Raw genomic sequence first — 54,630 nt, 5'->3', positions numbered from 1 at the left:
GAGCCATGGACGGCAGCCAGCATGAAATCCATCCCCACCCCGCTCGCGCGACCCCATCGTCGCGAACGATTGGGCCGTGCGAAAGAAGGTAGGGCGGCATGAGCGAGAACACGAGGAGCACCCCATGAGCGAGAACACATGGAGCGCGCCATGAGCAGGAAACGCGACCGGGAGCCCACCACCTACACCCGGCTCACCCACCCCCTCGTACGCGACTCGCGCGACGAGCCGTTCCGCCGGGCCACCTGGGACGAGGCGCTGGCCCGCACCGCGGAGGGGCTACGGGACGCGCGCGGCGCCTTCGGGATGTTCTCCTGCGCCCGCGCGACCAACGAAATGAACTACGTGGCGCAGAAGTTCGCCCGCGTGGTGATGGGCACCAACAACGTCGACTCCTGCAACCGCACCTGCCACGCCCCCAGTGTCGCGGGCCTCTCCGCGGCCTTCGGGTCGGGCGGCGGCACATCCTCCTACGAAGAGGTCGAACACACCGACCTGATCGTGATGTGGGGCTCCAACGCCCGCTTCGCACACCCGATCTTCTTCCAGCATGTCCTACGGGGCATCAGGAACGGCGCCCGCATGTACGCGGTCGACCCGCGCCGCACGAAGACCGCAGAGTGGGCGGAGAGCTGGCTCGGCCTGAACGTCGGCACGGACATCCCGATGGCGCACGCGATCGGCCGCGAGATCATCCACGCGGGCCTGGCCAACCGGGCGTTCATCGAGCGCGCGACGTCCGGCTTCGAGGAGTACGCGGCCCTGGTCGAGCCATGGACCCTGACGCTCGCCGAGAAGGTGACGGGCGTACCGGCCGCCGCCATCCAGGAGTTGGCGCATGCCTACGCGCGTGCCGAGCGCGCGCAACTGTGCTGGACCCTCGGCATCACCGAGCACCACAACGGCACGGACAACGTCCGCGCCCTGATCAACCTCTCGCTCCTGACCGGCCACGTGGGGCGCTACGGCTCGGGCCTGCAGCCCCTGCGCGGGCAGAACAACGTGCAGGGCGGCGGCGACATGGGCGCGATCCCCAACCGCCTCCCGGGCTTCCAGGACATCCTCGACCCCGACTCGCGGAGGAAGTTCGAGACGGCCTGGGACACGGTCATCCAGCCGCGCTACGGGCTGAACCTGACCGAGATGTTCGAGGCGATGGAGGAGGGCTCGCTCAAGGCCGTCTACTGCATCGGCGAGAACCCCGCCCAGTCGGAGGCGGACAGCGAGCAGGCGGTACGGCGGATGCGGGCCCTGGACTTCTTCGTGGTCCAGGACATTTTCCTGACGAAGACGGCGGAGTTGGCCGACGTCGTCCTCCCGGCGACGGCCGCCTGGGCGGAGACCGACGGCACGACGACCAACAGCGAACGGCGGGTCCAGCGCGTGCGCAAGGCCGTGCGGCCGCCCGGCGAGGCGCGCGAGGACATCGACATCCTCTGCGACCTCGCCGAACGGCTCGGCCACGACTGGAAGTACGCGGACGCGCAGGCGGTCTGGGACGAGTTGCGGTCGGTGTCGCCGGACCACTACGGCATGACGTACGACCGCCTCGAGTCCTTGCAGGGCATCCAGTGGCCCTGCCCCTCGGAGGAGCGGGTCGAACCGACGTACCTGCACGGCCGGTTGTGGGAGGCGGACCCCGCGCGGCGGGGCATGCCCGCACCCTTCGGGCTCGTCGCGCACGACCCGCCGGTCGACCTCACCGACGACTCCTACCCGATCCGGCTGACGACGGGGCGGCGCCTCGACTCCTACAACACCGGTGTGCAGAGCGGGAGTTTCGCCTCGCCGCTGCGGCGCGGCGAGTATGTCGAGCTGTGCCCGGAGGACGCGGAGCGCTACGGGGTCGTGGTCGGCGAGCAGGTCCGCGTGTCGTCCCGGCGCGGCGCGGTGACGGCGCCCGTGTGGGTGGACCCCGGACTCCGCCCCGGTCTGGCCTTCATGACCATGCACTTTCCCGACGAGGTCGACACCAACCAGCTCACGATCGAGGCCAACTGCCCGATCGCGGGCACGGCGGAGTTCAAGGCGTCGGCGATACGGATCGAGAAGCTGACCGCGCCAGTTACGTGACGTGAGGTGACGTATGGATCTGCACTTCGGTGACAGCAAGCCGACGGACGAGGAGCGGGCAGCCGTCGACGCGGTGCTCGGGCCCCCGGAGTCCGCCTGGGAGGGTGCCGACGACCGCAGCGACGCGGATCTGCGGTGGGCGCGGGGCGGCCGTGCGGCGCGGGAGCGGCGGGATGAGCTGTTGCCGGGGTTGCACGCGCTGAACGACCGCGTGGGGTGGGTGAGCGAGGGGGGCCTGGACTACCTCTGCCGCCGTCTGACGGTGCCGCCGGCGGAGGGGTATGGGGTGGCCACGTTCTACTCCATGTTCTCGGTACGGCCGCGGCCTGCGACGGTGGTGCGGGTGTGCACGGACCTTGCGTGTGGGGGTGGGGCCGAGCTGTGCGGGGAGGTTTCGGCGCGCCTCGGCCCCGCGTCCGGGGTGGCCGTCGAGCGCTCGCCCTGCCTGGGGCTCTGCGAGCGGGCTCCCGCCGCGTTGGTGGTGCGGGCCGGTGTTACCACCGATCGCCTTGACGGCTCGTCCTCAAACGCCGGACGGGCTATTCCAGCCCGTCCGGCGTTTGAGGACGAACTCGGCGGAGCCGGTGATCAACGGCCACTGGTGGCGGCGGAGCCGGGGGATTCGGGTAGGGGTGGGAGCGGGGAGAAAACCCACGCCACCGCAACCCTCGCCCCCGCCACCCCCGCCACCCTCACCCAAGCCGCCCTCGCCCCAGAGGCAGCCCCAGCAGAACCCCCCGCGGCCCTGGCCGTCCCCCAGGCAGGGCAGGAAGGGCTGATCCTCCTCAGGCGCATCGGTACCGTGGACCCGTCCTCCCTGGACGACTACCGCGCCCACGGCGGCTACACAGCCCTCCGCCGAGCCTTCGCCCTCGGCCCCGCCGAAGTCATCCGCGAGGTCACGGACTCCGGCCTCCTCGGCCGAGGAGGCGCCGCCTTCCCCACGGGAAGGAAGTGGCAGGCCACAGCCGCACAACCGGACCACCCCCACTACCTCGTCTGCAACGCGGACGAATCCGAACCCGGCACCTTCAAGGACCGGGTGATCATGGAGGGCGACCCGTACGCGCTCATCGAGGCGATGACCATCGCGGGGTACGCGACGGGCGCCCACCTCGGTTACCTCTACCTCCGCGGCGAATACCCCCGCGCGCTCCAGAGGCTGGAGCACGCCATCACGCAGGCCCGCGCCCGCGGCTTCCTCGGGGACGACGTCCTCGGGCAGGGGTACGCCTTCGACATCGAGATACGACGGGGCGCCGGCGCCTACATATGCGGGGAGGAGACCGCCCTCTTCAACTCCATCGAGGGGTACAGGGGAGAGCCGCGGTCCAAGCCGCCCTTCCCCGTTGAGAAGGGGCTTTTCGGCAAGCCCACCGCCGAGAACAACGTCGAGACCCTCGTCAACGTCCTGCCCATCCTCACCATGGGCGCGCAGGCCTACGCCGCCATCGGCACAGCAAAATCCACCGGGCCCAAGCTCTTCTGCGTCTCCGGCAACGTCGAACGCCCCGGCATCTACGAGCTCCCCTTCGGCGCCACCCTCGGCGAGCTCCTCACCCTCGCGGGAAAGCCGGACAACCTCCGCGCGGTCCTCCTGGGCGGCGCGGCCGGCGGCTTCGTACGGCCCGACGAGCTCGACATCCCGCTCACCTTCGAGGGGACGAGGGAGGCAGGCACCACGCTCGGCTCCGGCGTCGTCCTCGCCCTGGACGACACCGTGCCGCTCCCCCGCGTCCTGCTGCGCATCGCCGAGTTCTTCCGTGACGAGTCCTGCGGGCAGTGCGTGCCCTGCCGGGTCGGCACGGTCCGCCAGGAGGAGGCCCTGCACCGCATCGTCGAGCGGACGGGGGCGGATGCCGCCCCCGACATCGACCTCCTGCGTGAGGTGGGGCGGACCATGCGGGACGCCTCGATCTGCGGGCTCGGCCAGACCGCGTGGAACGCCGTGGAATCCGCCATCGACCGCCTGGGGGCGTACAAGTGAGTGCCGTACCGCTGGGAATCCCGCGCCGCCTCGTCGAGTTCACCCTGGACGGGCAGGAAACCAGAGTGCCCGAGGGGTCCACCCTCCTGGACGCCTGCCGGGCCGCGGGCAAGGACGTCCCGACCCTCTGCGAGGGCGACACCCTGACCCCGAAGAACGCCTGCCGGGTGTGTGTCGTGGAGGTCGAGGGCGCCCGTACGCTCGCCCCCGCCTGTTCGCGCCGGGCCGAGCCCGGCATGACCGTCCTGACCGACACCGAGCGCACCCGCCACAGCCGGAAGGTGGTCCTTGAGCTGCTCGCCTCGTCCGTCGACCTGTCGACCACTCCGAAGGTCGCGGGCTGGCTCAAGGAGTACGAGGCCAAGCCCGACCGCTTCGGGCCCGACGCCGCCCGGCTCAATGAGGAGCCCAGGGTCGACAACGACCTCTACGTCCGCGACTACGACAAGTGCATCCTCTGCTACAAGTGCGTCGACGCCTGCGGTGACCAATGGCAGAACACCTTCGCCATCTCTGTGGCGGGCCGCGGCTTCGACGCCCGGATCGCCGTCGAGCACGACGGGCCGCTGACCGACTCCGCGTGCGTGTACTGCGGGAACTGCATCGAGGTCTGCCCGACCGGGGCGCTCAGTTTCAAGTCCGAGTTCGACATGCGGGCCGCCGGTACCTGGGACGAGGAGCGGCAGACCGAGACGACGACGGTGTGCGCGTACTGCGGAGTCGGCTGCAATCTGACCCTGCACGTGCAGGACAATGACATCGTGAAGGTCACCTCACCGCACGACAATCCGGTGACCCACGGCAACCTCTGCATCAAGGGCCGATTCGGCTACCAGCACGTACAGAACCGGGACTGATCGACATGGGACGAGTCACGGAGCGCCGCCGCGTCATCCGCATCAGGGACGGGGCCGTCACCGCGGGGCCGGACACCCTGGTCGCGGAGGAACCGCTGGAGATCAGGCTCAACGGGAAGCCCCTCGCCATCACCATGCGCACGCCGGGTGATGACTTCGCGCTCGCGGCGGGGTTCCTGGTGAGCGAGGGGGTGCTCGGCTCGGCGGACGAGCTCCAGTCGATCGTCTACTGCGCCGGGGCCACGGCGGACGGCTCCAACACGTACAACGTGGTCGACGTGAAGACCGCTCCGGGGCTCGTCCTGCCCGACATCAATCTCGAACGCAACGTCTACACCACCTCGTCCTGCGGCCTGTGCGGCAAGGCGAGCCTGGACGCGGTCCGCACGACGGCCCGGTTCCCGATCGCCGACGCTCCCCCGGTCCGGCTCGGCACCGACCTGCTGGCGTGCCTCCCCGACCGGCTGCGCGCGGCGCAGCGGGTCTTCGACCGGACCGGCGGCCTGCACGCGGCGGCGCTCTTCTCGGAGGACGGCGAGCTTCTCGACATACGGGAGGACGTGGGCCGGCACAACGCGGTCGACAAGCTCGTCGGGCGTGCCCTGCAAGACGACCGCCTGCCGCTGTCGCGCGCGGTCCTCCTGGTGTCGGGGCGCGCCTCGTTCGAGCTGGCGCAGAAAGCCGTGATGGCGGGCATCCCGGTGCTCGCCGCCGTCTCCGCGCCCTCGTCCCTCGCCGTCGACCTGGCCGCCGAGACGGGCCTGACCCTGGTCGGCTTCCTGCGCGGCTCCTCCATGAACGTGTACGCGGGCGAGCACCGGATCGCCGTGCGGGCCGCGGCCTCCCAGGGCTGACCGGCCGCTCCCCGCCGCACGGCGGCGGGACCCCGGCCGGCGGGGAGCGCCCCCTGCGCCGGCGGGGTCCCGGTCCCGCTCCCTCCGTTGCCCTGTCCGGGTTCTGGCCTCTGACCTGGCCGCGTCCATTCGTGCCACGCACGCTTCTTGTGGGGTGTCGAGCCGCCCAAGTAGCGTCTGAGGCGCGAACGTTGGACGTGGGATGTCAGGATGTCCAGTCACCTTGAAGGGTGGGCCGCGCCATGCCATCAGCTCTCCGTTTACGCCTCAGATCCCTGCGCACCGCCACGGCCGCGCTGACCGTCGTCGCCGTCGGGGCGCTGCTGCCCGGACCCGCGGCGCAGGCGGCGCCGGACGACCGGGCCGCGGGCTTCGAGCAGCAGGTGCTTTTCAAGGCATCGCAGGATCCCGGGTACGCCTGTTACCGCATTCCGGCCGTGGTGAAGACGGTCAAAGGCACGCTCCTCGCCTTCGCCGAAGGCCGGGTGAACGACTGCAGTGACGCGGGCGACATAGACATCGTGCTCAAGCGGTCGCACGACGGCGGCCGCACCTGGAGTCCGCTCCAGGTCATCAACGAAGGCAACGGTGACACGCACGGCAACCCCGCCCCGATCGTCGACCGCAGGACGGGCCGGATCGTCCTCGCGGAGACGTACAACACGGGCCGCACGGACGGGCAGAACTGCGCCATACCGTGTGACCGCACCCCGCACATGCAGTACAGCGACGACGACGGCCGCAGCTGGTCGGCGCCGCGCGACCTGAGCGACCAGATCCTGCCGAAGGACTGGAACTCCTGGTACGCGACCGGGCCCGTGCACGGCCTCCAGCTGACCCGCGGGCGGCACGCCGGGCGGCTCGTCTTCACCGTCAACAGCGAGACGTGGGACGGCAGTCGCGTCACCGCGAACCACGCGGCCCTGATCGTCAGCGACGACGGCGGCGACAACTGGAAGATCGGCGCGAAGGACTCGTACCCGATAGCGCAGGACGGCACGTTCCGGCAGAAGCCGTCGGAGATGACCATCACGGAGCGCCCGGACGGGGCGCTCTACGTCAGCGGGCGCGAGCAGGACGGCACCGACCTCGGGCATCGCACCCACACGGTCAGCCGCGACGGGGGTGGCTCCTTCGTCGCGCCCTTCAAGGCCATCCCCGATCTCTACACGCCGCAAGTGCAGGGCTCCACGCTCCAGTTCGGCAAGCGGATGCTGCTCGCCTGCCCCGGCGATCCGGACCGCCGCCGCACGATGCAGATCCGCTCGTCCTACGACGGCGGCCGCACCTGGGACAGCGTGGACCGCGGCACCACGGTCACCACGGACTGGTCCGGCTACTCGGACATGGTGCGGGCCGACGGCGAGCATGTGGGCCTGATGTACGAGGGCGGGGCGGTGGACGCCCGCGACGAGATCCGCTTCGCGCGCTTCACCGAGGACTGGCTGCAGCCGCGCCGGGGCCCGGACCCGACGACCGCCGACCGCGCGCCGCGCGCGAAGCCCGCCGCCGTGCTCGGCGGGGCGTCCACCACCGACGGGCGGTTCGGCAAGGCGATCTCCTTCGACGGCCAGGACGACGCCGTACGCCTGCCCTTCCGCGGTCAACTTCCGCTCGGGACGAAGGACTTCACGGCATCGCTGTGGTTCCGCTACTCCGCGACCAGCGGTGAACAGCCGCTGCTCTGGATGGGCGGCATCGGCACCAACCAGCCGCAGGTGTGGCTGCGCGGCGAGCCCGCGAGCAACCGTGTCACGGGCCTGATCACCACCCGTCAGGGCTCCACACCGCCGAAGTCCGCGTCCGTACGCGCCACGGGCGCGTACAACGACGGCCAGTGGCACCACATCGCCCTGCGGCGAGGCGGCGGGCAGCTCACCCTCTCCGTCGACGGCACGCGGATCAGCACCGCGGACGTCCCGGGCACGGTCACCCGCACCTCCGGGTTCGGGTTCCACGTCGGCCAGCGGATCGACAGCCGCGCGCATTTCAACGGCTCCATCGACGACGTGCGCGTGTACGACCGTGCGTTGAGCGACGCCGAGCTGGCCTCGCTCGGCGGGGACGGCGCGGCCAAGGCGCCTGTGACGAGGGACACCGTCGCATGGCTCCCCATGGACCACATCCGCGGGAGCAACTAACGTCCCGCACGTGTCCGCCGACCAAGGTCCACGCCGGGGCCGGGGCGCGCGCAGGACGTGGCTCGTCCTGCTGCTCGCCCTGGCCTGCGCGGCCGTGCTGCTCACCGCCCTCCCGGAAGACGACCGGGAGGGCGGCGACACATGTCAGGCACGCACCGTCTCGTCCTGGACCGCCGACGACAAGGTCACCGACGCGTTCGCCCGCTACGGCGACGACGCCGCGCGGGCGGACGACTGGACCGGCGGCGACGGCACGCATTCGGTGCGCCTGCCCGACGGGCGGCTGCTCTGGCTGTTCTCCGACACCTTCCTCGGCCAGGTGCACGCGCCCCCGAACCCGGCGGGCCAGCCGCACACCTGGCGGGACACGAACACACCCATGGTCCGCAACTCGGGTGTGGTGATGTCGCGTTCGGGCTCCCTGCAACGCACCCTGCCCGCCCCGCTCTTCGCCGACCCGGCACCCCAGCAGTGGCGCTGGCCGGTGGCCGCGAAGGTGGAGCCCCGCTCCCCCGGCTCGTCCGAGAAGGTCGTGCGCGTCCTGCTCTGGAGTCGCTCGGCCGGCACGGGCCCGTGGATCTACGGCGTGCCGAACGCCACCGAGGTCGCCACGCTCTCCCTGCCCGACCTGCGCGTCGAGGGCATCGTCAAGGTCTCCGACCAGAGTTCCGTGCCGGACCTCGACAAGCGTGTCCTGTACGGCACGACGACGGTGGACGACGGTGACTGGACGTACGTCTTCGGCGGCAACGACGGCAAGGCGGTCTCGCGCCCCGCCTCGCACGCCTACGTGGCACGCGTCCCCAAGGGCAGGCTGGCGGAGCCCGGCGCGTGGCGGTACTGGAACGGCAGGGACTGGACGGAGTCCGGGAAACCACGTGCCGTGCTCGGTGACGGCGAGCGCAAGGGGGTGGGCAGCGCGTTCACCGTGGTGCGCGTGAAGGGGACGTACGTCCTGTTCACGATGGCCGCGGGGGCCGAGGGCCTGACCACCGTGACCTCCTACTGGGCGTGCTCGCCCACCGGGCCCTGGCACGGCCCCGCGAAGGGCTTCGCGCCGCCCCTGCCGAAGGACGGCGCGGCCCGGCAGGACACGGCCGCGTACAACCCCCAGGCCCATCCCGCGCTCAGCCGCGACGGGCGGCTGCTGCTCAGTTACGACGTCAACTGGCTGGACCCGGCGCCCGCGAGCGCGCAGGCGAACGTCAGCCGGAACGTGTCCCTGTACCGACCGCGGTTCGTGTCCGTCCGGCTGGCGACGGCTCAGTGAGGAAGTCCTCGGGGTCGCGCGAGCGCCGCTTGGCGATCACCGCGCAGACCATCAGCTGCATCTGGTGGAAGAGCATCAGCGGCAGCACGGCGAGCGAGGCCTCGGCCCCGAACAGGACGCTCGCCATGGGCAGCCCGGCCGCGAGGGACTTCTTCGACCCGGCGAACTGGATGGCGATGCGGTCCGCGCGGCCGAAGCCCATCTTCTTGGCGCCGTACCAGGTGAGGGCGAGCATCGCGGCGAGCAGCACCGCCTCCACGCCGAGCAGCGCGCCGAGCCGCAGCGGGGTCACCTGGTGCCAGATGCCCTGCACCATGCCCTCGCTGAACGCGGTGTAGACGACGAGCAGGATCGAGCCGCGGTCGACGAGGCCGAGGACCTTCTTGTGCCGTGCGATGAACGCTCCGATCCACCGGCGCAGGAACTGACCGGCGAGGAACGGCACGAGGAGCTGCAGCACGATCTCGAGGACGGAGTCCGCGGAGAACCCGCCCCCGCTGTTGCCGAGCAGGGCGGCCGCGAGCAGCGGCGTGAGGACGATGCCGGCCAGCGAGGAGAAGGAACCCGCGCAGATCGCCGCGGGGACGTTGCCGCGCGCCATGGAGGTGAAGGCGATCGACGACTGGATCGTGGACGGCACGAGCGTCAGGAAGAGGAACCCGCTGTAGAGGGCGGGCGTCAGGACGTACGGGACGAGGCCCTTGGCCGCGAGCCCGAGCAGCGGGAAGACCAGGAACGTACAGGCCAGGACGGTGGTGTGGAGCCGCCAGTGCTTGAGCCCGTCAAGGGCCTCGCGGGTGGAGAGCCGCGCCCCGTAGAGGAAGAACAGGAGCGCCACGGCTCCGGTGGAGGCGCCGCCCGCGACGTCGGCGCCCACGCCGCGCGCGGGCAGCAGCGCGGCGATGCCTACGGTGCCGAGCAGCGCCAGGATGTAGGGGTCGATCGGCATCCAGGAGGGCCAGCGCATCCGGGAGGCCCAGCTCGGGCGTTTCACTTCGCTCCAACGGTTCGGTTCATGTCGTGCCCTCTCGATGATCCTCCTGATCACCGCGATCGGGAATCCCGGATACCGCTCTGACTGTCATCACGTTCCGCGATAGCCTCGTGGCCATGTACGACCCCGCCCAGCTCCGTACGTTCCTCGCGGTGGCCCAGACGCTGAGCTTCACGCAGGCCGCCCGGCGCCTGGGGCTTCGCCAGTCCACGGTGAGCCAGCACGTGCGCCGCCTGGAGGACGCCACCGGACGCCAGCTCTTCGCGCGCGACACGCACTCCGTGGAGCTGACCGAGGACGGCGAGGCCATGCTCGGCTTCGCGCGGCGCATCCTGGAGGTGCACGAACAGGCGACGGCGTTCTTCACCGGGACGCGGCTCGGCGGACGGCTGCGGTTCGGCGCGTCGGAGGACTTCGTCCTGACCCGGCTCACCGACATCCTGGAGTCGTTCCGGCACGATCACCCCGAGGTCGACCTGGAGCTGACGGTCGAGCTGTCCGGCACGCTGCACGAGAGCCTCGACGCGGGCAAGCTTGACCTGGTCCTGGCCAAGCGGCGCCCGGAGGATCCGCGCGGCGAACTGGTCTGGCACGACGAGCTGGTCTGGATCGGCGCCGAGCGGCTGCGGCTCGACCCCGACAAACCGGTGCCGCTCATCGTGTACCCACCGCCGGGCATCAGCCGCGCCCTCGCCCTGGAAGCCCTGGAGCGGCGCGGCCGCGCCTGGCGGATCGCCTGTACGAGCGGCAGTCTCAACGGCCTGGTCGCCGCGGCCCGCGCGGGGCTCGGCGTGATGGCGCATTCGCACGGCCTGATCCCGCCCGGCCTGGTCCGGGTGCCGGAACGGGCGGGCCTTCCGGAGCTGGGCGCGGTCGACTTCGTGCTCCTGCACGGGGAGCGGCGGGCCTCCGCCCAGGGGGCGGCGGACGCGCTGGCGGCCTCGATCCTCGCGGGCGGCGACCGCCTGCATCGACGGCGTCAGCGGGGACAGTGACGGTCAGCGGAGATAGGGCCGGTACGTGAGCTGTTTGACGCGGCGCATGAACGGCGCCGTCTCGACGTGCTGGACGCCGTCGAGCCGGCCCAGTTTCCCGCTGAGGTAGGTGTAGAGCGCCGGAATGTCGCGGGCCACGGCCGTGGCCATGATGTTGGAGGGCCCGGCCACGGCGGTGGCGTGGGCGATCTCGGCGTGGGAGGCGAGGGCCCTGCCGACCGAGTCCATGGCCCAGGGCGCGGTGGTGATCCAGAGCATGGCCCCGACGTGGACACCGATGAGGGCATCGGCGTATTCGATGTCGATGTAGATCACGCCGGACGCGAGGAGCGCGGCGAGGCGGCGTTTGACCGCTGACTCCGAACGCCCGGTGGCCTGCTGGAGCTCGGGGTAGGTCGCGCGGCCGTCCCGCTCGAGCACCGCGACCAGCGGTTCGTCCTCCGGCTCGATCCGCGGGGGTCCCTCCGCGCGGACGGTCGGCACGGGCGCGGGACGCAGCGCGGCGACCTGCTCCTCGCTGAGCGGACCGTGCTTGATGAGCCAGCCGTCCGGGCCGCCGAAGAAACGGTGCAGCATCTGCTGCGCGCGGATGTCGACGATGTGCGGGGTGCGCGGGAGTTTACCGAGGAGCAGTTCGTCCTGGTCGGTGCGGGTGCGGGGCCGGGTGCAGCAGACGACCTCGGTGCCGCCGGACGTCAGGCCGATCCAGGAGGTGTCGGGGCGGCGGGCCAGCGCGGCGGCGATGGCCTCGGCGCCGTCGGGAGCGCAGCGCAGCCGCAGCATCCACTGGCCCTGGCCGAGCCGCTCGTGATCGCGTACGGCGACGACCCGCAGGCCGCCGCCGGCGACGAGCCTGCGGTAACGGCGGGCGACGGTCTGGTCGGAGACCCCGAGGACGGACGCGATCTTGCTGAAGGGTGCGCGCCCGTCGAGCTCCAAGGCCTGGAGGAGCTTGACGTCGAACGGGTCCGGCGCGTCCGATGTGGCGGATTCCGTCGCTGTACTGACCATTGGTGTCGGATTCCTTCGATCTCACCCGGCTGATGAACTGGATCGTCCGGTCGGACTTCATCGTACGAGCAACGCACACGTGTCGTACACGTCGTACACGTCGCACGAGGAGAGTTGAGAATGCGTACATGGGGGCCGCTCACAGCGGTATGCCTGGGGACGTTCATGCTGTTGCTGGACGTGACCATCGTGGTCGTGGCACTGCCCGACATGGCGAGAGCGCTCGACGCCTCGCTGAGTGATCTGCAATGGGTGATCGACGGTTACGCCCTCGCGCTGGCCGCGCTGCTGCTCGGGGTCGGCGCCGCGGCGGACGTGCTCGGCAGGCGGCGGCTCAACGTGGTGGGCACCGCGCTCTTCGCGCTCGCCTCGCTGGGCTGCGGGCTCGCCACGAACGCGGAGGTCCTGGTGGCCGCCCGCGCCCTGCAGGGTCTGGGGGCCGCCGCGATGCTCGCGACGACGCTGCCGCTGCTCGGGGCCGCCTACCAGGGGCGGGACCGGTCGGTGGCGCTCGGCGTCTGGGGCGCGGTCAGCGGGGCCGCGGCGGCGCTCGGGCCGATCGTCGGCGGGCTGCTCACCGAAGGGCCCGGCTGGCGGTGGATCTTCTTCGTGAACCTGCCGGTGAGCGTCGCCTCGATGTGGCTGACGCTGCGCGTGGTGCCGGAGTCCAAGGGCCAGGCGGGCCGCCGGGTCGACTGGGCGGGCACGGTGACGTTCGCGCTGTTCGCTGGCGCGCTGACGTACGGGGTGGTGCGGGCCGGTGCGGAGGGCTGGACGTCCGGGCCCACTGTGGCGGCCCTCGCGGTCTCGCTGCTCGCGCTCGTCGCGTTCGTGGCCGTCGAACGCCGGGTGGCGCATCCGCTGCTCGATCTGCGGCTGCTGCGCATGCCCGCGTTCACGGGCGTGCTGGTCGGCGCGATCGGCTACAACGCGGCGGCGTTCGGCCTGATGCCCTATCTGTCGATCTGGCTGCAGACCGTGCTCGGCATGAGCCCGGTGACCGGCAGCCTCGTCATGCTGCCGCTCGCCGCGACCTCGTTCGTCGTGGCCGCGATCGGCGGGCGGCTGCTGCACGGGGTGCCCGCGCGCCTGACCATCGGCGTGGGCCTGCTCCTGATCGGGGGCGGCGGCCTCGCCCTGGCGGTTCTCGACGCCGGGTCGTCCTGGGGCTCGCTCATCCCCGGGCTGACGGTCGCGGGCGTCGGCACCGGCCTGGTCTCGCCCGCCCTGGGAGGCGCGGCCCTTGCGGCGGTGCCGCCGGCGAACGCGGGGATGGCGGGCGGTGCGGTCAACACGTTCCGGCAGCTCGGGTACGCGGTCGGCGTGGCCGTCTTCGGCACCGTGCTGACCTCGCGGATGCAGGACTCGCTGGGCCATGACGCGGCGCACACCGTCGCGGGCGGCGGCGCGTCGGCGGTGAGCGGCACGCTCTCCAAGCACGCCGTGCGGTCGGCGTTCGCCTCCGGCCTGAACGGGGCCGCGATCGTCGCGGGCGTGGTGGGTCTGGTGGCGGGAGCGGCGGTTCTCGTCATGGTGCGGTCCGCGCGCTCAGCACCGGAAGCGCACATTCCGGCAGCCTCCGAGCGTGTCCCTGCGGCGCAGCCACAGCAGTAACCGCTGCGTACAGATTCGGTGGAGATTACGGCACCGAAACTTACTGAACCGTAAGTATTCTGTCCCGCCTCTCCCCTTGTGGCCGGATTTACTTGTGTGACCAGCGTGAATGTTACGTACCGACGGGTCGGTCGCCCCTCTCCCGCCCGGCTGCGCGTTGGGGTACCGTCACCGGCGCTGTGCGGAGCGCCACAAGGAGCATCATTGCGCGAGTTCACGAACCCTCCGATGGCGTCGGCGCCGCTGGTGGGCGGCCTTGCCGACGTCGTGTTCGACCATGCCCTTGAGGACCCGCTCCACGTCGCCTTCGGCCGCAAGGCCGAAGGCGAGTGGCGTGACGTCACCTCCGCCGAGTTCCGCGACCAGGTGATGTCACTGGCCAAAGGGCTGCTCGCGCAGGGGGTGCGCTTCGGTGACCGGGTCGCCATCATGTGCCGCACCCGCTACGAGTGGACGCTCTTCGACTACGCGCTCTGGACGGTCGGCGCCCAGGTGGTGCCGATCTACCCCACGTCCTCCGCCGAGCAGGTCTTCTGGATGCTGCACGACGCGCAGGTGTCGGCCGCCATGGTCGAGCACGAGGACCACGCGATGACCATCGGCTCGGTGATCGACCGGCTGCCGCAGCTGCGCAGGCTGTGGCAGCTGGACGCCGACGCCGTGGAGGAGCTGTACCGGGCGGGCCAGGACGTCGACGACGAGGTGGTGAACCGCCACCGCCGCGCCGTCACCCCCGACTCGATCGCCACGATCATCTACACCTCCGGGACCACGGGCCGCCCCAAGGGCTGTCTGATCTCCCACGCGAACTTCATGTTCGAGGCGGAGACGGTCATCCAGCGCTGGGAGCCGGTCTTCCACTCCCGGCGCGGGGACGAGGCGACAACGTTGCTCTTCCTGCCGCTCGCGCACGTCTTCGGGCGCATGGTGCAGGTCGCGGCGGTCCGTGGCGGGGTCAAGCTGGGCCATCAGCCGAGCCTGAACGCGGCGGCGCTCATCCCGGACCTCGCGGCGTTCCGCCCCTCCTTCATCCTGGCCGTGCCGTACATCTTCGAGAAGGTCTTCAACGCGGCGCGGCGCAAGGCCGAGAAGGACGGCAGGACCGGCCCCTTCGACAAGGCCGTGGAGTGCGCCGTGCGGTACGCGGACGCGATGGAGGCCAGGGCCTTCGGCACCGGTCCGGGACCCTCGGCGGCCCTGCGCATGCAGCACTCGCTCTTCGAGAAGCTCGTCTACGCCAAGGTGCGCGACGCGATGGGCGGCCGCGTCCGGCACGCGATGTCGGGCGGCTCCGGCATGGACCGGCGCCTCGGCCTGTTCTTCGCGGGCGCGGGCGTCGAGATCTACGAGGGCTACGGCCTGACGGAGTCGACCGCCGCCGCCACCGCCAACCCGCCCGAGCGCACCCGCTACGGCACGGTCGGCCAGGCCATCCCCGGCACCACCGTCTACATCGCGGAGGACGGCGAGGTCTGGCTGAACGGCGCCAACGTCTTCCAGGGCTACCTCAACGACCCCAAGGCCACCGACGCGACCCTGCACGACGGCTGGCTCGCCACCGGCGACCTGGGCGCGCTCGACGACGACGGCTACCTCACGATCACCGGACGCAAGAAGGAGATCCTGGTGACGTCCGGCGGCAAGAGCGTCTCGCCGGGGCAGCTGGAGGAGCGGGTGCGCGACCATCCGCTGGTCGCGCAGTGCATCGTGGTGGGCAACGACCGCCCGTACATCGCGGCGCTCGTCACGCTGGACGGCGAGGCCGTCGAGCACTGGCTGAACATGCGCCGCAAGCCGCCGATGTCCCCGGCCGACCTGGTGCGCGACCCGGACCTGGAGACCGAGGTGCGCCGTGCCGTGGTGGCCGCCAACACCCTTGTGTCCCAGGCCGAGTCGATCCGTACGTTCCGGATACTGGCCCACCAGTTCACCGAGGAGCACGGGCTGCTGACCCCCTCGCTGAAGTTGAAGCGCAAGGCGATCGAGACGGCCTACTCGGCTGAGGTCGAGGCGCTCTACCGGGCGTGAACACCCGCACCTGATGGTTCGTCATTTATTGCTGCGGTGGTTATTGACGGTTCATCAGGTCCCGCACAGAATCAGCCCCACTTCGACGGAGGGGGCTCGACTCGTGTCGCGATCGATCCGCACCATCACCGCCACCGTGGCCGCACTGCTGCTCGCCACCGCCTGCAACTCCGCCTCCAACAGCAGTGATTCGAGCGGCGACGACAAGGCAGGCGGCTCCGTACGCGGCGTGAGCGCCGACTCCATCAAGGTCGGCGGCATCGTCTCCATGACGACCGCGAGCGGATACAGCAAGAAGGACACCGACCTGGGCGCCGAGGCCCGCTTCGACCGCGCGAACGCCGAAGGCGGCGTACACGGGCGGAAGATCGACTACCTGGGCGCCGAGGACGACGGCCAGGACCCGGGCAAGAATCTCGCGGCGGCGCGCAAACTCGTCCAGCAGGACAAGGTGTTCGCGGTGGCGCCGATGAGCTCGGTGACCTTCTCCGGCGCCGACTTCCTCCAGAAGCAGAAGGTCCCGACCTTCGGCTGGGGCACCATCCCGCCCTTCTGCGGGCCGAGTTACATGTACGGATACGGCGGCTGCATGGTCCCGATGCCGGGCGGCACCATCACCCAGAGCTGGCCCGAGGGCCTGAAGAAGGTGACGGACGGCTCCAAGGGCAAGTCCGTGGCCATCCTCGCCAACGACAACGACGCGGGCACCTTCGCCATCCGCACCTACAAGCAGAGCTTCGCGGCGGCCGGCTACAAGGTGACGTACGCCAAGTCCACCGTGCCTGCGACCTCCGTGCCGAGCGACTGGTCGGCGTACACCAAGGAGATCATGCGCTCGGACGGCGGCAAGGCGCCGGACGTGGTCGTCTCCGTGATGCAGACCCCGTACAACATCGGCCTGTTCACGGCGGTCAAGCGCGCCGGCTTCCAGGGCGTGATCACCGATCCGACCGACTACGACCCCGGTCTCCTCGCCAAGAGCGCGACGAAGAAGGCACTCGACGGCGTGCACATCCTGCTCGCCTTCCAGCCGTTCGAGCAGAACACGGCGGCGATGAAGCAGTTCAAGGCGGACATCAGGAAGACGGCGGGCAAGGACGTCCCGCTCAACATGCACATGATGACCGGCTACATGTCGGCCGACCTCTTCCTCGCCGTCGCCGAGAAGGCGGGCAAGGACCTGACCGCCGACTCCTTCCAGCAGGCGGCGAACGGCTTCTCCGACCAGGACACGATGGTCGGCGACCGCAGCCTGCCCAAGGGGCAGAAGGAGTCGTTCGGCTGCGGCGCCCTCGTGCAGCTCAAGGGCGGGAAGTACTCGGTGTCCGCGCCCTTCAAGTGCTACGAGCCCATCCCCTTCAAGTAGCGGTCCTTCCCGTAGCTACCGGTAGCTTCTAGTAGAGGGGCGTGTGCACCCATGTCCGACCTGCTGGGATTCGTGCTGAGCGGTCTCGTCTCCGGCGCCCTGTACGCGCTGCTCGCGACGGGCCTCGTCCTGTCCTACTCCGCCTCCGGACTCTTCAACTTCGCGCACGGCGCGACCGCCTACCTCTGCGCGCTCGCCTTCTACGAACTCCACTCCGGCTTCGGCTGGCCCGCCGTACCGACAGCCCTGCTCCTCGTCTGCGTCGTGGCGCCCGCACTCGGCTGGGGACTCGACCGGCTGATGTTCAGGAAGCTGGCGAGGGTGGGCGAGACCGCGCAGATCGTGGCGACGATCGGCCTGCTCGTCGCGCTTCCCGCGCTCGGCCTGTGGGTGGTGGAGCTCCTGGAGGACGCGGGGGCGTCCGTCAAGCCGGCCGAGAACCAGTTCGGTCTGCCGGGAGTGGGGCCGAGCCCCGCCAAGAACTGGCAGCTCATGGACGGCGTGGGCATCGACTCCGACCAACTGATCACCTGGGTCGCCACGGCCGTGGTCGCCATCGGCCTGTGGGTCCTGATGCGGCACACACCGCTGGGGCTCCGGCTGCGGGCCGCGGTGGACAACCGCTCGCTGGTGGAGCTGCGGGGCATGAGCGCCGACCGGCTCTCCTCGGTGGCGTGGATGCTGTCGTCGGGCCTCGCGGGCCTGGCGGGTGTGCTTGCCACTCCTCTCCTCGGGCTTTCGTCGCACGACTTCACCCTCTTCCTCTTCGTGTCGGCCACGGCCGCGGTGCTCGGGCGCTTCATGTCGATCCCGCTGGCCTTCGCGGGCGGGCTCGGCCTTGGGGTCCTGCAGAACCTGGTCGCCGGGTACGCGGACTTCGCGGAGAAGATCACCGGTTTCCGCACGGCGGTCCCCTTCCTGATCCTCTTCGCCGGGCTGCTCCTCATGGCACGGCGGCAGCGGACGGCGGGCACGGCGGCGGTGGACGCGCCGCCGATCGACTATCTGGCGGGCAAGTCGTGGATAAGGCGCTGGGGGCCGTGGACGGCCGGGGGCGTGCTGCTCGCCCTCTCCTTCTACACGGTCACCACCCCCTTCTGGAGCGGCATCCTCGCGCAAGGGCTGGCCATCTCCCTGGTCTTCGTCTCCTTCACCGTGGTGACGGGCCTCGGCGCGATGGTGTCCCTGGCACAGGCGACGTTCGTGACGGGCGCGGCCCTCGTGGCGGGCCTGCTGATGAGCCACGGGTGGCCGTTCATCGCCGCGGCGCTCGTGGGGACGTGCGGTGCGGCGGTGCTCGGCGCCCTCGTCGCGCTGCCCGCGCTGCGCCTCGGCGGCCGGTCACTGGCGCTCGCCACGCTCGCGCTGGCCTTCCTCGCCGATCAAGTCCTCTTCCAGATGGGGTGGTTGCGCAACGGCGACACCGGGTGGGAGATCCCGCGCGCCGTCTTCGGCCCCGTCGACCTGAGCGACGACCGGGCGATGGGCGTGGCGATGGTCGTCCTCGTCGCGGCGGCCGTGGCCGCGCTGAGCGCGCTGCGGGGTTCGGCGACGGGGCGGGCCATGCTGGCGGTACGGTCCGCTCCGGCGGCGGCGATGGCCTCCGGGGTCTCGGTGGTCCGGACGAAGCTGCTCCTGTTCACGCTGTCGGCCGGGCTCGCGGGGTTCGGCGGCGTGATGTACGCCTCGTACAACACCCGCATCACGGCCACGGACTTCACCGCGATGACGGGCCTCGTGTGGCTGGCGGTGGTGGTGGCCGCGGGGGTGCGGAGGCCGCAGTTCGCGGTGGTGGCGGGGCTGGTCTTCGCGATCATGCCGCACCTGATCGCCGAGTACGTGACGGAGTCGGTGCAGCTGCCGGTGATCCTGTTCGGGCTGGCGGGCTTGGCGTTGGCCAATGATCCGGACGGGTATTGCGCGGCGGTGTCCGTGCGGGTGCATCGGCGGCGGGTGCGGATGGCGGGGGCTGAGGCTGCCTCCGGCGGTGAACTTCCCCCACCCCGCCCCTTCCCGAAACCGGCTTCGCCGCCAGTGCGCACCGCCCACCACCGGCTCCGCCGAGTTCGTCCTCGAACGCCGGACGGGCTGCAAGTGCAGCCCCTCCGGCGTTTGAGGAGCGGGGGCCCGGGGGCGGAGCCCCCAGCATCGGGAAGGGGCGGGCTCGGGGAAGAAAACCCGCCCTCCCTGGCCCTCCACGGCCTCCACGCCGGATACGACGGCGCCCCCGTCCTCCACGGAGTGACCCTCACCGTCCACCCGGGGGAGATCGTCGCCCTCCTCGGCCCGAATGGGGCAGGCAAGTCCACGACATGCCGGGTCGCGGCAGGGCTGATCGCCCCCACCAGGGGCGAGATCCACGTCGCCGGGGCGGACGCCACCCGCACCGGCCCCGTCCACCGCTCCCGCGCGGGAGTCGTCCTCGCCCCCGAGGGCCGCGGCATCTTCCCCGCCCTCACCATCGAGGAGAACCTCACCCTGCACCTGAAGGAGGGGCACGCCCGCGACGCCGTCTACGACCGTTTCCCCGGCCTCGCCGCACGGCGGAAGGTCACCGCGGGTTCCCTCTCCGGAGGAGAACAGCAGATGCTCGCCCTCGCACCCCTCCTCCAGCGCCCGCCCAAGGTACTGATCGCGGACGAACCGTCCCTCGGCCTCGCGCCCCGCGTGGTCGAGGAGGTCTTCCGGCTGCTCGCCGAACTCCGGGACTCCGGTACGGGGTTGCTCCTGGTCGAGGAGAAGGCCGCCGAGATCCTCGGCGTCGCCGACACCGTCGCCTACCTCGCGCAGGGCCGGGTCTCCTGGTGCGGCCCGCGCTCCGAGGTCCGGGCGGACCAGCTCACCGAGGCCTATCTGGGCATAGCCGCGCGGGACCGGACCGAAGGAGCGGGCAGGCCATGAGCGAGCGCGTCCTCGAAGCAGCCGGCATCGGCGTCCGCTTCGGCGGCATCCACGCCCTCACCGACGTGGACCTGAGCCTTCGCCCCGGCGAGGTCTGCGGCCTCATCGGCCCCAACGGAGCAGGCAAGACAACCCTCTTCGACGTCGTCTCCGGCATCCGCCGCCCCGATCAGGGCCGCGTCCTGCTCGACGGCGCCGATGTCACCCGCCGCTCCCCCGTCTGGCGTGCCCGCCACGGCATGCGCCGTACCTTCCAGCGCCAGCAGCTCTTCGGGCAGCTCACGGTCGGCGACAATCTCCTGGTCGCGCAGGAGTGGCGCGGGGGCGGTGGCGGTTTCGCCGCGGATCTGCTGGCGGCACCCACCCGTCGTACGCGCGAGAACGAACGACGCGCCCGCGCCTCAACTGTCCTGCGGGAGTGCGGACTTGAGGCCCTGGCCGACGACTACGCGGGCGCGCTGCCCGTCGGCAGGGCCCGCATGGTGGAACTGGCACGGGCGGTGGCGGACCCGCCCAGGGTGCTGCTCCTGGACGAGCCCGCCTCCGGCATGACGGCCGACGAACGAGCCCAGCTGTCGGCGGTCATCCGGCACCTCGCGGACGAGCAGGGCTGCGCCGTGCTCCTCGTGGAGCACAACGTCGCCTTCGTGATGGAGCTCTGCGCCCGCGTGGTCGTCCTCGACCTCGGCAATGTCCTGGCCGAGGGCACGGCGGCCGAGGTACGGGCGGACCCCCGGGTACGGGACGCATATCTGGGCACCACGGCGGCTTAGCGAACAGTGCAGCCGGTCGGCCACCGCGCATCATCCGGGCATTTACCACTCGTTCACATAAGTATTCCGCGTTCAAAGATGTGCAATAGAGTCGTGCGCATGGGAGTGGTCAAGGAATGCGGCACCGCACGTGATCGTTGACCATGGGAGTACCACCCGACGACTTAAGGATCGAGAGCTCGTGAGCAAGGTCCCCCCGATCATCCTGAACAACGGCGTCAAGATGCCGCAGCTCGGTTTCGGCGTCTGGCAGGTCCCGGACGACGAGGCCCAGGCGGCCGTCGCGACGGCGCTGGAGGCCGGGTACCGCAGCATCGACACCGCGGCCATCTACGGCAACGAAGAGGGCACCGGCAAGGCCATCGCCGCTTCCGGCATCGCCCGCGAGGAACTCTTCGTCACGACGAAGCTCTGGAACACCGACCAGGGCCACGACTCCACGCTGCGGGCCTTCGACACGTCCCTGGACAAGCTCGGCCTCGAATACGTGGACCTGTACCTGATCCACTGGCCGCTGCCGTCCAAGGGCCTCGCCGTGGACACGTACAAGGCCTTCGAGAAGATCCAGGCCGACGGCCGCGCGAAGTCCATCGGCGTCTCGAACTTCCTGCCCGAGCACCTGGAGCAGCTTCTCGCCGAGACGTCGGTCGTCCCGGCGGTCAACCAGATCGAGCTCCACCCGCACCTCCAGCAGCACGCCTCCCGCGAGTTCCACGCGGAACAGGGCATCGCCACGGAGGCCTGGTCCCCGCTCGGCCAGGGCAAGGGCCTCCTGGAGGTCCCGGCGATCATCGCCATCGCCCAGAAGCACGGCCGCACACCGGCCCAGGTGGTCCTGCGCTGGCACATCCAGCTGGGCAACGTCGTGATCCCCAAGTCCGTGACCCCGTCCCGGATCAAGGAGAACATCGACGTCTTCACCTTCGAACTGGACCCGGAGGACATGGCGGCGATCAGCGCCCTGAACGAGGACAGGCGCCTGGGGCCGGACCCGGCCACGTTCGACGCGGCCTAGTCAGCGGACTTCCCGAAGGGCGTCGCTTCCCGGTGCATCGGGGAGCGACGCCCTTCGTCTGTTTCTGCCCGGCTAACCCTTGACCCCCACATGCACCGTCTGCGCCGACAGCAGAAAGAGGTCGGGCCTGTGGTGCAGGCTCTGTTCGTCGGTTGCGTCCAGGAGGCGGTCGACCGTGGTCAGGTCTTCGGGGGTCAGGGTGTCCTCGTGCATGTCGCGGCGGCGGGAGAACTCGGAGATGATCTGGGCGCGGGCCGCTTCGGAGACGGGGGCCGGCAGGTCCAGGAGGAACGTGCGGGTTCCCGCGTGGCGCAGGCCCGCCTCCTTGAGGAGCGTGGGCCAGTCCTCCGTGACCGCCTTCGCGCCCGGCAGGTCGGCGCGCATCCGCGTGAACCACTCGTCGTCCGCAAGGTCGAAGCGGGTCTGCAGGCCCGGCCGGCCGATGCCGATGTCGCGGGGCAGGCAGCGCTGGTTCAGGCCGCCCTCCAGGAGTGCGATCGCGCCGCCCGGCGCGAGGCGGTCGGCAAGGGCGGACAGTGCGCTCTCCTGATCTCCCACGTGGTGCAGGGCCCGGCCGATCCAGAGGAGGTCCGCGAGCGGCAACTCGCCGATGCCCGAAGGGAGTTCCGCTTGCCGGGTGCTGAATCGGTCTGTCAGGTTCTCCCTGGTTGCCCGCTCCCGAGCGCGCTCCAGGAGGGGCTCCGCCGGGTCCACCGCGATGACGTCCGCCTTGGGGAAGATCTCCGCGAGGAGGAAGGAGATGGACCCCGAGCCGCTGCCGACGTCCGCGATCAGGGACGGCTCCGGCTGCCATGTGCGCAGCCACGCGGCGATCTCGCGGTTCTGCGGGGCGGCGAGCTCCGCGTTCCGTTCCAGCATCGGGCCCATCGTGGCCCAGTCGATGTCCCCGTGGTGGTGACCGTGCTTGTGGTCGTGGGCGTGACCGTGGTCTGGCTTGGGGTGGTGAGCCATCTCTTGCTGCCGCCTTCGCGTCCGGTGAGTGGGGGCCGAGCCGTCTCCAGACTGCGTCGCCGACCCCCTCCTGGCCACTCACCTTGCGGTTTCGGCAAACGAGGAGGGCTGGCGGAAGGAGGCGAGCGTGAACCTCGGGTCCGGGCGCGGCGCATCCTGGTCCGGCAGGGACGCGAGGCCCTCCGCGAGCCGCGCGGCCAAAGGGCTGTCGGGCGGGACCCGGGTGAACCAGCCCCGGCCGAGGTCCTCGATCGTGGAGCGAGGCGTGCGGCCCTGGCCGTGGCCCCGGAAACGCGCCCCGCCGGCCGGCTTGAGGCCCTGTGCCGCCGCGTACGCCTCGACTGCCTGGGCGTGGTCGACCGCGGGGCCCACCGGGCGCAGGGCAAGGACGGCGTCGATGTCGCTGCCCACGTCGTGCGCGGCGGCCTTGTCGACGGTCGTGACGAACACGCCGCCCGGCCGCAGCACACGGGCGCACTCGGCGACCACCGCCGCCGCCTCGTCCGCTCCGGAGAGGAGATGGAGCAGCCATATCGCGCTCACCGCGTCGAACGCGGCGTCGGGGAAAGGGAGTTGACGGCTGTCGCCCAGGACGATGGCGCCCGGCAGTCGGCCCGACGCCATGCGCGCCATGTTGTGCGCCGAGTCCACCCCGGTCACCCGCAGGCCCGTACCCGCGAGGCTCCGGGTGACCAGGCCCGTGCCGCAGGCGACGTCCAGGAGGGTGCGGGTGTCCGGCGGCAGCAGGCCACGGACCGCGGCGGCGGCGGCGTCGGCGCGCGGTTCACCGCCCCGCGAGGCGTCGTAGCGCTCGGCTTCCTTGCCGTAGTCCAGCATCCGCGCCTAGACCGCCCCGTGCCCGACGGCCATCTCTTCGACGCGGCCGGCCAGGTCGAAGTCGAGCGTGGTGAGAGCGCCGCCCACGCTGTGCGTGTTCACGGACAGGGTGACCGTGTTGTAGCCCAGGGTCAGCTCGGAGTGGTGGTTGAGCTCCTCCTGGATCTGGGCGATGTGCACGACCATCGCGGTCGCGGCGAAGTGTGAGCCGAGCCGGAAAAAGCGGGTGATCTTGTCGCCTGCGAGCGACCAGCCGGGCAGCTCCGCGAGACGCTCCTCGACATCCTTCTGTGACAGCGGTTCGAGTGACATGGCCGCCGCCCCTTCCCGTGCGTACGGACGTGTTCCCCTCAGCCTGCCACACCACCTCCCGCACGGCCCTGGGCGAGCCACCGGGCGGCAGGGAGTCTTCGACTACTGTCTGGGTATGACAACTGCCGTGGTCAGCAAGGAGAATACCGTCGGTCCGCTGCTGCGCGGCTGGCGCGAGCGGCGCAAGGTGAGCCAACTGGAGCTGGCGCTGCGCGCCGATTCCTCGGCGCGGCACATCAGCTTCATCGAGACCGGCAGGTCCCGCCCGAGCGAGGAGATCGTGCTGCGCCTCGCCGAGCACCTCGACGTACCCGTGCGGGACCGCAACTCGCTTCTCCTGGCGGCCGGTTACGCACCCCGCTTCCGGGAGACCCCGCTGGACGACCCCTCGATGGGCGCCCTGCGCGAGGGCCTCGAACAGCTCCTGCGCGGCTACGAGCCCTACCCCGCCCTGGTCGTCGACGCGGCGTACGACGTGGTCGCCGCGAACCGAGGCATCGCGATGATCCTCGACGGCGTCCCGGAGCACCTCCTGCGACCGCCGCTGAACGCCATGCGGCTCACGCTCCACCCGGAGGGCCTCGCCCCCAAGATCCGCAATCTGCGTGAGTGGCGTGGGCACCTGCTGCATCAGATGGAGCGGCAGATCGCGTTGCAGCGTTCGGACGCGCTGCGCGCGGTGTACGAGGAGGTGGCGGCGTACCCCGTGGAGGACCCCGGTGTCGACGTGGTCGATGCCGACGGTCCACAGAGCGGCGTCCCGTACTTCGCGCTGCCGTTGCGCATCGAGCACGACGGGCATCTGCTGTCCTTCGTGTCGTCGATCTCGACCTTCAACACGCCCATGGACGTGACGGTCGCCGAACTGGCCATCGAGACGCTGCTCCCGGCCGATCCGGCGACGGTCAAGTACCTCCAGTCGGGCACCTAGGCCACGCCTATGCCCTCGCCCTCAGGGACCGCAGCGCCGCGTACTGCAGGGCGGCGAAACCCCCGACGGTCAGCGCCTGGAGCGGGATCCACACGGCGCCCGCGGTGGTGGGCGAGAGCCAGGCGATCAGGGCGACGACGCTGAGCACCGCCCAGGCCGCGTTCGCCTCGATCACCACCTGGACGGCGGGCGTGGGCGGGCTCTTGCGGGACGCGAGGTAGCCGACGCCCGCGCCGTACAGCGTGAGGAAGACGCCGAGGGCGAGCAGGAGCCCCGCGTCGACGCCGAGGAAGCGGCCGAGCGGGCCCGAGGCGGCCGCGTACGCGATGCCGTTCCCGCCGGTCACGACCGCGTCGAGGGCGAGAAAGCGGCGCAGCATCGTCGTCGCGTCGTTCGTGCGGGCCAGTGCGGTGAGCGGGTTCGCGGAGTACGTCGACATGAGGTGCTGCCTCCAGGCTGCGGTAGGGAGAGGGGGCCGGAGCCGGTCCGGAGTGCGCCGGACCGGCTCCGGTGAGACCACCCTGCCGGGACCCCGGCCGAGGGTCGATTACCTCGGAGGTAAGCGCCGCTGCCCCGGGCATCCCCGCAACCCGTACGGCGGTCGCCGCCGTGTGCCCCCGTCGCCCCGCGCCTAAATTCGTTGAAAGGCAGACCTAGGGAGCTCAAGGGTGACAGAGACGACCGAGCCCGGCGCCGCGCTGCTGCGCGCGGGGAAGTTCTTCCGCCGCGGCACCGCCACCCCCGACCTGCACAGCATCGGACTCGTCGGCGGCCGGGACGCGGACGCCTTCTACCGGGACCGGTGGAGCCACGACAAGGTCGTGAACTCGACGCACGGCGTGAACTGCACGGGCTCCTGCCGCTGGAAGGTGTACGTCAAGGACGGCATCATCACCTGGGAGACCCAGCAGACGGACTACCCCTCCGTGGGCCCCGACCGGCCGGAGTACGAGCCGCGCGGCTGCCCGCGCGGCGCCGCGTTCTCCTGGTACACGTACTCGCCGACCCGCGTGCGCTACCCGTACCTGCGGGGCGTGCTCCTGGAGATGTACCGCGAGGCCAAGTCACGGCTGCGGGACCCGGTCCTGGCCTGGTCGGACATCCAGGGGGATCCGGAGCGGCGCCGGAGGTACCAGCAGGCGCGCGGCAAGGGCGGCCTCGTGCGGGCGACCTGGGACGAGGCCGTGGAGATCATCGCGGCGGCGCACGTCCACACCATCAAGACGTACGGCCCCGACCGGGTCGCGGGCTTCTCCCCCATCCCCGCGATGTCGATGGTGTCGCACGCGGCGGGCGCCCGCTTCATGTCGCTGATCGGCGCGCCCATGCTGTCCTTCTACGACTGGTACGCGGACCTGCCGGTCGCCTCGCCGCAGGTCTTCGGCGACCAGACCGACGTACCGGAGTCGGGTGACTGGTGGGACGCGGCGTATCTGATGATGTGGGGCTCGAACGTCCCGGTGACGCGGACGCCGGACGCGCACTGGATGGCCGAGGCGCGCTACCGCGGCCAGAAGGTCGTGGCCGTGTCCCCGGACTACGCGGACAACACGAAGTTCGCCGACGAGTGGCTGCACCCGCACCCCGGCACGGACGGTGCCCTGGCCATCGCGATGGGCCACGTCATCCTCAAGGAGTTCTTCGTCGACCGGCAGACGGACTTCTTCACGGACTACGTGCGCAAGTTCACCGACCTGCCGTTCCTGGTGACGCTGACGGAGCGCGACGGCGCGTACGTCCCCTCGAAGTTCCTGCGTGCCACCGACCTCGGGCAGAGCGGTGAGGGCGGTGACTGGAAGACGGCCGTCCTGGACGAGAACACCGGGCAGCCCGCCGTCCCGAACGGCTCGCTCGGCTTCCGCTGGACCGAGTCCGGCAAGGGCAAGTGGAATCTGGAGCTCGGCAACATCAAGCCGCAGCTCTCCCTGCACGGCTCCGATGTGGCGACGGGCGTCGAGGTGCTGCTCCCCCGCTTCGACACCGAGGGCGGCACGCACGGCCAGGGGCGCGGCGAGGTCGTCCGCCGCGGGGTTCCGGCGACGCGGCTCGGCGGGCAGGACGGCCCCCTGGTCACGACGGTCTTCGACCTGCTGCTCGCGCAGTACGGCGTCGGGCGCGAGGGCCTGCCGGGCGAGTGGCCTTCTTCGTACGAGGACGCCGGCGCGCCCGGCACCCCGGGCTGGCAGGAGGCGCACACCTCGGTCCCCGCCGCGAAGGCGGTGAAGATCGCGCGGGAGTTCGCGCAGACCGCCGAGAAGTCACGCGGGCGCTGCATGATCCTGATGGGCGCCGGGACCAACCACTGGTTCCACTCCGAGACGATCTACCGCGCCTTCCTCGCCCTTCTCCAGCTGACCGGCTGCCAGGGCCGCAACGGCGGCGGCTGGGCGCACTACGTGGGGCAGGAGAAGTGCCGCCCCGCGACCGGCTGGGCGACCCTCGCAAGCGCCAACGACTGGAGCAGGCCGCCGCGGCAGATGATCGGCGCCGCGTACTGGTTCCTGAACACCGACCAGTGGCGCTACGACAAGTTCGCGGCGGACGTGCTCGCCTCGCCGCTCGGCGTGGGCCGGTTCGCGGGGATGACGGGCGCCGACTGCCTGGCCCTGTCGGCGCGCACCGGCTGGATGCCCTCCTATCCGACCTTCGATCGCAACTCCCTTGATCTGGGCGAGACTTCAGATGACCCAGTGCGCAATGTCGTGGACGAATTGAAGGCAGGCACCCTCAACTTCGCCTGTGAAGACCCGGACGCCCCGGAGAACTGGCCGCGCGTCCTGACCCTGTGGCGCGCCAATCTGCTCGGCTCGTCGGCCAAGGGCGCGGAGTACTTCACCAAGCACCTGCTCGGCACGCACTCCTCGCTGCGGGCGGAGGAGGCGGCGCCCGACGAGCGGCCCTCGACGGTGACGTGGCGCGACGAAGCTCCCGAGGGCAAGCTCGACCTGCTGGTCTCGCTTGACTTCCGCCAGACGTCGTCGACGCTGCTCTCGGACGTGGTGCTGCCCGCGGCCACCTGGTACGAGAAGCACGACCTGTCCTCCACGGACATGCACCCCTACGTCCACTCCTTCACCCCGGCGGTCGACCCGCCCTGGCAGGCCCGCACCGACTTCGACGCGTTCAAGGCGATCGCGGACCGGCTCAGCGAGCTGTCCGTGGACCATCTCGGCGTACGCAAGGACGTCGTCGCCACCGCGCTCCAGCACGACACCCCCGGCGAGACGGCGCAGCCCGGCGGCGTCGTCCTGGACTGGCGCAAGGGCGAGTGCGAGGCCATCCCGGGCAAGACGATGCCGGGTCTGACGGTGGTGGAGCGGGACTACACCGCGATCGGCGCGAAGTTCGCGGCGCTCGGCCCGCTCGCCGAGAACCTGGGCCTGCCCGCGAAGGGCATCGCGCTGCGGCCCGACCAGGAGGTCGACGAGCTGCGCGAACGCAACGGCGTCGTACGCGGCGGTCCCGCCGACGGACGCCCCGCCATGGACACGGCGGTGAAGGCGGCGAACACCATCCTCGCCCTGTCCGGAACGACCAACGGCCGCCTGGCCACGCAGGGCTTCCACACCCTGGAGGAGCGCACGGGGCAGGAGATGGCGCATCTGGCCGCCGAGCACGAGGGCAAGCGCATCACGTACGCCGACACACAGGCCGCGCCCGTCCCCGTGATCACCTCGCCCGAGTGGTCGGGCAGCGAGTCGGGCGGGCGGCGCTACACGGCGTTCACGCTCAACACCGAGCACCTCAAGCCCTGGCACACGCTCACCGGGCGCCAGCACTTCTTCCTCGACCACGACTGGATCCACGAGCTGGGCGAGGCGATGCCCGTCTACCGGCCGCCCCTGGACATGAACCGCCTGTTCGGCGAGCCACGGCTCGGCCCGGACGGCGAGAAGGAGGTGACCGTCCGCTACCTCACCCCGCACAACAAGTGGTCCATCCACTCCGAGTACCAGGACAACCTCTTCATGCTGTCGCTCTCCCGGGGCGGCCAGTGCATCTGGATGTCACCGCAGGACGCGGAGGCGGTCGGCGTGAAGGACAACGACTGGATCGAGGCGGTCAACCGCAACGGCGTCGTGGTGGCGCGCGCGGTCGTCTCGCACCGGATGCCGGCCGGCACGGTCTACATGCACCACGCGCAGGAGCGCACGGTCAACGTCCCCAAGTCGGAGACCACCGGCAAGCGCGGCGGCATCCACAACTCCCTGACCCGCCTCATCCTCAAGCCGTCCCATCTCATCGGCGGCTACGCCCAGTTGTCGTGGGCCTTCAACTACCTGGGCCCGACGGGGAACCAGCGCGACGAGGTGACGGTCATCCGCCGCCGCTCGCAGAAGGTGGAGTACTGACACATGCGCGTCATGGCACAGATCGCGATGGTCATGAACCTCGACAAGTGCATCGGCTGCCACACCTGCTCCGTCACCTGCAAGCAGGCGTGGACCAACCGGGACGGCATGGAGTACGTCTGGTTCAACAACGTGGAGACCCGCCCCGGCCAGGGCTATCCGCGCCGCTACGAGGACCAGGAGAAGTGGCGCGGCGGCTGGGAGCTGAACAAGAAGGGCGCCCTGAAGCTCAAGAACGGCGGCCGGATCAAGGCTCTCCTGGAGATCTTCTCCAACCCCAAGCTGCCGGAGATCAAGGACTACTACGAGCCCTGGACGTACGAGTACAAGAACCTCACCGACGCCCCGCTCGGCGACGACTACCCGGTGGCCGAGCCGCGCTCGCTGATCAGCGGCAAGCCCATGAAGATCGAGTGGTCGTCGAACTGGGACGACAACCTGGGCGGCGCCACCGAGTACGGCGACCTCGACCCGATGGTCGCCAAGACCCGCGAGAAGGCCGCCGAGAAGGTGAAGTTCGCCTTCGAGCAGACCTTCATGTTCTACCTCCCGAGAATCTGCGAACACTGCCTCAACCCGGCGTGCGTGGCGTCGTGCCCCTCCGGCGCGATGTACAAGCGCGAGGAGGACGGCATCGTCCTGGTCGACCAGGACCACTGCCGCGGCTGGCGCAAGTGCGTGACGGGCTGCCCGTACAAGAAGGTGTACTTCAACCACCGCACCGGCAAGGCCGAGAAGTGCACGATGTGCTACCCGCGCCTGGAGGTGGGCCTGCCCACGGTCTGCTCGGAGACGTGCGTGGGACGCCTGCGGTATCTGGGCGTGATCCTGTACGACGCCGACAAGGTGACGGAAGCCGCGTCCGTGCAGGACGACAAGGCCCTGTACGCAGCCCAGTTGGGAGTCTTCCTCGACCCTGAGGACCCCGAGGTGCGGCGCGAGGCGGAGAAGGCCGGGATCGAATACGACTGGATCGAAGCCGCACGCCGCTCCCCCGTGCACGCGCTGATCAGCACGTACAAGGTGGCGCTCCCGCTGCATCCGGAGTACCGCACGATGCCGATGGTCTGGTACATCCCGCCGCTCTCCCCGGTCGTGGACGCGCTGAGCGAGACCGGGCACGACGGCGAGGACCTGGACAACCTCTTCGGCGCGATCGACACCCTGCGCATCCCGCTCGAATACCTCGCGGAGATCTTCACGGCCGGTGACGTGGGCCCGGTGCGGGCCTCGCTGGAGAAGCTCGCGGCGATGCGGGCGCACATGCGGGCCATCAACCTCGGTGACCGGCCCGACAGTTCGGTGGCCGAGGCCGTGGGCATGTCGGGCCAGGAGATCGAGGAGATGTACCGCCTCCTCGCCATCGCCAAGTACGAGGACCGCTACGTCATCCCGACCGCGGCGGTCGGTGACGCGCAGCGTCTGGAGGAGTCGGCGCTGCCCGACTCGTGCAGCCTCGACTTCGAGGGCGGGCCGGGGGCGGGCGGGGACGGTCCGTTCGGCCAGGACTCGGGCCGCAAGCAGCTGCCGCTGGTGACCATCGAGAACTTCCACACCCTGCGGGACCGGCAGACCGCCGACGAGCAGCCCTCCGCGACCGAGAAGGACACCCTGTGAGCGACCACGCCGTGCTCTACCAGGCCGCCGCACACTGCCTGGCCTACCCGGACGAGGATTTCCACGGCCTGCTTCCCCAACTGACTGCTGCCGCACCGAAGTTGAACGGCTTCCTGACGCACGCGGCGACAACCGACCCTTCCGAACTGGCCGCGCACTACGTCCAGGTCTTCGACTTCAAGAACCGCCACAGCCTCTACCTGAGCTGGTGGCGCGACGGTGACACGCGCCGGCGCGGGATGGCCCTGGTCCGCTTCAAGGAGGTCTACCGGGAGCACGGCCTGGAGTTCACGGGCGAGGAGCTGCCGGACTTCCTGCCCGCGGTCCTGGAGTTCTCCGCGCACGCGGGCCCTGTCCTCCTGGAGGAACACCGGCCGGGCCTTGAACTGCTGCGGCTCGCCCTCACCGACTTCGGCACGCCCTACGCGTCGGTCCTCCGGGCGGTCTGCGCGACGCTGCCCGGCCCCTCGCCGAAGGACCGGGCCGAGGCGCAGGCGCTGGCCAGGTCGGGGCCCCCGCGGGAGGACGTCGGCCTTGAACCCTTCGCACTGATCGGGGAGCACTGATGAGAACGCTGCTGTGGGGCGTCATCCCGTACGTGGCCTTCGTCCTCCTCGTGGCGGGCCTCCTGTGGCGCTATCGCTACGACAAGTTCGGCTGGACGACGCGCTCTTCGCAGGTGTACGAGTCGAAGCTGCTCAACATCGCGTCACCGATGTTCCACTACGGGATCCTGTTCGTGCTCGTCGGGCACCTGGTGGGCCTCTTCGTGCCGGAGTCGTGGACGGAGAAGGTGGGCGTGAGCGAGCACACGTACCACCTGTTCTCGCTGTACGGCGGCACGGCGGCGGGCATCCTGCTGGTGCTCGGCATCCTGCTGCTGCTCTACCGGCGGCGCACGAACGCGCCGGTGTTCCGGGCGACGACCGCCAACGACAAGCTGATGTATCTCGTGCTGTTCGCGGCGATCGTGCTCGGCATGGTGGCCAAGCTGACGCACGCGTCGGGCGAGGGCTACAACTACCGCGAGTCGATGGCGCCCTGGGCCCGCAGCCTGTTCACCCTCCAGCCGGACACGGACCGGATGGCGGCGGTGCCGGTCATGTACCAGATCCACGCGGTGGTCGGCATGGCGCTGTTCGCGCTGATCCCGTTCACGCGGCTCGTGCACATGTTCAGCGCGCCGCTGCAGTACCTGTTCCGGCCGTACGTGGTGTACCGCAGCAAGGACCCCCGCCGGGTGGGACCGCGTCCGGAGCGGCGGGGGTGGGAGAAGACGGGGTCCTAGCGGGGCTGTTGCCCCTCGGCTCCCTTCCCCTGCTCCCCCGGCTTCTCGTCGTCCACGATTTCCGCGTCGACCACGCCCTCGTCGGGGGCGGCGCCCGGAGCCGTCTGGTCCTGGGCGCCCTCGCCGGAGCTCTCGTACATGGCCTGGCCCATCCGCTGGCTCACCGAGGCCAGTTTCTCCGCGCCCGCGCGCAGCGCCGCCGTGTCGTCGGCCTTGTCCTTCAGGAGGCCCTTCAGCTCCGTGGCCGCCGCCTCCACCTCGGTCCTGGTGGCCGCGGGGATGCGCTCCTCGTTCTCCCGCAGGAACCGCTCGGTCTGGTAGACGAGCTGCTCCGCCTGGTTGCGGGTCTCGGCGGCGTCGCGCCGCTTGCGGTCCTCCTCCGCGTGCTCCTCGGCCTCCCGCACCATGCGGTTGATGTCGTCCTTGGGCAGCGCGGAGCCGCCCGTCACCGTCATGCGCTGCTCGCGCCCCGTCGCCTCGTCCTTGGCGGACACGTGCATGATTCCGTTGGCGTCGATGTCGAAGGTGACCTCGATCTTGGGCACGCCGCGCGGCGCCGGGGGCAGTCCCGTCAGGTCGAAGACGCCGAGCTTCTTGTTGTACGCGGCGATCTCCCGCTCGCCCTGGAAGACCTGGATGCCGACCGACGGCTGGTTGTCCTCGGCGGTCGAGAAGGTCTCCGAACGCCGGGTGGGGATGGTCGTGTTGCGTTCGATGAGCTTGGTCATGATGCCGCCCTTGGTCTCGATCCCGAGGGACAGCGGCGTCACGTCCAGGAGCAGGACGTCCTTGACGTCCCCCCTGATCACACCGGCCTGGAGCGCCGCGCCGAGCGCCACCACCTCGTCCGGGTTGACCCCCTTGTGCGGCTCGCTCCCGGTGAGTTCCTTGACGAGTTCCGTCACCGCGGGCATGCGCGTCGAACCGCCCACGAGGATCACGTGGTCGACGGCCGAGAGCTTGATGCCCGCGTCCTTGACCGCCTGGTGGAAGGGGCCGCGGCAGCGTTCGAGGAGGTCCGCCGTCAGCTCCTGGAACTGGGCGCGGGTCAGCTTCTCCGCCAGGTGCAGGGGGCCGTCCGCCGAGGCCGTCACGTACGGCAGGTTGATGTCGGTCTCGCTCGACGACGACAGCTCGATCTTCGCCTTCTCGGCGCCCTCGCGCAGGCGTTGCAGCGCCATCTTGTCCTTGCCGAGGTCCACGCCGTGGGCGTTCTTGAACTGCCGCACCAGGTACTCCACGATGCGCTGGTCCCAGTCGTCACCGCCCAGCTGCGTGTCGCCGTTGGTGGCCTTCACCTCGATGACGCCGTCGCCCATCTCCAGGAGCGACACGTCGAAGGTGCCGCCGCCGAGGTCGAAGACGAGGACCGTCTGGTCGTCACCCTTGTCGAGGCCGTAGGCCAGGGCGGCGGCGGTGGGTTCGTTGATGATGCGGAGCACGTTCAGGCCCGCGATCTCGCCGGCCTCCTTGGTGGCCTGGCGCTGGGTGTCGTCGAAGTAGGCGGGCACGGTGACGACCGCGTCCGTGACGTCCTCGCCCAGATAGGACTCGGCGTCACGCTTGAGCTTCTGCAGGACGCGGGCGGAGAGCTCCTGCGCGGTGTACCGGGTGCCGTCCACGGAGCCGCCCTCCGGGAAGCGCCAACTGCCGTCACCCATATGGCGTTTGACGGAGCGTGCGGTGCGCTCCACGTTCGTCACCGCCTGCCGCTTGGCCACTTCTCCGACGAGCACGTCGCCGTTCTTGGCGAAGGCGATGACCGAAGGTGTGGTGCGCGCTCCCTCCGCGTTGGCGACGACCGTGGGATCACCGCCCTCCAGGACGGCCACCACCGAGTTCGTCGTACCGAGGTCGATCCCGACTGCACGTGCCATGTCCAGTCCCCTTCAACGCGAGCCCGTTTCCCGGCGTACTTCGACCTCCATCACAAAACTTGAGCGGCTTGTTGTCAATGCCGCACATGACTGTGCCGCCGCCCCGAGAGGGACGGCGGCACGGTCCGCAGAGCGTCAGGCGAGCTTCGCCGTCAGCGTGATCGTCGTGCCCGTCAGCGCCTGGCTCACCGGGCAGTTCGCCTTGGCGTCCTCGGCGGCGGCGGTGAACGCCGCCTCGTCGATGCCCTCCACCGTGCCCTCGACGGTGAGGTGGATGCCGGTGATGCCGGTGCCCGGCTGGAAGGTCACGTCGGCGGACGTCACCAGGCGGGTCGGCGGGGTGCCCGCCTTGGCCAGGCCGTTGGAGAAGGCCATGGAGAAGCAGCTGGAGTGCGCGGCGGCGATCAGCTCCTCCGGGCTGGTCTTGCCGTTGGCCTGCTCGGCGCGGGACGGCCAGGACACGGCCTGCTCGCCGATCCCGGAGGAGTCGAAGGTGACGGTGCCGGAGCCCTCCAGCAGGTTGCCTTCCCAGACCGTGTGCGCGGAGCGCGTGGTAGCCACGATGTACTTCCCTTCAGTGCGGTTCCGGGATGCGTTCCGGAACTTCCGTGCGCCCATCCGATCACACCCGGACGCGGCGCACGCGCAGGACCGCCCCTCTCCACCGGGGCTCCTGTGACATCAGGACAGCCCCGTTGCGTGGTCGCTATGGCCGAAATGCCAACTGTGCAAGGCGCGTCCGCGGTGACACTTTGAGCCCCCCTCGCCCACGGGACGAGGAGTCCACTCAGGGGGTTTGACCATGCGCATGAACTACTCGGAACGCGGCCCGTCTCCGCTGGAGGGCGCGAAGCCCCAGGCCGCGGGTGACCGTGACTCGACGTTCGGCTGGTGGGGCGCCTTCAGCATCCAGAAGTTCGTCAACCAGTCGCCTCTCTTCCACACGCACGCCGACGCCACCGGGTGGCTGGCGTACCTCCAGCAGTTCTACGACCGCAACTTCTGGTTCGCGGACGGCGGGGCGCAGGTCTGGGCGTACGAGGAGACGTACGACAACTGGCAGGACCGCTACGGCATGGACGCGGTGGTCGCCGTGTACCACTCGGGCCACGGCGGCATGGACAACAACGGCGTGTTCTTCGCGCCGCTCGGCGCGGTCTGGGACGGCCGCAGCGACGCCGTCTCGAACCGGATGGCGCTGGGCAACGAGAAGGTCAACTACATCTTCTGGTCCACCTGCACCTCGTTGCGGGTCCTCGGCGGACACTCCCCGATCCGCACCTGGGCGGGCCCCAACATCGGCTTCCGCATGATCTTCGGGTTCGAGACCGTCAGCATCGACAGCCCGGACTACGGCAAGAAGTTCTGGGAGAAGTGGCGGGCCGGGCAGACGTTCACCGACGCGTGGCTGAACGCGAGCTGGGACATCTACAAGGGCCAGGCGCCCTCGGTGTGCGCGGTCGGTGCCAACCAGGCCGAGGCCACGGCCCGCCTCAACGGCGAGCGCACCCTCTACCGCGAGCACGTGCCGGACAACTGGTACGCGTGGCGCTGGTACAACGCACGTGACAGCCTCCGGGAGCCCCTGACGCAGGCGCCGGGCGCCCCGCAGATCGTGCAGCTGGCGCCGCGCGACCCGGGCGACGAGCTCACCAAGATGGGCCGCATCGCCGACTTCCCGTCGGCGGCGCTGCAAGAGGTGCAGGTCGAGCGGCAGGGCGTGCTCAGCGCCACCTCCGGCGACCGGACCGTCTCCACGGCTCCGCACGCGATCCGGTGGGTCAAGCTCGCCGAGGCCAACCACCGCAACCTGCGGCAGCTGCCCACGGAGCGGGCGGTCGAGGCGGCGCGCGCCTTCGCCGAGCAGTACGCCGACGGCGCCGAACTCGTCGTGGACAGCGTGCACGACCTGATGCAGAACTCCGGGGCGAAGGACGGCTCCGAGCTGGGTGAGCCGGTGTCCCTGGAGACCCATGTGACGTTCCGGCAGGTCTTCGACAGCATCCCGGTCATCACGCCCGACCGCGGTCTCATCCGGGTGGGCCTGGACAACGACGCGACCGTCGTCCAGGCGCAGATCTCCACGCGCGACACCACCGGCACGACGCGTGAGCCGAGCACCGACATCGCGCCGCCGCCCGCGGGCGGCAAGGCCGCGGGCGCCCCGCAGCGGGCACGCGACCCGCGCGAGGCACTCGCCGCCGCCCAGCGCAGGCTGCTCGCCGAGCTGGCCTCCGTCACGGCCGACGAGCAGGGCGGCCGGAGTGCCGCCGCGCAGCGCGAGCCCCAGGTCAGGGACGTGCCGGGCACCTTCGAGGTCGGCTATGAGATCGAGGGCAACGAGGCCTACCCGGCCGCCCGCAAGCTGATCGAGATCGGCTCGCCCGACAGCATGTACACCACCCGCCGCTGGGTGGTCGCACCGCTCGCCAGGTAGTCCGGGAGCGTCAGTGGGTGGCGGTCCGCTCCTTGCGGGCCGCCCTCCACGCGTAGACGAGCACCCCCGCGAAGAGGAACAGGACGCCCTGGTAGACGGCCGCGTATCCGGACCCGGCGACCAGCCACATGGAGAATCCGAACGCGGCGCACGCGAGGACGCCGTCCCGCACCAGGCGGGCGCGGTTGACGCGCTCGCCCTGCCCGGAGACCAGGAAGTAGATCTGCGCGGCGGTGGCGAGGAGGTAGGGCACGGTCGCGGTGAACGTGGTGATCAGGACGAGGGACTCGAAGACGCCGCTCGATCCCGCGGTGTAGTTGTAGACGGTCAGCAGCGAGGCCAGGGTGACGGTGACCAGGACGCCCACGGTCGGCACGCCGCGCTTCTTCCTGGCGAAGGCCTCGGGGAAGAGACCGTCCTTGGCGGCGGCGTACGGCGTCTGGGCGCTCAGCAGGGTCCAGCCGTTGAGGGCGCCGAGGATCGAGACGACTGCCGCGATCGCCACCGCCGTACCTCCCCAGGAGCCGCCGAACATGACGTTGACGGCGTCCGAGAAGGGTGCGGTGGAGCCTACGAGCTTGTCGTGGGCGACGGTGCCGAAGACGGCGAGGGTGCCGAGCAGATAGACGAGGGCGGCGCCGAGGGTGCCGAGGATGGTGGCGCGCCCGACGTTGCGCCGCGGGTCGCGCACCTCACCGGCGCTGACGGCCGCCGATTCCACGCCCAGGTAGGAGAAGAGCAGGATCGCGGCGGAGGCGGAGATCGCACCGGCCGGGCTGTCGTCACTGGCCTGGAAGGGGCCGAGGTTGGCGCTGTCGAAGAAGAAGAGCCCGCCGATCGCGACCAGGAGCAGGGGCACGAACTTCAGGACGGTGGCGACGACCTGGACCGCGCCGACGTAGCGGGTGCCCGCGAAGTTCGCGAGCGCGGGCAGGAGTTGCAGGACGAGGGCGGCCAGGCAGGCGGTCCACTTGTGGTCGCCCACCGGTATCAGAACGTCCAGGTAGCCGACGGCGGCGACGGCGAGCGCGGCGTTCGACACCCAGGCGGTGGCCCAGTACGACCAGGCCGCGAGGAAGCCGGCGAAGTCGCCGAACGCGGCGCGGGCGTACACGTACGGTCCGCCGGTGCGCGGGTCGCGGCGCGCGAGCCGCCCGAAGACCAGGGCGAGGGCGATGGCGCCCGCGGTCAGGACGCCGAACGCGACGAGGCTGATGGTCCCGAAGGGGGCGACGGAGGCCGGGAGCAGGAAGATGCCGCCGCCGATGATGTTGCCCATCACGAGGCAGGTGGCGATCGGGAGGCCGAAGCGGCGGGCGTGCCTGCTGCCGCCGTCCTGGTGCTGCTCCGTCCGCTGTTCTTCCTGGTCGGGGGCCGGAGCCGACGGGTTCACGGTTCCGGTGTCGTGCATGGGGTGGTGCCTCTCATCGTGCCGGACGCCCGGGATCGCCGGGGCGAGAGACATGGTCGGGCACGACGGGAACCGTACAAAATCAGCGTGTTTTGTCCTGCACGGCGGGGTCGGCGACCGCAAAAGCTGTCTCGTCCGGGCCGTCGTGCCGGGAATCGTCCACGGCCGCGGGACCCCCTCCCACCTGCGGAACCAGCGGAACCTCCGGCCCCTGGAACTCGCCGAGCCAGCGCCGGAGCACCGCGTGGACGCGCTCGGCGCCGACGAGTTCGTGCCCGTCGTCGAGCGGCGCGGAGAGCACGAGGGGCGACAGGAGGAACGGGGAGGCCTGGGCGCCGCCGAGTCCGCCGTGCGAGCCGATCTGCTCCTCGAAGGCGAGGACTTCGCCGTCCTGCGGGTCGTACCAGGAGTTGACCATGATGTCGGCGGCGTGCGGGAAGCCGTCGGTGCGGCGCACGGCGTCGGCGGCGCCGGGCCCGAAGTCGGCCAGCGGCCCGAGGTCACCGGGGCGCTCGTCGAGGTACACCTCGGCGCCGCGCGCGCCGAGGACGACCGCCCCGCGCTCCTGGCTGTGTACGAGGAGGAAGCCGACGCCCGGGTGGTTGGCGAGGGTGGGCAGGAGCGCCGGGTGGCGCTGGTCGATCTCCTCGCGGGTCATGCGGTGCGGGACGTCGGGGAAGGAGACGAGGCCTAGGTTGCCGGACGCGAGGACGATCGGCTCCGCGCGGCGGGCGGGACGGTGTTCGCCCGCGCCCTCCTCCACGGGGCGGCGCAGTGCGGCGCGGACCGTCGCGCGGGCCTCGGCGCCGCTGTGGGTGCGCTGCGCCTTGCGGGGTACGGGCAGGCCGCAGCCGGCCCGGACGAGGTCGCCGAGGGTGAGGCCGTAGCGGGCGTGGAAGGTCTCGCCTGGGCTCTGGCCGTGGTCGGAGAGGACCACGATGCGGTAGGCGCGGGGGGCGTGTTCGGCGACCTTCGCGATCAGCGCGAGGGACCGGTCGAGCCGCTGGAGCACCTTCTCCACGTCGTGGCCGGTGGGCCCCGAGTGATGGGCCACCTCGTCGTAGGCCACGAGGTCGGCGTAGACCGCGCTGCGCCCGGCGAGCATGTCCCCGATGACCGCGGCGACGACGACATCGCGCTCGACGACGGTCGCGAAGGCGCGGATGAAGGGGTAGAGCCCGCCCCGGGCGACGCGCGGGCGCCGCTTCCTGATCCGGCCCCGGGTCGACTCGCCGATCTCGCGGCCGACCTCGGCGACGAAGGACAGGGCGGTGCGGACGGCGTTGGCGGGGTCGGAGAAGTAGGCGAAGTACCCGGCGCGCGAGCGGTTCTCCTTGCCGCGGCGCGCGGCCATGGAGAGCACCAGGGCGACCTGCTCGGCACCGCCGCTGAAGAGGTTGCCGCGGCTGGCGCCGTCGAGGGTGAGGAGGCCGCCGTCACCGGTGCGCTCGATGGCGCGGCGCTGGAGTTCGACGGCGGAGGCGGGCCGGTTGGAGACCATGACCTCGCCGGTGTCCTTCTCGTACCAGCGGAAGGCGGGGACGTCGTGGTTGGAGCCGTGCAGGATGCCGAGCTGGCTCGCCCCGGTCTGGCTCGACCAGTCGGTGCGCCAGGGGGTGAGGCGGTGGGTCGGGGCGCCCTCCCGCCCGAGCCAGAGCGCGACGGTCGGCATGAGCCCCTTGTCCACGGCGGTGCGCAGGACGTCATGGCCCACCCCGTCGAGCTGGATGAAGACGGTGCCGGGCGGTACGGGACCGGGGCGCCCTTCGGCGAGGCGGCGCCGCTTGCGGTCGGCCAGGCGGTAGAGGCGGCGGCGGTAGGCGTCGTCGTCACGGACGGCGAGGGCACCGCCGGTCGCGGAGGCGACCGCGGACATGACCGCGGCGACGACGACGGCGGTCTCGGGGTTGGCCTCACCGCGGCCGTCGGGGATCAGGCTGAGGGCGAGCAGCAGCAGTGAGCCGTTGAGGGCGAAGGCGAGCAGGCCGAGCACGAGCGCGGGCACGAGCAGCAGGGCCCGCACGAGCAGGGGCCACACCAGCGAGGAGAGCAGGCCGAAGGCGCCGGCGCCCAGGGCGGCCGTGCTGGCGATGCGGGTGGCGCTGTCATCGTCGTCGGCCTGCAGCTGGAAGTCGGGCAGGATGCCGGCGAGCGCCAGCATGGTGAGCGTGCTGACCAGCCATACGGCGACGGATCTCCACAGCGCACTGCCGACCGACCGCCATCGCTCTCGCCCCACGCCGCGCCGCCTCACGTTTCATGACAGATCCGGACACCAGCGTGTCACAGGGTGTACGGCCGGGTGCCGGGGGTCGGTCAGCGGCCGTCGTACCCCGCGGTCGGCATCGAGAGCCGCCGGTGCACACAGGCCTTCATCTGCGCGTCGTACGACGGTTCGGCGAGCCCCGCCGTCTCGATCCGCACCCCGCGCCGCCCGCACTCCGCGGTGAACTCGTCCGGCGAACGCAGCGCGCGGTCGAGCACACGGCGGCTGGGCACGACGAAGAGGTCCACGAGGCCCTCGTCCACGTCGGCCCAGAGCACGGCGTGATCGGCGGGCAGCCCGTGCACGACCAGTTCACGCGTGATGACATACCCCCGGGCGGCGGCCCACCGCGCGCACATCGCGTGCTGGCTGCGGGAGTCCACCAGGAAGGGGTCGGCGTCCAGCTCCTCCAGCGGTATCAGGCTGGCGATCGCGGCGACCCGCAGCACGGTCACGCTTGCGGTGTCCCCCATCGCGTCCCCCTCACCTCTGGCATCCTCACCACGGGCGTCAGCGGAAGACCCTACTCCTGGCCGTAGGCTCGTAAACAGTCGCGCGAAGGAGGAAGAAGGAGCAATGGGAGTGCCGGTGGAGATCACCTGGTGGGGTCACGCCACCTGCACGGTCGAGGACTCGGGGCTCCGGGTGCTCACCGACCCGCTGTTCGCCCGCCGTCTGGCCCATCTGCGCCGGCGCAGGGGCGCGCTCCCGCCGCCCGAGGCGGCCGTCGCCGACGTGGTGCTCCTCTCCCATCTGCACGCCGATCACCTGCATCTTCCGTCCCTCGCACGGATCACCCCGGGGACCCGTGTGCTGTTGCCGCGCGGCGCGCGCCGGCAGGTGCCGGGGCTCGCGCGCCGGCTCTCCCATCTGCGCCTCATCGAGGTCGTGCCGGGTGACGAGGTGCGGATCGGCGATCTGGCCGTACGCGTGGTGACGGCTCGGCACGACGGGCGGCGGCTGCCCGTCGGACCGCATGCCGCGCCCGCTCTGGGCTTCGTGGTGCGGGGTGAGGCGCGGACGTACTTCGCCGGGGACACCGGGCTCTTCGACTCGATGGCCGAGGAGGTCGGGGAGGTCGACGTGGCGCTGCTCCCGGTCGGCGGCTGGGGGCCGTATCTCGGCCATGGTCACCTCGACGCGGGGCGCGCTGCCCTGGCCCTGGCGGAGCTCGCGCCGCGCAGCGCGGTGCCGGTGCACTACGGGACGTACTGGCCGATCGGCATGGACGCCGTGCGGCCCCATGAATTCCACACTCCGGGCGAGGAGTTCGTGCGCCAGGCCGCGCGGATCGCGCCCGATGTGGCGGTGCACCGCCTGGGGCACGGCGAGAGCGTGCGGCCCGAGGTCACCAAGGGAGACCCTCAGTGATCCTCGCCCTGACGGCCCAGGTGACCCCGGGGTCGACGCAGGCCGTCGGCTATCCGTCGTTGTTCCTGCTCATCATGGTCGGCGCGCTGGTGCCCGTGGTGCCCACGGGCGCGCTCGTCAGCTCGGCCGCGGTGGTGGCCTTCCATCAGGAGGCACCCCTGGCGCTGCTCCTGGTGTTCGTGGTGGCGGCGTTGGCCGCGTTCCTGGGTGACATGGCGCTGTACTGGCTCGGCCGGCGCGGCATGCACTCGAAGAACGGCTCGCGCTGGCTCGCGGCGATCCGGGACCGGGCGCCCGAGGAGCGTCTGGCCCAGGCGCAGGCGAAGCTCGCCGACCACGGCGTGCTGGTGCTCGTCCTCTCCCGGCTCGTCCCGGCCGGGCGGATTCCGGTAATGCTGGCCTGCCTGATGGCGAAGATGCCGCTGCGCCAGTTCACCCGCGGGGACATACCGGCGTGCCTCGCCTGGGCCTTCACGTACCAGCTGATCGGCATTCTCGGCGGCTCCCTCTTCAAGGAGCCGTGGCAGGGCGTGCTGGTGGCGGTCGCTCTGACGGTGGCGATCAGCGTGGCGCCGACGGTGTGGCACAAGGTCCGGCGCACGGCGGCCTAGGCCTGTGCTGTCGCGCGGAGGTCGTCGAAGGCGGCGGCCAGCGTGCTCAACGCCTCTTCCACATAGGGGAGTTCGGTCGCGTCCTGTGCGGTGAGGGCCGCCAGGCGTTCCTGTGGGGTCGCGCCGAGCAGGGGGCCGGTGGACAGGCGTACGCGCAGCGCGCCCAGTTCGTCGCCGAAGCGGTGGCCGCCGGGGGCGGGCATGGCGAGGCGTCCGCCGAGGAAGTCCTCCAGGTCCTGCGAGTCGCCGACGCCGCGCGCGGCGAGCGCCGGGCGGAGCGGGCCGAGGTCCACGTAGAGGTGACGGCCCGCCCCCGGCGGGCGGGCGAGCGCGCCCGCGGCGAGCACCGTGCGCTGCGCGGCCGCGGCCACGCGCGCGTGCAGGCGGGTCGCGCGGACGAGGCGGTCGGTGACCTCGTCCGGCTCGCCCAGGGCGTAGGACGCCGCCGCCCCGACCGGCGCCGTGACGCACGCGCCAAGGGCGGTGAGGACGTCCAGGGTGCGGGCCCGCAGCCCCGCGCCCCGCGCTCCGGCCGGGAACCGGGCGACCGCGGCGGGCCAGCCCGGCGGCAGGAAGGCCCCGGAGAGGTCGGTCAGCACCGTCACGCGTCCGGGGTCCATCTCGGCGGGGCTCACCAGCACCGTGTCGTGCGGCCGGTGCAGGGTGTCGCGCCAGGTCTCGTCGCTGACGACGTGCAGCCCCTCGTCCGCCGCCGCCTCCACGGCCTCGTGCAGCACCTCGGGCGGCGGCACGGTGGCGGTGGGGTCGTCGGCGACGGACAGCACGAGGAGGCGTGGGGTGCCGCCCTCGGCGCGGATACGGCGGACGGTCTCCATGAGGGCGAACGGATCGGGGACGCCGCCGCACTCGGCGGGCGTCGGCACGTGGTACACCGCCCGGCCGAGCAGCCGCACCTGCGGCGCCCACCAGGCGGGGCAGGGCCGCGGGAGCAGGACGTCGCCGCCGCCGAGGGCCGCGGTCAGCGCGAGCAGCAGGGGCGCGGCACCGGGTGCCGCGACGACCTGGTCCCGCTCCCCCGCGAGCCCTCGCCGGGCCCAGTAGCCGCTCCCGGCGTCGAGGAGGGCGGGGCTGCCGCCGGGTGGCTCCGCGTGGGCGCGGCCCGCGGCACCCGCGAGCACGGCGGAGAGCTCGGGCAGGACCGGGAGGCCCGGCTCCGGCAGGGGAGGCCCGTACCGGACAGGGCCACGGCCTTCGGGTTCCGTCCGCATGTACCCATCGAAACGCGACGGGGCGTTCTTCGCGCGCGCAGCGGCCTCGGCCGAGTGCTTTCCCGCTACTCCGCCGCCAGGGCCGCCAGCTCCTTCTCCAGGCCCTTGCCCCGCGTCTCCACCACTACGGACGCGACATCGGCCAGCTTGCGGTTCGTGGACTGGGAGATGCGGCGCAGCATCGTGAAGGCCCTGTCCGCGTCGCAGGTCAGGACGTGCATGATGATGCCGCACGCCTGGTCGACGACGGGGCGGGTGCGCAGGGCGGTGCCGAGGTGATCCAGTTCGGTGAGCGCCGCGCGGTAGCGGCGGTCGCGGACCAGGGCCGTCGTGGCGAGGTCGCCGAGCGCCTGGGCGGGACCGTGCCGGACGTCGTCCAGCGCGCCGGGGCGGAAGCTGAACAGGGTCAGGGTGACGGTGAGACCCCCGCACTGGAAGGGGAGCGTAACACTGGAGCGCACGCCGGTGTCGAGCGCCATGGCGCGGTAGACGGGCCACCGCTCGTCCCGCAGCAGGTCACCGGTCTCCACGGGCGCCCCACGCTCCTGCGCCGCCGGTATGGGCCCGTCGCCCGAGCGCAGCTGTACGGAGACGAGTCCGGCGAGGTCGGGGTGGGTCACCGAAGCGGGGTGTTCGCTGCCGCCCGCCGATACGGTGGTGCCCGCGCCGCAGCACGCGGTGGTGCAGCGCACGGCCTGTTCCGCCAGCTCCGAGAGCCTGCGCCCCGGCAGCGCGGACTCGGGACCCGCCAGGTCGAGGTCCGGTTCCGGTACGAGGGACATGGTGGGTTCCTCCTCCTTTTCTCCGCCTTCCCGCGAGTACCCCCCAAAAACGGCCGCAGCGGATACGTTCGGCATATGGCCCAAACGGAGGAGTTCGGTGAAGAGATCGCGGATTTCGTGCGCCGCGTCGCCGAGTTGAAGTCGGCGCGCTCCGTCCCGGCGGACGACCTCGGCACCGTACTCGACGCGGCGATCTTCGAACTCGACCATGTGGCGGCGCAGTTGCGGCCGCTCTACGAACGCCTCGCCGCCGAAGGCCACTTGGGCACCGGCGCTCCCGACCGGGACGAGCAGCACCTCCTGCGGGCCCTCTTCCAGCGCCTCCCCCTGCCCGTCGCCCTGGTCGACCGGGAGTCGGTGGTGCGGCGGATGAACTTCGCCGCGACCGGTCTCACGGGCGTACGCGCGGGCTACGCCACCGGCAGGCCGCTGACCGGCTTCCTGCTGCACGCGGACCGGGTGGCGTTCCGCTCGCAGACCGCCGCGGTCGCGCGTGGCGAAGGTGACCGCAGCCTCACCGTCCACCTCCAGCGTGACCCGCACCTCCCGGTCCAGGCGACGCTCACCGCGCTGCGGCCCGGCGCCGAGCCGCGTACGGCGGTGCTGGTGGTGCTGCAGCCGGGCACGCGGCCCGCGGGCTCGCACGCGTCACCCCGGGGTTCCTCGCGCGCTCCCGCTCCCGCCCCCGACCTCGGCGAGGCGACCCGGCACGCCGCCCGCATGGACCTCGCGGACGCCATGACCACCGCCCTGCTCACGGCTCCCGCCGGGGACCGTACGGCTGTGCTCGAACGGGCCGCCGGTGTCCTGCACCCGCGGTTCGCGGACTGGGTGATCGCCGACGAAGGGGCCGCGCGGCAGCGGCGTACGACCGTCCTGGGGCCGAAGGACGCGCCGGTCGGGGACGTCCTCGCACAGGCGCCCGCCGCATGCCCCCTCGTCGTCGAGGCGGCACGCGGCGGGGCGCCCATGCTGCAGGTGCGTCCGGAGGACCCCGACGCCTTCGGCCGGGACGCGTCCGGCGCCCCCGTCCTCGTACGCGCGCAGGTGACGTCCCTGCTGTGCGTGCCGCTGAGGGGACGCTCGGACGGTCCGGTGGAAGGCGTCCTCACGCTGTTCAGGAGCGGGGCACGGCTCGCGTTCTCGATGGCCGAGGCACAGACGGTCGACGTGATGTCACGCCACATCGCGCTGGCCATGGCCCGTCACGTGAGCCGGGAGGTCCCCGGCCTCAACTAGGCGGCGTCCTGCATGACTTCCTCGCGCAGTCGGTCGCAGCAGCGGCTGATCAGGCGCGAGACGTGCATCTGGGAGATGCCGAGCTGCTCGGCGATGCGGCTCTGCGTCATGTCGCCGAAGAACCGCATGTAGAGGATGTCCCGCTCCCGCTCGGGCAGCGCGGCGATGCGCGGTTTGACGGCCTCGCGGTCGATGACGACATCGAGCGCGGGGTCGGGTGCGCCGAGTGCGTCGCGCAGCGCGTACCCGTCGTCGCTGCCCGGCAGTTCGGCGTCCAGCGAGAGAGCGGTGAAGCTCTCGAGCGCCTCCAGGCCCGCTGCCGCGTCCTCCTCGGAGAGCTGCGCCTTCTCGGCGATCTCGGCGAGGCTCGGCGCGCGGCCGGGGACGGTCTGGGTCAGCTCCTGGCGGGCGAACCGTACACGGTTGCGCAAGTCCTGTACGCGGCGCGGCACATGGAGGGTCCACATGTGGTCACGGAAATGGCGCTTGATCTCGCCCGTGACCGTCGGCACGGCATAGCTCTCGAAAGCGCTGCCGCGCTCGGGGTCGTACCGGTCGACGGCCTTGACCAGGCCGAGGGCCGCCACCTGGCGCAAGTCGTCCAGTGCTTCGCCGCGGTTGCGGAACCGGCCGGCGAGGCGCTCGGCCATCGGCAGCCAGGCCCTCACCAACTCCTGGCGCAGCGCGTCGCGTTCGGGACCGTGCGGCATCTCGGTCAGCCTGCGGAAAGCAGCCGCGGTGTCGGGTGCGTCGTCGTGCGGATGGCGCTTCGTCTGTCGCGCGTCGGATCGCATGATGCGTCGCAACTCCCTTTTCGGTGCCTTGGGTTGAAGAGTCACCGTGGGGGTGGACGCGGCAGCGCGACGGGGCACACCCGGGCGAGCGCGAACCGCTCCCACGGACGTGCCTCCTGTCCGAAGCACTGTGAACTTCGCCTGCCCCGGGACCCGGGAAGCAAACACATGTGCGCCACGGGGGCGGCACCCGCGGGAGTGGGCACCGCCCTGGCCGCCTTCATGTGGCGCGGCGTACGGCTTCCGTCTCGTCGGCGTTCGCGGCGTGCTTGACGTGCGCGACGGACGGCAGCATCCACTCCTCGTACCGGCCGAGTGCCAGGATCACGCCCAGCATCAGGACCGGGATGAACACAGCGAGAACCGCCATGACTCCTTCCCTCCCAGAGTGCCCGTGGGGGGTGCGGAGGGCGGGTCTCCCCACTTCTTCCGGGCAAACCCGCATGGACCGGCCGCACAGGGGTACTGCGGCGAGACGACCGACCCCCCACCACAGGAAGGGCCCCACCATGGCTGTTGTCGTAAGGGACGTCATGACTCCGGGTGTCGTGGCGGTAGGTCCCGATGCCTCGCTGGTGGAAGCGGCCCAGCTGATGCGCGCGCAGGACATCGGGCACGTCCTGGTGGCCACGTCCGGCCGGGTTGTCGGCGTGCTCACGGACCGGGACATCACGCTGCGGGCCGTGGCCGACGGCGCCGATCCCCTCACCGTCAGCGCGCAGGCCATCTGCACGCCGAATCCGGTCATGGTCACCCCCGACGACGCCGTGGCGTCGGCGGTCAGCCTGATGCTGGAGAACTCGGTGCGCAGGCTGCCCGTCGTCGAGGACGGACAGCCGGTGGGCATGGTGACGCTCAGGGACCTCGCCGATTCGGCCTGAGGCCGAGGCTCCCTTCGCCGCGGCGGACGACACCGCGGCCGGTTGCCCCGGCCCTCAGGCCGGGCGGGGGCCTGGCCCGGTCCTGAAGGAGCGGGTCCGGTTGCACGGGTGGTGCAGGGGGAGCGACCGGACCCGCGGCGCGGGCCCGGCCCGGCCTGAGGCCGGGCCGGAACGTCCCCGGCGGTCCGTCACGGTCACGACCCTGGGGCGGGTTGAGGACCCATGGGCAGCGACCGGCCCGACCGGTGACAGGTAAAACGATAAACCAGTGACCCGGCGGTCACGATCCGCTGAGCGCGCCCACTGTCCGCATAACGCACGCGCCGGACGGCGCACGCCGCAGACGAGGCCGGCCGGTCCTCGCTTCAGCGCCGCAGTGTCTGGGACGGCAACTCCCCGAAGCGGGCGTGGTACTGCTCGGCGAACCTCCCCAGATGGCTGAAGCCCCACCGGTGCGCCACCTCGCTCACGCCGATCGTGCCGGGCTCCGTCTCCCGCAGATCGTCGCGCACACGGATCAGCCGTACCTCCCGTACGTACGCCATGGGGGACATGCCCACATAGCGGCGGAAGGCCTCCTGGAGCCAGCGCACCCCGACCCGCGCCTCGGCGGCGAGCCCGGCGGGCGTGAAGGGATGCTCGGGCCGCTCCTGCACGGCGTCCATCGCGCGCTTCACGGGCGCCGGGCGCAACCTCCGCCCCGGGTCCGTGAGTTCGTCGCGGTACGGGTGCTCCACGGCGAGCAGCAGCCCGCTCAGGATCGCCTCCTGGAGCGGCGCGGCGACCAGGGGCGACACGTAGAGGGACACCTGGCCCGGCGGAGCGCCCGGCTCCGCGCGCAGATCCCCGATCACCGTGGTGACGAGCCGGGCCCAACTGCGGCCAGGGCCACGGGTGGTGTCCAGCTCGGGGGCGAGCGTCAGCGGGCCGCGGGTCGGCCGGCCGAGGAGCTGCTCGAGGCGCTGTTCGAGCGCCTCGCGGTCCATCTTCACCGCAAGGACCCGGCAGTCGCCGGTCCACCGTTCCACCACCGTGTCACCGACGGGCTGGAACACTCCGGCCCGCTGCGCCGTCGCGACGGTGCTCGCGCCGCCGCCCTGCCTGAAGCGCATGTGCCCGCCGAGCGGGATGTTCACGTGGTACGCGCCCAGTTCCCCGACCCGCATCCACACATCGGCGCCGCAGCTCAGTTCGCCGACGGTGAGCGCGCCGAGCTGCCCGATGTCGAACTCGGCGCGAAAGGCGCGCGGCCCGTCGAGGACATCCATGAAGTTGCTGTAGAACGCGTCGCCGATCACCTGCCGCGCCTCGTCCACGTCCGCGGTCCTGAAGGACGTCCTCGACACCTGGGCACTCACGCGTGACTCACCCGCTCCCCCGACCTCACTGACGCTCCCCCGCGGCTACACCTGGCGCCCCACCAGACTCAGCAGCTCCGTCTGTGCGTCGGCGTCCTGGGGCGGTTCCACCGCGGGGGCGAAGAGCCCGCTCTTCGCCAAGTCCGCAGCGTACGGCTTGATTTCGTGCAAGGAGAAGGCGACGAGGTCTTCCGGAAGGGTTTCGTCCGCTCCGATGGCCCGGGACAGGTCCCAGGCGTGCACGACGAGGTCGGTGATCATCTGCCCGCAGTAGAAGTCGGCCGCGGTGTCGCCGAAGGAGAGATGCACCGTGCGGTAGAGGGCGCCCGGCTCGCCGAACGCCTCGTGGGCGGCGGCTGACGCCGTGTCCCAGGAGGCGACGGGGTCGGGGCCGAGCACGTCGCCGTCGAAGGCGTCACCGACGGACTCGATGGTGGCGCCGTCGCGGACGAGCGAGGGCACCCAGAGCTGCTCGGTGGTCAGGTGGGCGACGAGGTCGCGCACGGACCAGTCGGTGCACGGCGTTCCCGCGTCCCACTGGTCGGTCCCGATCGCGTGCACCCGGTCGCCGAACAGGTCGAGGGCGGCGGCGTGCCGATCGAGGAGTTCGCGGTCGTTCAGGTCGGACGGGCCGGCTGTGCCTCTCGTGTCTGCCATACCCGCCATTGTCCTCCCACGGCCCAAAGCCGCTACCGCTTGCGCTCCACCCGGCGCTCGTCCCACACCGGCTCGGGCGTCTCGCGCACGAGACCGTCGCTGCCGAAGACGAGATAGCGGTCGAAGGAGCGGGCGAACCAGCGGTCGTGCGTCACGGCGAGGACCGTTCCCTCGTATGCCTCAAGGCCTTCCTGGAGGGCCTCCGCCGATTCCAGGTCGAGGTTGTCGGTGGGCTCGTCGAGCAGCAGGGCCGTGGAGCCCTCAAGCTCCAGGAGCAGGATCTGGAAGCGCGCCTGCTGGCCGCCCGAGAGCCGCTCGAAGCGCTGCTCGGCCTGCCCGGTGAGCTCGTACCGGCGAAGGCGCGACATGGCGGGGCCCTTGGCCTGGGCGTGCTCGCGCCACAGGATGTCCAGGAGCGTGCGGCCGAAGAGCTCCGGGTGGGCGTGGGTCTGCGCGAAGTGGCCGGCCACGACGCGTGCGCCGAGCTTCCAGTCGCCGGTGTGCGCGACGTCGCCGCCCGCGAGCAGGCGCAGGAAGTGCGACTTGCCCGAGCCGTTCGAGCCGAGGACGGCGACCCGCTCGCCGTAGAAGACCTCCAGGTCGAAGGGTTTCATCAGGCCGGTCAGTTCGAGGTCCTTGCAGGTGATGGCCCGGATGCCGGTACGTCCGCCCTGCAGTCGCATCGTGATGTCCTGCTCGCGCGGCGGCTCGGGCGGCGGCCCCGCCTCCTCGAACTTGCGAAGCCGGGTCTGTGCAGCGGCGTACCGCGAGGCCAGCTCATGGCTGATCGACGCGGCCTGCCGCAGGCTGAGCACCAGCTTCTTCAGCTGCGCGTGCTTCTCGTCCCAGCGCCTGCGCAGCTCCTCGAAGCGCGCGAACCGCTCGCGCCGCGCCTCGTGGAAGGTGTCGAAGCCGCCGCCGTGCACCCAGGCGTCGGCGCCCGCGGGCCCCGGCTCGACGCTGACGATCTTCTCGGCGGCGCGGGCGAGGAGCTCGCGGTCGTGGGAGACGAAGAGGACGGTCTTGCGCGTCTCCTTGAGCCGCTCCTCCAGCCAGCGCTTGCCGGGTACGTCGAGGTAGTTGTCCGGCTCGTCCAGGAGCAGCACCTCGTCGCCGCCGCGCAGCAGGGCTTCGAGGACGAGGCGCTTCTGCTCACCGCCGGAGAGCGTGCGGACCTCGCGGAACTGCGCCTTGTCGTACGGGATGCCGAGCGCGGCCGTCGTACACATGTCCCAGAGGGTCTCGGCCTCGTAGCCGTGGGCCTCGGCCCAGTCGGACAGGGCCTGGGCGTACTGGAGCTGGGCGGCCTCGTCGTCGACGGTCATGATCAGGTGTTCGGCCACGTCCACGGCCTTCGCGGCATCGCGGATGCGCTGATTCGACACCGAGACGAGCAGGTCGCGCACGGTCGTCTCGTCGCGCACCGACCCGACGAACTGCGGCATCACACCGAGGCCGCCGCTGACGGTGACGGTGCCGCCGTGGGGCTGGATCTCGCCCGAGATCAGGCGGAGCAGGGTGGTCTTGCCCGCGCCGTTCGCCCCGACGAGGGCGACGATGGCGCCCTCGCCGACTCGGAAGGAGACATCACCGAGCAGCGCTCGGCCGTCCGGCAGGTAGTACTCAATGTGCGCGGCTTCCAGATGTCCCATGCGGGGGATTCTCCGTGGGGGGTGCGGGTCGCCGCAAATGCGTTTCCCCTCCCTCCGTTTCCGGCCGCTCCTTTCCGGCCCCGGGCAGCGCGCGGGCCGGTTTTCCGCCGTGTCCGGCGGCGCGGGAAAGCAAGCGGGAAAGGAAACGGGAAAGGAGGCGGGAAAGGAAAGCGCCCCCGGGGGTACCCGCGCCCCCATGCCTCTGCGAACCCGTCTCATCGCCCTGGACCACCAGACCTTCGACGCCGTCGCCACCCGGCACTGGCCGGGCGCCGACCGCTTGCTGCCGCGGCTGAGCCGCAGCGCCAACCACGGCCTCCTGTGGTTCGGCGTGGCCGCCGGGATCGCGGCGACCCGCACGCCGCGCGCACGGCGGGCCGCGCTGCGCGGGACCGCGTCGCTCTCGCTCGCCTCCGCCACCATCAACACCCTGGGCAAGCGCTCGGTGCGCCGGGCCAGGCCGCTGCTGGACGGGGTGCCGCTGATGCGTCAGCTCAAGCGGCAGCCCGTCACCACGTCCTTCCCCTCGGGGCACTCCGCTTCGGCCGCCGCGTTCGCCACCGGTGTCGCGCTGGAGTCGCGGGGCTGGGGCGCGGGCGTCGCGCCGCTCGCCGGTGCCGTGGCGCTGTCCCGCGTCTACACCGGCGTGCACTTCCCGAGCGACGTCCTCGCGGGGGCCGCCCTCGGCGCGGGGGCGGCCTTCGCCGTGCGCGGCATGGTGCCGACCCGCGGTCTGCTGCCGCCACCGGGCAGGCCCCGCGTCGACGCCCCCGCCCTGCCCGGCGGCAAGGGCCTTGTCCTTGTCGTCAACTCCGCCGCCGGCGCCCCCGGACGCGCCCGGGCGCTGCTGGAGGCCCTGCCGCTCGCCGAGCTCGTGGAGTGCGAACCGGAGCGCCTCGAGGCCGAGTTGGAGGGGGCCGCCGCGCGGGCACAGGTACTCGGGGTGTGCGGCGGCGACGGCACCGTCAACGCGGCGGTCCCCGTCGCCCTGCGCCACCGGCTGCCGCTCGCGGTGCTGCCGGGCGGCACGCTCAACCACTTCGCGTACGACATCGGGGTGGAGGACCAGCACGATCTTCGCCGGGCCGTCGAGGCGGGGGACGCGGTCGCCGTGGACGTCGGGCGTTTCAGCTCCGGAAGCGGTGCTCGGGGGTACTTCCTCAACACCTTCAGTCTCGGGGTGTATCCCGAGCTCGTGCGGCTGCGTGACCGCTGGGCGCATCGCGTCGGCGGCCGGGCCGCAGCGGTCCTTGCCGCCGTCCGGCTGCTCCGCTCCGACCGGCAGCCGCTGAGCGCCGAATTCCGGGGCAGGCAGCGGGCGTTGTGGCTGCTCTTCGCGGGCAACTGCACCTACCACCGGCTCGGGTTCACCCCCGGCCGCAGGCTCGACCTGGCCGACGGCCTGCTCGACGTGCGCATCGTGCACGGCGGTCGCAGGCCGGGCTCGCGGCTTCTTGCCGCGGCCCTCGCGGGGCCGCTGACGCGCTCCCCGGCGCAGGCCGCCGTGCGGCTTCCGCGGCTGCGGGTGGACGGTCTGGAGCCGGGAACGGTGGTGTCGTACGACGGTGAAGTGACCCTGGCGCAAGGGGAGTTGCTCGTCGACAAGCTGCCCGAGGCGCTCACCGTGTACCGGCCGCTCCAGCCCAGCGGCTGACCACATAGTGATACGCGGGTCTCATTATGCGACATGGCGGCGTACCGTTCGATCCACCGCAGCGAGCGGCAGCGATCGCGAAGGAGTTCCCGTCATGCCGGAGGAGACCGCCGTCTACACACACGGACACCACGAGTCCGTGCTGCGCTCCCACACCTGGCGGACCGCCGCCAACTCGGCCGCCTATCTCGTGGACGCACTCAAGCCGCACATGCGCATCCTGGACATCGGCTGCGGACCCGGCACCATCACCGCCGACCTGGCAGCGCTCGTACCGGACGGCCATGTCACGGGCGTCGACCACGCACCCGGCATCCTGGACCGGGCGCGCGCGACAGCGGCCGAACGCGGCCTGCGGAACGTGGAGTTCACCGTCGCCGACGTCCACGAACTGGACTACCCGGACGACTCCTTCTGTGTCGTCCACGCGCATCAGGTGCTCCAGCACGTCGGCGACCCGGTGCGCGCCCTGAGCGAGATGCGGCGCGTCTGCGCGCCGGGCGGCATCGTCGCCGCCCGCGACGCGGACTACTCGGCGATGGCCTGGTACCCGAAGCCTCCCGCCATGGACGGCTGGCTCGACCTGTACCGGCGGGTGGCCCGCGCCAACGGCGGCGAGCCGGATGCGGGAAGCCACCTCAAGTCCTGGGCCCTGCAGGCCGGTTTCGACGACGTCACCGCGAGCGCGAGCACCTGGTGCTACACCTCGGCCGACGAGCGTGCCTGGTGGAGCGGCCTGTGGGCGGACCGCACGGTCGCCTCCGGCTACGCGGCTCTGGCCGTGGAGGGCGGGCACACCGACGCCGGTGAACTGCGGGCCTTCGCCGACGCGTGGCGGGAGTGGGGAGAGCGGGAGGACGGCTGGTTCGCCGTCCTGCACGGGGAGATCCTCTGCCGGAAGTGAGAGACGCGCCCAGGGGGTTCCTTCCATGCCGCGCAGGGGTGCTGACAACACCTGAAGAGGGGGGCCGGCGGGCGTGCCCCGGGCCGCGTTCGCCGGAACCATCGAGAGGGACGGTTCAGGGTGGACCGCAGTGAGCGAGGCGCACCATGGCGAACGCGACGCAGGGACTTCCGGGGCGCCGCCCCGCACGGCCGGGCGGCGGTGAACCCTCCGCTCCCCCGCCCGTCCACGCCGCTTTCGCGCTCTGGATCACCGCGGTCGTGGCGGGCTTCTTCGAGACGGTGCTCATGGCCGGCGGCCTCGTGGCCGACGGCGACACGTCCGCCGGGGAACTGGCGGGCGGCCTGCTGCTGCGGATGGCCGTGTTCTCGGCGGCCGTCCTGACCGCCGTCCAGCTGCGCCGCGGCAGGAACTGGGCGCGCTGGACGCTCGCCGTGGGGCTCGGCGTCCTCGGCACGCTGTCCCTGGTGGTCGAACCGCTCCGGTGGCTGGCCGAGGGACACTCCCCGGGCGACGCCTTCCGGGATCTGGGGGCGGTGGACGTCCTGTTCGGCGCGAGCCGTGTGCTGCATCTGAGCGCGGTGCTCGTGGCGACGGTCCTGATGTTCCGGCCCACGTCCCACGCCTGGTTCAGGGCACGGACAGCCCGGTCGACGAGGCCGGCGCGACCGACGGGTCCCGGCAGGCGCTGACCGGCCTCACCGTACGACCGCCTGCTCCACCAGCAGCCGCGCTGCCGCCGCGATGGACTCGGCATCGATGCCGGCGTGGTGCAACTGCTCCTCGGGGGACGCCGAGCCGGGCATCGTGTTCACCGCGAGCCGCACCAGGCGGGGCACCGGGCCGCCGTCGGCGAAGGCCTCGACGACGGCGTCGCCGATGCCGCCCTCCGGCCGGTGGTCCTCGACGGTGAGCAGGCAGCCGGTGCGTTCGGCGGCCTCGCGCAGAGTGGCGCGGTCGACGGGCTTGACCGAGTACAGGTCGATGACCCGTACCTGGATGCCCTCGCGGTCCAGATACTCGGCCGCGGTCAGCGCCTCGTGCACGGTCACTCCCGCCGCGACCAGCGTGAGCCGGTCGTTGTCGGACGAGCGCAGGGTCTTGGAGCCGCCGACGGGGAACTCCTCGCCGGGGCCGTAGATGACGGGCATGTCCCCCCGCGACGTACGCAGGTACCGCACACCGTCCAGGCCCGCCATCTGCGCGACGAGCTTGCCCGTCTGGTGGGCGTCGCACGGATACAGGACCGTCGAACCGTGTACGGCGCGGAACATCGCCAGGTCTTCGAGACCCATCTGGGACGGCCCGTCCTGGCCGAT

The 54,630-nt window shown here is 71.4% G+C and carries 45 protein-coding genes (1 of these 45 running past the window's edge); 26 read left to right on the top strand and 19 right to left on the bottom strand.

Annotated features, from left to right (window positions below; genetic code table 11):
- The first annotated feature begins 150 nt into the window (after positions 1–150).
- The 6 genes from ACWFRU_RS11365 to ACWFRU_RS11340 all read left to right on the top strand — a co-directional run bounded on the left by ACWFRU_RS11365 (position 151) and on the right by ACWFRU_RS11340 (position 9,182).
- Positions 151–2,073 (top strand): molybdopterin oxidoreductase family protein, encoded by a 1,923-nt coding sequence (locus tag ACWFRU_RS11365; protein WP_453685857.1) that lies wholly within the window; start codon positions 151–153, stop codon positions 2,071–2,073.
- A 13-nt stretch (positions 2,074–2,086) separates the two neighbouring features.
- Positions 2,087–4,060 carry an NADH-ubiquinone oxidoreductase-F iron-sulfur binding region domain-containing protein gene (locus ACWFRU_RS11360; protein ID WP_453685856.1) on the top strand — a complete coding sequence of 658 codons (1,974 nt, stop codon included), beginning with the start codon at positions 2,087–2,089 and terminating at the stop codon, positions 4,058–4,060.
- Positions 4,057–4,917, top strand: coding sequence for a 2Fe-2S iron-sulfur cluster-binding protein (locus ACWFRU_RS11355; RefSeq protein ID WP_453685855.1), 861 nt, complete (start codon positions 4,057–4,059; stop codon positions 4,915–4,917). The genes ACWFRU_RS11360 and ACWFRU_RS11355 overlap by 4 nt, the downstream gene beginning before the upstream one ends.
- 5 nt (positions 4,918–4,922) lie before the next feature.
- Positions 4,923–5,771: a formate dehydrogenase accessory sulfurtransferase FdhD gene (gene fdhD / locus ACWFRU_RS11350; protein ID WP_453685854.1), complete on the top strand. Its 849-nt coding sequence runs from the start codon at positions 4,923–4,925 to the stop codon at positions 5,769–5,771.
- A gap of 242 nt (positions 5,772–6,013) precedes the next feature.
- Positions 6,014–7,912: an exo-alpha-sialidase gene (locus ACWFRU_RS11345; RefSeq protein ID WP_453685853.1), complete on the top strand. Its 1,899-nt coding sequence runs from the start codon at positions 6,014–6,016 to the stop codon at positions 7,910–7,912.
- A 10-nt stretch (positions 7,913–7,922) separates the two neighbouring features.
- Positions 7,923–9,182: a DUF4185 domain-containing protein gene (locus tag ACWFRU_RS11340; RefSeq protein WP_453685852.1), complete on the top strand. Its 1,260-nt coding sequence runs from the start codon at positions 7,923–7,925 to the stop codon at positions 9,180–9,182.
- On the opposite strand, the gene ACWFRU_RS11335 is transcribed toward ACWFRU_RS11340, so the two are convergent.
- A complete protein-coding gene (locus ACWFRU_RS11335) occupies positions 9,118–10,131 on the bottom strand; it encodes a bile acid:sodium symporter family protein (protein WP_453685897.1) in 1,014 nt (337 codons plus the stop codon). The two genes, ACWFRU_RS11340 and ACWFRU_RS11335, sit on opposite strands and share 65 nt — an antisense overlap.
- A 161-nt stretch (positions 10,132–10,292) precedes the next feature.
- Between ACWFRU_RS11335 and ACWFRU_RS11330 the strand changes: the two genes are divergently transcribed.
- Entirely contained in the window at positions 10,293–11,171 is an 879-nt protein-coding gene (locus ACWFRU_RS11330; RefSeq protein ID WP_363207745.1) for a LysR substrate-binding domain-containing protein, read from the top strand.
- Between the two features lie 3 nt (positions 11,172–11,174).
- Here the strand turns inward: ACWFRU_RS11330 and ACWFRU_RS11325 are convergent, their stop codons facing one another.
- Positions 11,175–12,182, bottom strand: a complete 1,008-nt coding sequence (locus ACWFRU_RS11325) for an Lrp/AsnC family transcriptional regulator (RefSeq protein ID WP_453685851.1) — start codon at positions 12,180–12,182, stop codon at positions 11,175–11,177.
- A gap of 120 nt (positions 12,183–12,302) precedes the next feature.
- On the opposite strand from ACWFRU_RS11325, the gene ACWFRU_RS11320 reads away from it, so the two are divergent.
- From ACWFRU_RS11320 to ACWFRU_RS11295, 6 genes are all read left to right on the top strand, one after another.
- The gene (locus ACWFRU_RS11320) at positions 12,303–13,796 is read left to right on the top strand and encodes an MFS transporter (protein ID WP_453685850.1); all 1,494 of its coding nucleotides are present in this window, start codon (positions 12,303–12,305) and stop codon (positions 13,794–13,796) included.
- Positions 13,797–14,000: 204 nt separating this feature from the next.
- Positions 14,001–15,824 carry an AMP-dependent synthetase/ligase gene (locus ACWFRU_RS11315; RefSeq protein WP_453685849.1) on the top strand — a complete coding sequence of 608 codons (1,824 nt, stop codon included), beginning with the start codon at positions 14,001–14,003 and terminating at the stop codon, positions 15,822–15,824.
- 103 nt (positions 15,825–15,927) lie between these two features.
- Complete coding sequence (locus ACWFRU_RS11310; protein WP_453685848.1) at positions 15,928–17,190, top strand: ABC transporter substrate-binding protein; 1,263 nt, start codon at positions 15,928–15,930, stop codon at positions 17,188–17,190.
- A gap of 51 nt (positions 17,191–17,241) precedes the next feature.
- The gene (locus ACWFRU_RS11305) at positions 17,242–20,091 is read left to right on the top strand and encodes an ABC transporter permease subunit (protein WP_453685847.1); all 2,850 of its coding nucleotides are present in this window, start codon (positions 17,242–17,244) and stop codon (positions 20,089–20,091) included.
- On the top strand, positions 20,088–20,864 hold the full coding sequence (locus tag ACWFRU_RS11300; RefSeq protein WP_453685846.1) for an ABC transporter ATP-binding protein: 777 nt from the start codon (positions 20,088–20,090) through the stop codon (positions 20,862–20,864). The genes ACWFRU_RS11305 and ACWFRU_RS11300 overlap by 4 nt, the downstream gene beginning before the upstream one ends.
- Positions 20,865–21,087: 223 nt before the next feature.
- Positions 21,088–21,879 carry an aldo/keto reductase gene (locus ACWFRU_RS11295; protein WP_453685896.1) on the top strand — a complete coding sequence of 264 codons (792 nt, stop codon included), beginning with the start codon at positions 21,088–21,090 and terminating at the stop codon, positions 21,877–21,879.
- Positions 21,880–21,951: 72 nt separating this feature from the next.
- Here the strand turns inward: ACWFRU_RS11295 and ACWFRU_RS11290 are convergent, their stop codons facing one another.
- The 3 genes from ACWFRU_RS11290 to ACWFRU_RS11280 all read right to left on the bottom strand — a co-directional run bounded on the left by ACWFRU_RS11290 (position 21,952) and on the right by ACWFRU_RS11280 (position 24,000).
- On the bottom strand, positions 21,952–22,851 hold the full coding sequence (locus tag ACWFRU_RS11290) for a class I SAM-dependent methyltransferase (RefSeq protein WP_453685845.1): 900 nt from the start codon (positions 22,849–22,851) through the stop codon (positions 21,952–21,954).
- A 78-nt stretch (positions 22,852–22,929) separates the two neighbouring features.
- Entirely contained in the window at positions 22,930–23,688 is a 759-nt protein-coding gene (locus tag ACWFRU_RS11285) for a class I SAM-dependent methyltransferase (RefSeq protein ID WP_453685844.1), read from the bottom strand.
- Positions 23,689–23,694: 6 nt separating this feature from the next.
- Complete coding sequence (locus tag ACWFRU_RS11280) at positions 23,695–24,000, bottom strand: 4a-hydroxytetrahydrobiopterin dehydratase (RefSeq protein ID WP_453685843.1); 306 nt, start codon at positions 23,998–24,000, stop codon at positions 23,695–23,697.
- A 115-nt stretch (positions 24,001–24,115) separates the two neighbouring features.
- Between ACWFRU_RS11280 and ACWFRU_RS11275 the strand changes: the two genes are divergently transcribed.
- On the top strand, positions 24,116–24,931 hold the full coding sequence (locus ACWFRU_RS11275) for a helix-turn-helix domain-containing protein (RefSeq protein WP_453685842.1): 816 nt from the start codon (positions 24,116–24,118) through the stop codon (positions 24,929–24,931).
- 7 nt (positions 24,932–24,938) lie between these two features.
- On the opposite strand, the gene ACWFRU_RS11270 is transcribed toward ACWFRU_RS11275, so the two are convergent.
- On the bottom strand, positions 24,939–25,370 hold the full coding sequence (locus ACWFRU_RS11270; protein WP_453685841.1) for a hypothetical protein: 432 nt from the start codon (positions 25,368–25,370) through the stop codon (positions 24,939–24,941).
- 229 nt (positions 25,371–25,599) lie between these two features.
- Here ACWFRU_RS11270 and ACWFRU_RS11265 point away from each other — a divergent pair, with 229 nt between their 5' ends.
- From ACWFRU_RS11265 to narI, 4 genes are read left to right on the top strand one after another with little or no spacing between them, the layout of a single operon-like run.
- Positions 25,600–29,283, top strand: coding sequence for a nitrate reductase subunit alpha (locus ACWFRU_RS11265; protein ID WP_453685840.1), 3,684 nt, complete (start codon positions 25,600–25,602; stop codon positions 29,281–29,283).
- Positions 29,284–29,286: 3 nt separating this feature from the next.
- A complete protein-coding gene (narH, locus tag ACWFRU_RS11260) occupies positions 29,287–30,900 on the top strand; it encodes a nitrate reductase subunit beta (RefSeq protein WP_453685839.1) in 1,614 nt (537 codons plus the stop codon).
- Positions 30,897–31,466, top strand: a complete 570-nt coding sequence (gene narJ / locus ACWFRU_RS11255; protein ID WP_453685838.1) for a nitrate reductase molybdenum cofactor assembly chaperone — start codon at positions 30,897–30,899, stop codon at positions 31,464–31,466. Before narH ends, narJ begins: the two co-directional genes overlap by 4 nt.
- The gene (gene narI / locus ACWFRU_RS11250; protein WP_453685837.1) at positions 31,466–32,188 is read left to right on the top strand and encodes a respiratory nitrate reductase subunit gamma; all 723 of its coding nucleotides are present in this window, start codon (positions 31,466–31,468) and stop codon (positions 32,186–32,188) included. Before narJ ends, narI begins: the two co-directional genes overlap by 1 nt.
- On the opposite strand, the gene dnaK is transcribed toward narI, so the two are convergent.
- Positions 32,185–34,065: a molecular chaperone DnaK gene (gene dnaK / locus ACWFRU_RS11245; RefSeq protein ID WP_453685836.1), complete on the bottom strand. Its 1,881-nt coding sequence runs from the start codon at positions 34,063–34,065 to the stop codon at positions 32,185–32,187. The genes narI and dnaK overlap by 4 nt on opposite strands.
- Positions 34,066–34,200: 135 nt before the next feature.
- Complete coding sequence (locus ACWFRU_RS11240) at positions 34,201–34,626, bottom strand: OsmC family peroxiredoxin (protein ID WP_451212308.1); 426 nt, start codon at positions 34,624–34,626, stop codon at positions 34,201–34,203.
- 247 nt (positions 34,627–34,873) lie between these two features.
- Here ACWFRU_RS11240 and ACWFRU_RS11235 point away from each other — a divergent pair, with 247 nt between their 5' ends.
- Positions 34,874–36,502, top strand: coding sequence for a DUF6345 domain-containing protein (locus ACWFRU_RS11235; RefSeq protein ID WP_453685835.1), 1,629 nt, complete (start codon positions 34,874–34,876; stop codon positions 36,500–36,502).
- A 10-nt stretch (positions 36,503–36,512) separates the two neighbouring features.
- Here ACWFRU_RS11235 and ACWFRU_RS11230 read toward each other — a convergent pair whose 3' ends face one another.
- From ACWFRU_RS11230 to ACWFRU_RS11220, 3 genes are all read right to left on the bottom strand, one after another.
- On the bottom strand, positions 36,513–37,913 hold the full coding sequence (locus tag ACWFRU_RS11230) for an amino acid permease (protein WP_453685834.1): 1,401 nt from the start codon (positions 37,911–37,913) through the stop codon (positions 36,513–36,515).
- Positions 37,914–37,995: 82 nt separating this feature from the next.
- On the bottom strand, positions 37,996–40,152 hold the full coding sequence (locus tag ACWFRU_RS11225; RefSeq protein ID WP_453685833.1) for a phage holin family protein: 2,157 nt from the start codon (positions 40,150–40,152) through the stop codon (positions 37,996–37,998).
- A gap of 77 nt (positions 40,153–40,229) precedes the next feature.
- Entirely contained in the window at positions 40,230–40,652 is a 423-nt protein-coding gene (locus ACWFRU_RS11220) for a hypothetical protein (RefSeq protein WP_453685832.1), read from the bottom strand.
- 109 nt (positions 40,653–40,761) lie between these two features.
- Between ACWFRU_RS11220 and ACWFRU_RS11215 the strand changes: the two genes are divergently transcribed.
- Together ACWFRU_RS11215 and ACWFRU_RS11210 are read left to right on the top strand one after the other, a co-directional pair.
- Positions 40,762–41,550: an MBL fold metallo-hydrolase gene (locus ACWFRU_RS11215; RefSeq protein ID WP_453685895.1), complete on the top strand. Its 789-nt coding sequence runs from the start codon at positions 40,762–40,764 to the stop codon at positions 41,548–41,550.
- Positions 41,550–42,161, top strand: a complete 612-nt coding sequence (locus ACWFRU_RS11210) for a DedA family protein (protein WP_453685894.1) — start codon at positions 41,550–41,552, stop codon at positions 42,159–42,161. The genes ACWFRU_RS11215 and ACWFRU_RS11210 overlap by 1 nt, the downstream gene beginning before the upstream one ends.
- On the opposite strand, the gene ACWFRU_RS11205 is transcribed toward ACWFRU_RS11210, so the two are convergent.
- Both ACWFRU_RS11205 and ACWFRU_RS11200 read right to left on the bottom strand, forming a co-directional pair.
- The gene (locus ACWFRU_RS11205) at positions 42,158–43,390 is read right to left on the bottom strand and encodes an aminotransferase class I/II-fold pyridoxal phosphate-dependent enzyme (RefSeq protein WP_453685831.1); all 1,233 of its coding nucleotides are present in this window, start codon (positions 43,388–43,390) and stop codon (positions 42,158–42,160) included. The two genes, ACWFRU_RS11210 and ACWFRU_RS11205, sit on opposite strands and share 4 nt — an antisense overlap.
- Before the next feature lie 65 nt (positions 43,391–43,455).
- A complete protein-coding gene (locus ACWFRU_RS11200) occupies positions 43,456–44,172 on the bottom strand; it encodes an ANTAR domain-containing response regulator (RefSeq protein ID WP_453685830.1) in 717 nt (238 codons plus the stop codon).
- A gap of 75 nt (positions 44,173–44,247) precedes the next feature.
- Here ACWFRU_RS11200 and ACWFRU_RS11195 point away from each other — a divergent pair, with 75 nt between their 5' ends.
- On the top strand, positions 44,248–45,411 hold the full coding sequence (locus ACWFRU_RS11195) for a PAS domain-containing protein (RefSeq protein WP_453685829.1): 1,164 nt from the start codon (positions 44,248–44,250) through the stop codon (positions 45,409–45,411).
- Here ACWFRU_RS11195 and ACWFRU_RS11190 read toward each other — a convergent pair.
- On the bottom strand, positions 45,408–46,205 hold the full coding sequence (locus ACWFRU_RS11190) for an RNA polymerase sigma factor SigF (RefSeq protein ID WP_453685828.1): 798 nt from the start codon (positions 46,203–46,205) through the stop codon (positions 45,408–45,410). The genes ACWFRU_RS11195 and ACWFRU_RS11190 overlap by 4 nt on opposite strands.
- A gap of 220 nt (positions 46,206–46,425) precedes the next feature.
- Positions 46,426–46,575 (bottom strand): hypothetical protein, encoded by a 150-nt coding sequence (locus ACWFRU_RS11185; protein ID WP_453685827.1) that lies wholly within the window; start codon positions 46,573–46,575, stop codon positions 46,426–46,428.
- Between the two features lie 139 nt (positions 46,576–46,714).
- Between ACWFRU_RS11185 and ACWFRU_RS11180 the strand changes: the two genes are divergently transcribed.
- Complete coding sequence (locus ACWFRU_RS11180; RefSeq protein ID WP_453685826.1) at positions 46,715–47,086, top strand: CBS domain-containing protein; 372 nt, start codon at positions 46,715–46,717, stop codon at positions 47,084–47,086.
- A 365-nt stretch (positions 47,087–47,451) separates the two neighbouring features.
- On the opposite strand, the gene ACWFRU_RS11175 is transcribed toward ACWFRU_RS11180, so the two are convergent.
- Genes ACWFRU_RS11175 through ACWFRU_RS11165 form a run of 3 tightly spaced genes read right to left on the bottom strand, consistent with a single transcriptional unit; the run spans position 47,452 to position 50,753 of the window.
- Positions 47,452–48,444 (bottom strand): AraC family transcriptional regulator, encoded by a 993-nt coding sequence (locus tag ACWFRU_RS11175; protein WP_453685825.1) that lies wholly within the window; start codon positions 48,442–48,444, stop codon positions 47,452–47,454.
- A gap of 45 nt (positions 48,445–48,489) precedes the next feature.
- Positions 48,490–49,101: a TIGR03086 family metal-binding protein gene (locus ACWFRU_RS11170; protein WP_453685824.1), complete on the bottom strand. Its 612-nt coding sequence runs from the start codon at positions 49,099–49,101 to the stop codon at positions 48,490–48,492.
- A gap of 32 nt (positions 49,102–49,133) precedes the next feature.
- Positions 49,134–50,753 (bottom strand): ABC-F family ATP-binding cassette domain-containing protein, encoded by a 1,620-nt coding sequence (locus ACWFRU_RS11165; protein ID WP_453685823.1) that lies wholly within the window; start codon positions 50,751–50,753, stop codon positions 49,134–49,136.
- Between the two features lie 196 nt (positions 50,754–50,949).
- Here ACWFRU_RS11165 and ACWFRU_RS11160 point away from each other — a divergent pair, with 196 nt between their 5' ends.
- From ACWFRU_RS11160 to ACWFRU_RS11150, 3 genes are all read left to right on the top strand, one after another.
- Positions 50,950–52,407 (top strand): phosphatase PAP2 family protein, encoded by a 1,458-nt coding sequence (locus ACWFRU_RS11160; protein WP_453685822.1) that lies wholly within the window; start codon positions 50,950–50,952, stop codon positions 52,405–52,407.
- A gap of 94 nt (positions 52,408–52,501) precedes the next feature.
- The gene (locus ACWFRU_RS11155; RefSeq protein WP_453685821.1) at positions 52,502–53,311 is read left to right on the top strand and encodes a class I SAM-dependent methyltransferase; all 810 of its coding nucleotides are present in this window, start codon (positions 52,502–52,504) and stop codon (positions 53,309–53,311) included.
- Between the two features lie 146 nt (positions 53,312–53,457).
- Positions 53,458–54,003: a hypothetical protein gene (locus ACWFRU_RS11150; RefSeq protein WP_453685820.1), complete on the top strand. Its 546-nt coding sequence runs from the start codon at positions 53,458–53,460 to the stop codon at positions 54,001–54,003.
- Between the two features lie 6 nt (positions 54,004–54,009).
- On the opposite strand, the gene ACWFRU_RS11145 is transcribed toward ACWFRU_RS11150, so the two are convergent.
- Positions 54,010–54,630 carry the end of a transketolase gene (locus ACWFRU_RS11145; RefSeq protein WP_453685819.1) on the bottom strand. Its footprint extends 1,236 nt past the window's final position, so 621 of the gene's 1,857 nt are visible here — the last part of the coding sequence; its start codon lies beyond the right edge, outside the window; its stop codon occupies positions 54,010–54,012.

The organism is Streptomyces sp. NPDC055099, from assembly GCF_053607685.1.
The sequence above is the reverse complement of the archived record's forward strand: the minus strand, read 5'-3'. Positions and strand labels throughout refer to the sequence as shown.

Excerpts from the sequence above, each read along its gene's own strand:
- ACWFRU_RS11320 (WP_453685850.1), top strand. The coding sequence starts at position 12,303 with ATGCGTACATGGGGGCCGCTCACAGCGGTATGCCTGGGGACGTTCATG.
- ACWFRU_RS11275 (WP_453685842.1), top strand. The coding sequence starts at position 24,116 with ATGACAACTGCCGTGGTCAGCAAGGAGAATACCGTCGGTCCGCTGCTG.
- ACWFRU_RS11280 (WP_453685843.1), bottom strand. The coding sequence starts at position 24,000 with ATGTCACTCGAACCGCTGTCACAGAAGGATGTCGAGGAGCGTCTCGCG.
- ACWFRU_RS11160 (WP_453685822.1), top strand. The coding sequence starts at position 50,950 with ATGCCTCTGCGAACCCGTCTCATCGCCCTGGACCACCAGACCTTCGAC.
- ACWFRU_RS11300 (WP_453685846.1), top strand. The coding sequence starts at position 20,088 with ATGAGCGAGCGCGTCCTCGAAGCAGCCGGCATCGGCGTCCGCTTCGGC.
- ACWFRU_RS11285 (WP_453685844.1), bottom strand. The coding sequence starts at position 23,688 with ATGCTGGACTACGGCAAGGAAGCCGAGCGCTACGACGCCTCGCGGGGC.
- dnaK (WP_453685836.1), bottom strand. The coding sequence starts at position 34,065 with ATGGCACGTGCAGTCGGGATCGACCTCGGTACGACGAACTCGGTGGTG.
- narI (WP_453685837.1), top strand. The coding sequence starts at position 31,466 with ATGAGAACGCTGCTGTGGGGCGTCATCCCGTACGTGGCCTTCGTCCTC.
- ACWFRU_RS11200 (WP_453685830.1), bottom strand. The coding sequence starts at position 44,172 with ATGTCCCTCGTACCGGAACCGGACCTCGACCTGGCGGGTCCCGAGTCC.
- ACWFRU_RS11360 (WP_453685856.1), top strand. The coding sequence starts at position 2,087 with ATGGATCTGCACTTCGGTGACAGCAAGCCGACGGACGAGGAGCGGGCA.
- ACWFRU_RS11290 (WP_453685845.1), bottom strand. The coding sequence starts at position 22,851 with ATGGCTCACCACCCCAAGCCAGACCACGGTCACGCCCACGACCACAAG.
- ACWFRU_RS11270 (WP_453685841.1), bottom strand. The coding sequence starts at position 25,370 with ATGTCGACGTACTCCGCGAACCCGCTCACCGCACTGGCCCGCACGAAC.
- ACWFRU_RS11180 (WP_453685826.1), top strand. The coding sequence starts at position 46,715 with ATGGCTGTTGTCGTAAGGGACGTCATGACTCCGGGTGTCGTGGCGGTA.
- ACWFRU_RS11150 (WP_453685820.1), top strand. The coding sequence starts at position 53,458 with ATGGCGAACGCGACGCAGGGACTTCCGGGGCGCCGCCCCGCACGGCCG.
- ACWFRU_RS11165 (WP_453685823.1), bottom strand. The coding sequence starts at position 50,753 with ATGGGACATCTGGAAGCCGCGCACATTGAGTACTACCTGCCGGACGGC.
- ACWFRU_RS11230 (WP_453685834.1), bottom strand. The coding sequence starts at position 37,913 with ATGCACGACACCGGAACCGTGAACCCGTCGGCTCCGGCCCCCGACCAG.
- ACWFRU_RS11155 (WP_453685821.1), top strand. The coding sequence starts at position 52,502 with ATGCCGGAGGAGACCGCCGTCTACACACACGGACACCACGAGTCCGTG.
- ACWFRU_RS11205 (WP_453685831.1), bottom strand. The coding sequence starts at position 43,390 with ATGCGGACGGAACCCGAAGGCCGTGGCCCTGTCCGGTACGGGCCTCCC.
- ACWFRU_RS11305 (WP_453685847.1), top strand. The coding sequence starts at position 17,242 with ATGTCCGACCTGCTGGGATTCGTGCTGAGCGGTCTCGTCTCCGGCGCC.
- ACWFRU_RS11220 (WP_453685832.1), bottom strand. The coding sequence starts at position 40,652 with ATGGGGGACACCGCAAGCGTGACCGTGCTGCGGGTCGCCGCGATCGCC.
- ACWFRU_RS11295 (WP_453685896.1), top strand. The coding sequence starts at position 21,088 with ATGCCGCAGCTCGGTTTCGGCGTCTGGCAGGTCCCGGACGACGAGGCC.
- ACWFRU_RS11365 (WP_453685857.1), top strand. The coding sequence starts at position 151 with ATGAGCAGGAAACGCGACCGGGAGCCCACCACCTACACCCGGCTCACC.
- ACWFRU_RS11330 (WP_363207745.1), top strand. The coding sequence starts at position 10,293 with ATGTACGACCCCGCCCAGCTCCGTACGTTCCTCGCGGTGGCCCAGACG.
- fdhD (WP_453685854.1), top strand. The coding sequence starts at position 4,923 with ATGGGACGAGTCACGGAGCGCCGCCGCGTCATCCGCATCAGGGACGGG.
- ACWFRU_RS11195 (WP_453685829.1), top strand. The coding sequence starts at position 44,248 with ATGGCCCAAACGGAGGAGTTCGGTGAAGAGATCGCGGATTTCGTGCGC.
- ACWFRU_RS11335 (WP_453685897.1), bottom strand. The coding sequence starts at position 10,131 with ATGCCGATCGACCCCTACATCCTGGCGCTGCTCGGCACCGTAGGCATC.
- ACWFRU_RS11185 (WP_453685827.1), bottom strand. The coding sequence starts at position 46,575 with ATGGCGGTTCTCGCTGTGTTCATCCCGGTCCTGATGCTGGGCGTGATC.
- narH (WP_453685839.1), top strand. The coding sequence starts at position 29,287 with ATGCGCGTCATGGCACAGATCGCGATGGTCATGAACCTCGACAAGTGC.
- ACWFRU_RS11235 (WP_453685835.1), top strand. The coding sequence starts at position 34,874 with ATGAACTACTCGGAACGCGGCCCGTCTCCGCTGGAGGGCGCGAAGCCC.
- ACWFRU_RS11170 (WP_453685824.1), bottom strand. The coding sequence starts at position 49,101 with ATGGCAGACACGAGAGGCACAGCCGGCCCGTCCGACCTGAACGACCGC.
- ACWFRU_RS11190 (WP_453685828.1), bottom strand. The coding sequence starts at position 46,205 with ATGCGATCCGACGCGCGACAGACGAAGCGCCATCCGCACGACGACGCA.
- ACWFRU_RS11345 (WP_453685853.1), top strand. The coding sequence starts at position 6,014 with ATGCCATCAGCTCTCCGTTTACGCCTCAGATCCCTGCGCACCGCCACG.
- ACWFRU_RS11325 (WP_453685851.1), bottom strand. The coding sequence starts at position 12,182 with ATGGTCAGTACAGCGACGGAATCCGCCACATCGGACGCGCCGGACCCG.